Here is a 56,701-nt window from a genome sequence, read left to right as displayed (position 1 = left end):
TGGATAACCTGTTCGATATTCGCCACTACCGCGCCGGTAACGCGCAGACCACGGGGAATTCGACGACCGGCGCCTATCTGTATGGCGCGGGCGCGGAGACCTATAATGAATCGGGTCGGACGTTTTATGTCAGCGTGAATACGCACTTCTGATTATCTACTCAAACACCCGCCGGGATAGTGAACTATTCCGGCTTTTTATTTTTTATGTCGGGGAAAAAGGCCGGAGATATAAATGATGACAAAATCTCCACGGCTTCTACACAATTAACTCAACTTAGCAGCTTACACTGTTTCCTGTTGATCGGGTCTGCTTGATCCCGGAAACGATTAACGGTGGCATCCTGCCATTTCCATTCTAACGTTGTGTTCCTCTTCCCCCTTCCATTCCCAACCGCAGCAATGCGGAGGAGGGGGATCCCCTATCCGGAGATACACAGGATTTTGCGAAACTGGCCAGGCGTAATCGCATAGTATCTTTTAAAGGTACGGTTAAAGGCGCTGATATCTTCATAGCCCGCCATAATACAAATATCAACGATGCGAAAAGCCGGTTTAACCTTTAATAAATCAAGGGCTAATTGCATCCGCTGTTGGCGAATATAGGCCATTGGCGACATATTAAAATAGTGACGAAACAGGCGAAAAAGATGCCATTCAGAATAGCCGGAAAAGAGGCTCAGCGCCCGCATGGTGAGCTTCTTTTCAAGATTGTTTTTTATCCATTGCACCAGCTCGCTAAGCACTGAACGCTGAATTTCATTTCGTGGCATGATATCTACTCATTTCATTATAATGGCAATCTGGCTGCATAATTTATTCACTGTCTCTTCATTTTATCTACGGGGTTATAGGTTAGTTTGTGGCTGTTCCTGGTTTATCCCAGAGAGCATCATTCCTAACAAGATCTTTTTCCCCCTTTCAATCAATGAGAAAGGGGGCTTTTTGTTTTTTTAATTAAAAAACAAAAGATGTTGAATTTTAATGTTGTCAGGAAATGCTTATCTGACTGGGTGGGAGAAGGAAAGTTCCATTAGAAAATAATTTTTTCACCATTCTCATATATCCATTTTTTCTCCATTTTCTCGTCATAATTGCGTGCAATTCTGCGCCTCGTTCAGGTTATTTAAAACGGCGTCAGAATCTGTCTGGCGCAATGAACTGCATTATTCCCAGCAGGTATCTGCTATTGCCAAATATCTTTTAGACGACACCTCCATGCTAAAAAAAACGAGTCTCATCGCCGGTCTATTGATTTCCCCTTTAACGCTTTACGCATCAACCGCCTATACGGTAGATGACATTCGTTTCGAAGGGCTACAGCGCGTTACCGTTGGCGCTGCGCTACTGAGCATGCCTGTTCATACGGGAGAAGAGGTTTCTAACGAGGATATCAGTGATTCGGTCCGCGCCCTGTACGCCAGCGGCAACTTTGAGAACGTGCAGATCCTGCGCGATGGCAGCACGCTGGTGGTGCAGGTCACAGAGCGGCCAACCATCGCTAAAATCAGCTTTTCCGGGAATAAATCCGTTAAGGATGATGCTCTCAAAGAGAATCTGGCCGCCAGCGGTATTGAAGAAGGCGGCGCGCTGGATCGCAATGCGCTCACGGAAATAGAAAAGGGGCTCCAGGATTTCTATTACAGCGTCGGGAAATATAGCGCTCAGGTCCATGCTGTCGTCACGCCGCTACCGCGTAATCGCGTTGATTTAACCTTTGTCTTTCAGGAGGGGGTATCGGCAAAAATTGCGCAAATTAATATTATTGGCAACCAGGCCTTTAGCGCAGAAACATTGCTGGACCAGCTGCAGCTTCGCGACAGCGTTCCGTGGTGGAACGTGATTGGCGATAAGAAATACCAAAAGCAAAAAATGGCGGCGGATCTTGAGACCATCCGTAGCTATTATCTCGATCGCGGCTACGCGCGTTTTACCATTAACTCCAGTCAGGTCAGTATTACTCCGGATAAAAAATCGCTGTATATCACGATCAATCTTACCGAAGGCGATCGTTATAACGTGGCCAGTACGGTCGTGACCGGCGATATGGCGCAGCATAACCAGGAAATTGAAGCGCTGGTGAAGCCTTTAGCGGGGAAATGGTACAGCGGCGCGGAAATCACGGCGGCTGAGAACAGCATTAAGACGCTGCTGGGAAAATACGGCTATGCCTGGCCGCAGGTTAATACCGCGCCGGATATTGATGAGACGAAAAAAAACGTCGTTTTGCATATTAACGTCAATGCCGGACGCCGTTATTCGGTTCGTCAGATTCGCTTTGAGGGTAACGATACTTCCCGCGATGCGGTGCTGCGTCGCGAAATGCGCCAGATGGAAGGCGCGTGGCTGAATGACGAGAAAGTCGAGCAGGGGAAAACGCGGCTGGATCGTACCGGATTTTTTGAAACCGTCGACAAGCAGATCGTTCCGGTAAGCGGTAGCCAGGATCAGGTGGACGTGGTCTATAAGGTGAAGGAGCGCAATACCGGCTCCTTTAACGTTGGTCTGGGCTTTGGTACCGACAGCGGCGTGAGCTACCAGCTCGGCGTCACTCAGGATAACTGGCTGGGGACCGGCAATAGCGTCAGCTTCAACGGCACGCGCAACAGCTACCAGTCCTATATTGAGCTGGGAGCGACGAACCCTTACTTCACCGTGGATGGCGTCAGCCTCGGCGGCAAAATTTTCTACAACAGCTACGACGCCTCGGATGCCGATTCCGGAAGCTACAACCAGCAAAGCTACGGCGTTGGCAGTACGCTGGGATTCCCGATTAGCGAGAATAACGCCCTCAACCTTGGCCTGGACTATGTCCATAACCGCCTGACCAATATGGAGCCGGAGCTCACCACCTGGAGCTATCTTAACTCACGTGGCATCTATCCTGACGTCGTCACCAAAGACGGCGACAGCGGTGCGACCTATAGCGCCAATGACTATTTTGCCAGCGTTGGCTGGAGCTATAACAACCTCGATCGCGGTTTTTTCCCGCGGGCTGGGAATAAAAGCAGCCTGACCGCCAAGGTCACCGTACCCGGTTCGGATAACAGCTATTACAAAGTGACTTTCGATACCACCCAATATATGCCGCTGGCCGAGAGCAAAAGCTGGGTATGGATGGAGCACCTGCGCGCGGGCTATGCCGATGGGCTGAACGGCAAATCGGTGCCGTTTTACGATAACTTTTATGCCGGCGGATCGTCGTCGGTTCGCGGTTTTTCGTCGAATACGATTGGCCCAAAAGCGGCTTATTATCGTTGTAATGGTTCTGAAAGCAGCTACAGCACCTGTCCGCTGGACTCATCATCCGATGCGGTTGGCGGTAACGCGATGGCGGTGCTGAACAGCGAGTTTATTGTGCCGACGCCGTTTGTGAATGACAAATATGCCGACAGCCTGCGAACGTCGCTATTCCTCGACGCCGGTACGGTATGGAGCACCTCCTGGCAAAATACCGGCCAGACGCTGGCGGCCGGGATCCCGGACTATGGCGATCCGTCACATATCCGGATGTCTGCCGGGATTGCGGTGCAGTGGATGTCGCCACTGGGCCCGCTGGTGTTCTCCTGGGCCGAACCCTTTAAAAAATACGATGGTGATAAAGCCGAGCAGTTCCAGTTTAATATTGGTAAAACCTGGTAATCCTGCTGCTTATTATTTGAAGGAGAGCTCGGTTCTTTGTGGTAAATGCTAAAAATAGTACCGCAGGCTACCGCTGTGGGTAGCCTGTAATTAATTGTCAGTATATTCTTATTTATGTATATTCCTGCGGGGCGCGCTTCTGGCTATTATGGTTAACCATTCATTATTAGAATGCTATATTTAAGGTAAGCCTTATTGAGTACGGGTGGTATTGAGTATTGTCTGATATCACATTATTAATCGATAACCTTGCGGTTAGCTATCATGGATGCTATCACTATATAGAGTCATTTATCAGCAATGCCAGCAAGGATAAAAAATGAAATGGACTATTCATAATACGCTTGTCTGCCCGTATTCCGGCGTGGCTTTTTCTTCGATTTCCAGCCTGCGGTTTTTAAAGTTTATTCTTTGGTATGAAGCCGACATTTTATTACTGCCGGGAGAGTCGATGAAGCTCTACTCGTCCAGCGTGTTAATTAACGAGCAATATCATGCGGTAAAGGTTTATAACATCACGCGATACGATGAAGCCCAGTGGGAGAAACTGCGGGAGCGGCCTTCTTGTCCGTATCAATCTACCGCCACGACGGCAAACGCCTGTTCTTACCAGGCGCACTGCGCAATAAAACGCTGCCCGAACAACTTTCCACGCGGGCTATTGGGCAGTCGTCCGTCGGCCAGCGGAAGCGTTATAACCAGACCATAATGGTGTCATCGCTGCGGTGTATATCGGTGATGGGTTTAGGCTGTCGCAGAGGGGGAAATCGCGGGTGGCGGTGCTGTGCACCTGTCCGGGCAACCGGTTCACCGCCGTCTGGTGGTCCGGTCAGCGACATCGGCGCCCGGATAAGGTGGGCCGATATCAGGTCATCATCATCGGCCATTCTGGCGGAGTCTGGCTCATGACTTCAATCATCACGTCCTTGATATTGCCCCAGATTTTCGCCACGTCCAGCAGCGTAATGCCTAACAGACCGGTGGCGAACCAGCAGGCTGCGGCCAGGCCCATACAGCTACAAATCACCGCTAAACCGGCATAATCGCTTTTACGTAGCTGAATGTTCAACGAGCTGGCCAGAAACATCAGCACTGCGCTCACGAGTGGCCAGCGCAAAAGCACGACACTGGTAGTAATGGAAGCCATCAACCTATCCTCAACGAAATTTGGGAGCCTTTGACAACCGGATGAGACTGACGATGGAACGGCGCTCTGGCTATCTTCAGGCAAACAAGATCGTAATGAAACAACGTTTTTGTTTCATCAGCTAATGTGAACTATATCACACTTGTTCTTTTATTCACCAGCCAAAAATGGTGTTTTCTTGCGCTTATTAGCCATGTAAATAGCAGGGTTAATAAGGAGGGCGCGGGGCTTTCTTGCAATGTGAAGGCTGATTATAAGGGATTATCGGCGGTTTTGGTTTTTTAATAAGGTTTATGTTCTGCGGATTTTATTACTTATTCTGGCTAATTATACGGATAAACCGAATGACATAGTGGGGCTAATCTCATTATGTTGAGAATGTTTCTCCAGTGGTCCTATAAGCCAGTATTATTCATAATTCATCGTCATGAGGTTTTTACGTCAAAGCGTGGGTTGCTGAGATGCTCCGTTCATATCACAGTAAGCAGAGTCATCGGGGCTGTTCACCTTGATTAAGGCGTATCGCATGGATAAAAAGCGGAAATGAATCATAGCGCGCCGCATAAGGCGTTGAGAATATTTGGCATCGTGCTGGTCATTCTGCTGCCGGTGCTGCTGGCGTTGTGGTTTGCGCAAATTCGCGCCAAAGCGGAAACCGCCGATCAGCTGAGGCTGTTTTCTCGACTGGCGCTGCAAAAAACGGAGATGGTGATTCGTGAAGCCGACGAAGCGCGCGATAAAGCCCGCTTGTATCAGGGAGCGATATGTTCACCACAGCATCAGCAATATTTGCTCGGTATTGTTCGCGGCCTGCTCTATATCGACGATTTAATCTACGCCAACGGCACCCATTTCTTCTGCTCCACTTCGGTTCGCCGCCAGACGGGGTGGCAAATTCCGGCCGCAACCTATACCAAAAAGCCGGATGTCGCGATTTACTACTACCGCGAGACCCCTTTCTACCCTGGCTATGCGATGAACTATATGCAGCGCGGCAACTATGTGGTGGTGGTTAATCCGCTCTCATACAGCGCGTTGATCACCAGCGACCGCGACCTCGCCTGGGGCGTTTTTGATACCAAAACCCACCAGTTTTTTTCCGTCAGCAAGAATGCCGACCCCGATGAGCTGCATCGCCTGATTCGCGCTGAAGCGTCTTTATTTCACCAGGATGGCCGCGTTTATACCATCGCCCATTCCACCGTTCGCCCGATAGCCGTCATTATGTCCACTTCGCGCGTCAGCTATTATCAGAATTTTTATAATCAGGTGACCCTGACGCTACCGCTGGGGCTGATTTGCAGCGTATTGCTCCTGCTGGTGTGGTCGCGCACCCGTCAGCAGTACCACTCTCCGCGGAAGATGCTGCAGCGCGCGTTAAACCGTCGTCAGCTGTGCCTTCACTATCAACCGGTTATCGATATTAAAAATAACCGCTGCGTCGGTACCGAAGCATTATTGCGCTGGCCAGGCTTTGATGGGCCGGTGATGAGTCCGGCGGAGTTCATTCCGATGGCGGAAAATGAAGGGATGATCGCCCAGGTCACCGACTATGTCATCGATGAGGTATTTTCCGACCTGGGCGAGTTTCTGGCGCGGCAGCCGCATCTGTACGTGGCGATTAACCTCTCCGCTTCCGATTTCCATTCCGCACGCTTGATTGAGCACATCAACGAGAAGATCCAGCGCTACGCGGTCAAGGCGGAACAAATCAAAATCGAAGTGACCGAACGCGGGTTTATCGACGTGGCGAAAACGACGCCGGTGATCCAGGCGTTCCGCGATGCGGGATATGAAATCGCCATCGATGATTTCGGCACCGGCTACTCCAACCTGCACAATCTTCATGCGCTCAACGTCGACGTTCTGAAGATTGATAAATCTTTTGTCGACATGCTGACGAGCAATACCACCAGCCACCTGATTGCCGAGCATATTATCCAGATGGCAAACAGCCTGCATTTAAAAATCGTGGCTGAAGGCGTCGAAACGGCAGAGCAGGTAGCCTGGCTCCAGCAACGCGGCGTGCAGTACTGTCAGGGGTGGCACTTTGCGAAAGCGATGCCGCCGCAGGAGTTCATGCTGTGGCTGGCGAATGAGCGCACCTGCCTCAGCCCCTATCAGCCGCACTATCAGGCAGAAATTTGATGGCGATAGGCGGTCGGCGTTCGGTCAAATTCGCGACGGAACACCCGCGAGAAGGTTTGCTGCGACACGTAGCCGAGATCCATCGCGATATCAAAAATAGGGCGCTGGGTGGTTCTTAGCGCTTCCGCGGCGAGCAGCAGGCGGCGCTGGCGAATGTAATCGCCCAGCGTTTGATGCATCACGGCGCGGAACATCCGCTGCAGATACCATTTCGAGTATCCCGATTTTCTGGCGACTATATCAATGTTAAGTGGTTGATCGATATGTTCATCAATCCATTCAATAAGCGTTTGGATAATATCCTGATGGGACATAAAGCGGCCTCTCTCAATTCTCGATTCGTCGTTTTGTCTGCGGGCGAGTATAATTCCTCAAGTTAACTTGAGGTAAAGCGCTTTATGGAAAAGAAATCACCCCGCATCAAAATGCTGCTGACGCCCGGCGAAGTGGCAAAACGAACCGGCGTGGCCGTCTCCGCGCTGCACTTTTATGAAAGTAAAGGGCTGATCCACAGCCAGCGCAACGCGGGCAATCAGCGGCGCTACCGGCGCGACGTCCTGCGCGCGGTGGCGATCATTAAGATTGCGCAACGCATTGGTATTCCGCTGGCGACCATCGGCGACGCGTTCGGCGTACTGCCGGAAGGGCATAACCTCAGCGCCAAAGAGTGGAAGATGCTGTCGTCCCAGTGGCGGGAGGAGCTGGACCGGCGCATTCATACCCTGACCGCGCTGCGCGATCAGCTCGATGGCTGTATCGGCTGCGGCTGTCTGTCGCGTCGCGACTGCCCGTTACGCAATCCGGGCGATAAGCTGGGTGAAGAGGGGACCGGCGCGCGATTGCTGGAGGATGACTAAAAAACTAAAGCGCCACAACAGGGCGCTTTAGTTGTTTTCCGGTCTTGGTCTTTCGCACTATCCCGCTGGTACGCAGGAGGGTTTCCCCCGACGTCGGCTCACCTCAGTATTGCGCAATCTTTGATGGAGGTTCCGGTTTGCGCCGACAATTTAAGTGTGGCTCTTTTCTCTGAATTTGCCTCTTCAGTTTGCCGAAAAATTCCCGGCATCCGCCGCCTGTTCCTATAGTTAATTTGAACAAACAGCGGGAGAGGCCCATGTTAACGGTACATCATCTCAATCAGTCACGATCGCAGCGCGTGTTATGGGCGCTGGAAGAGCTGCAGCTGCCTTATCAGGTTGTCTCTTATCAGCGTGGCAAGGATATGCTCGCACCGGCGGAATTAAAAAGCGTTCATCCGCTGGGTAAATCGCCGGTGGTTGAGGATAACGGCCACATTCTGGCGGAGTCCGGCGCCATTCTGGAATATTTACAGGAAACCTATGATAGCGCCCGGCGCTTAAAACCTGAGTCGGTGGAAGATAAGCTGCAATATCGCTTTTGGCTGCACTACGCCGAGGGGTCGCTGATGCCCCTGCTGCTGATGAAGCTGGTGTTTGCCAGCCTGGGCAAACCGCCGGTGCCGTTTGGTATGCGCACGCTGGGTAATGCGTTGGGCAAGGGGGTACAGAAGGCCTGGCTTAACCGCCAGGTGGACACCCATGCCCGCTTTATTGAAGCGCACCTTTCCCGCCAGCGCTGGTTTGCCGGCGCTGAGCTGAGTATGGCCGATATTCAGATGAGCTTTCCCGCGATGGCGCTGCTGGCGCGCGGCGGCGTGGAGAATTTACCCCATCTGACGCAGTGGGTTCAGCGCGTGGAGCAGCGCCCGGCCTGGCAAAAAGCGGTTGAGCGCGGGGGGCCGTTCACCTTACCCGGCGAATAAACTATTACTAAAGCCGATGACCGGGGAAAATTGCTATCAGCGCAATACAAAAATGTTACCGGATTGCGCATGGACGATAACGTTTGCGCATCGGCTGGTTATTTCCTGAACGTCATAAGCGAAATTTAGCGAAATACGACAAACTTCAGTTGAAAAGGCCCGTCTAAAGGCTGGATAATCGTTTGCCTTTTTATTTTGCTCATCATTTCCTCTGCTGACAGAGGGGAGCAAAGTCATTCTTCACACCGTACTGTATGCGCGGAGTTAAACGTTTGCTTTTTCGCGGCCCCTGGCGCTGCGATGTAGCACAAGGAGATCGCGTTTAGCTGGCAGTGGATGGTCCACCACGCATTCGGACGAACGATAAAAATTCTCAGGGGAAGTTTTCTATGTCTACGCCTTCAGCGCGTACCGGCGGTTCATTGGACGCCTGGTTTAAAATTTCTGCTCGCGGCAGCACCGTGCGTCAGGAAATCGTTGCCGGTCTTACCACCTTCCTGGCGATGGTTTACTCCGTCATCGTGGTGCCGGGTATGCTCGGCAAAGCGGGTTTTCCACCGGCTGCGGTATTTGTTTCCACCTGTCTGGTTGCCGGCGTCGGCTCGCTGGTGATGGGGCTGTGGGCGAACCTGCCGCTGGCGATTGGCTGCGCCATCTCGCTGACCGCGTTTACCGCCTTTAGCCTGGTACTGGGTCAACAGATCAGCATTCCGGTCGCGCTGGGCGCGGTGTTCCTGATGGGTGTCCTGTTCACCGTGATCTCCGCGACCGGCATTCGTAGCTGGATCCTGCGTAACCTGCCGCAGGGCGTGGCGCACGGTACGGGGATTGGTATCGGTCTGTTCCTGCTGCTGATTGCCGCCAACGGCGTGGGCCTGGTGATTAAAAATCCGCTGGATGGTCTGCCGGTGGCGCTGGGTAATTTTGATAGCTTCCCGGTGATTATGTCGCTGGTCGGGCTGGCGGTGATTATCGGCCTCGAAAAACTGAAAGTGCCGGGCGGTATCCTGCTGACGATTATCGGCGTCTCGATTATCGGCCTGATCTTCGATCCTAACGTTCACTTCTCCGGTATCTTCGCCATGCCGTCGCTGAGCGACGATAAAGGCAACTCGCTGATCGGTAGCCTGGATATCGTGGGCGCGCTGAACCCGGTGGTGCTGCCAAGCGTGCTTGCGCTGGTGATGACCGCGGTGTTTGACGCCACCGGAACCATCCGCGCGGTGGCCGGCCAGGCGAACCTGCTGGATAAAGACGGGCAGATTATTAACGGCGGCAAAGCGCTGACCACCGACTCCCTGAGCAGCGTCTTCTCCGGCCTGGTCGGGGCGGCGCCGGCGGCGGTGTATATCGAATCCGCTGCCGGTACTGCGGCGGGCGGCAAAACGGGCCTGACGGCAGTGACCGTCGGCGTGCTGTTCCTGCTGATCCTGTTCCTCTCTCCGCTCTCGTATCTGGTGCCGGCTTATGCCACCGCGCCGGCGCTGATGTACGTCGGCCTGCTGATGCTGAGCAACGTGGCGAAAATCGATTTCAACGATTTCGTCGACGCGATGGCGGGCCTGATTACCGCGGTCTTTATCGTGCTGACCTGCAACATCGTGACCGGCATCATGATCGGCTTTGCGTCGCTGGTGATCGGTCGTCTGGTGTCCGGCGAATGGCGTAAGCTAAACCTGGGTACGGTGATCATCGCCGCGGCGCTGGTTATCTTCTACGCCGGCGGTTGGGCGATTTAACTTTTCCTGCTAACAACGGGCGGCTTTGGCCGCCCGTTTAATTTTTAAGCCACATCCTGTTTCCTTTTGCGTTAATCTGAGTAGCGTATTATGCCGAGACATGACGCCTCAGATGTAAAAAAAAGACACGCAGCAAACAGGGAACACATGGAAATATTCTTTACCATACTCATCATGACCCTCGTGGTCTCTCTCTCCGGGGTGGTTACACGCGTACTGCCCTTTCAGGTTCCACTCCCCTTAATCCAAATTGCCATCGGCGCGCTGTTGGCCTGGCCTACCTTCGGATTGCACGTTGAATTCGACCCCGAACTCTTTCTGGTTCTGTTCATTCCGCCGCTGCTTTTTGCCGATGGCTGGAAGACGCCAACCCGTGAGTTCATAGAGCATGGACGGGAAATTTTCGGTCTGGCGCTGGCGCTGGTGGTGGTGACGGTGGTCGGTATTGGCTACCTCATCTACTGGATCGTGCCGGGTATTCCGCTGATTCCGGCTTTTGCTCTGGCGGCGGTTCTGTCGCCAACGGATGCCGTGGCGCTGTCGGGAATTGTCGGCGAAGGGCGCATTCCGAAAAAAATAATGGGCATTTTGCAGGGCGAAGCGCTGATGAACGATGCCTCCGGCCTGGTCTCCCTGAAGTTCGCCGTTGCGGTGGCGATGGGCACCATGGTCTTTACCGTCGGCGGCGCGACGGTGGAGTTCTTCAAGGTGGCGGTCGGCGGTATTCTCGCGGGCTTTGTGGTCAGCTGGCTGTACGGGCGCTCGATGCGCTTCCTCAGCCGCTGGGGCGGCGATGAACCGGCAACGCAAATTGTGCTGCTGTTCCTGCTGCCGTTCGCCTCTTATCTGATCGCGGAGCATATCGGCTTTTCCGGGATCCTGGCGGCGGTCGCCGCGGGGATGACCATTACGCGTTCCGGGGTGATGCGCAGCGCGCCGCTGGCGATGCGCCTGCGCGCCAACAGCACCTGGGCGATGCTGGAGTTCGTGTTTAACGGCATGGTCTTCCTGCTGTTGGGCCTGCAGCTGCCGGACATCCTTTCCAGCTCGCTGGTGGCCGCAGAAGCGGATCCCAACGTCGAAACCTGGATGCTGTTTACCGATATCATTCTGATTTATGCCGCCCTGATGCTGGTGCGTTTTGGCTGGCTGTGGACGATGCGCAAACTGAGCCAGCGTTTCCTGAAAAAGAAACCGATGGAGTTCGGCTCCTGGACCACGCGCGAGCTGCTGATCTCCTCCGTCGCCGGCGTTCGCGGGGCGATTACCCTTGCCGGTGTACTGTCTATTCCTCTGCTGCTACCGGACGGCAACGTCTTCCCGGCGCGCTATGAGCTGGTGTTCCTCGCCGCCGGGGTGATTCTGTTCTCACTGTTCGTCGGCGTGATTGTGCTGCCGATTCTGCTGCGCCATATCGAGTCGACCGACCATGTCCAGCAGCGCAAAGAGGAGCGTCTGGCGCGGGCCGCTACGGCGGATGTGGCGATTGTCGCGATTCAGAAAATGGAAGAGCGTCTGGCTGCGGATACCAAAGAGAATATTGATAATCAGCTGCTGACCGAGGTCAGTTCGCGGGTGATTGGTAACCTGCGTCGTCGCGTCGATGGCCGCAACGATGTTGAAACGTCGATGCTGGAGGAGAGCCTCGAACGCCGGTTCCGCCTGGCGGCGCTGCGTTCCGAACGCGGTGAGCTGTACCACCTGCGCGCCACCCGGCAGATCAGCAACGAGACGCTGCAGAAGCTGCTGCACGACCTCGATCTGCTGGAAGCGCTGCTTATCGAAGATCAGTAACGCCGTACCTATTCCCCGGGTCAGGCGTTGACGCCGCGACCCGGGGACTTACTTCAGCCAGAACGCCTTACTGCACTCCAGCCACGCTCGTGCGCTGTGCGACAGATAAACGCCTTCCCGCCAAATCATCCCCAGCTCCCAGCGCAGATCGCTCTGCAACGGCATCCAGCAAAAGCTCTGCGGGTCGAGGCGCTGGCAAATCGGCTCCGGCAAAATCGCGATGCCAATCCCCGCCTGGACCATGGCGGCCAGAAAATCCCACTGTCCGCTGCGCACGGCGATGCGCGGCTTAACATCATGCTGAGCAAACAGCCGCATCAGCTGCTGGCTGAGGGCGAAATCCTCGTTGTAAATCACCAGCGGATGCGCGGCGAGCGCCTGCGGCGACAATGACCTGAGGCCCTCCCATTGTGCCGTTCTCGGCGTCAGTACGCAGAGCGGATGGCTGAACAGAGATAGCGTCGTCAGGCCACTGGCCTCATCAACCGGAAGTGCCGTCATGGCTAAATCCAGTTCGCCGTTGCTGACCGCCTGCTGCACGGTCAATCCGCCAAACTCGGAGATTTTCAACTCGATACCCGCATAGCGCTGGCGAAAGCGGCTAATCGGCTCGGCCATCAGCATGCCGACCATCGGCGGGATCCCGAGACGCAGTACGCCTTTGTGCAGATGATTAATATCGCTCAGTTCCGACTCCAGCTGGTGAAATTCGCCAAGGATGGCCTGCCCGCGCTCGAAAACCACGCGTCCGGTATCGGTCAGCAGCAGCCGGCGACCGTCGCGGATCAGCAGCGTGCAGTTCAGCTCATCTTCAAGGTTTTTAAGCATCTTGCTGATGGTGGGCTGCGTGACGAACAGTTTCTCCGCCGCGCGGGTAAAGCTTTGCTGGCGAACCACTTCGACAAAATAACGCAGCGTTCGGATATCCATAATTATTCCCTGAGACTATACCTGTGATGATTTTAATTCATTTCTGCCGCGCCGGGCGGCTCTCTATACTGCACGCCTGTCTTCTTTTTCAGGAATACCGCTCATGGCCTTTGCGCCAGCTCGCGTGACGCCCTTCGTTATGCAACGTCTTCAGGTACCGGTTCAGGTCCTGATCTACGCCGGACTGTTCGTCTGCGCTGAATATTTAGTTAACTGGCTGCACCTGCCGCTTCCGGCGAATCTGGTGGGCATGCTGATGATGCTGGCGCTGATCGTCTGCCGGGTCATTCCTTTAAACTGGGTACGCGCCGGAGCCCGCTGGCTGCTGGCGGAGATGCTGCTGTTTTTCGTACCGGCGGTGGTGGCGGTCGTCAACTACGCGCAGCTGCTGATGGTTGATGGCTGGCGTATCTTTCTGGTGATTGGCTTGAGCACTACGATGGTGTTGGGCGCCACGGCATGGGTGGTTGATAAAGTGTATCGCTATGAAGTCAGCAGGATGAAACATGAGTGATTTTCAGCTGAGCCTCCTGTGCCTTCTTGTCACGCTGGGACTCTATTTTGCCAACAAGCGGCTTTATCGCCGCTTCCATAAACTGCCGCTGATGCCGCTGGTTTTCACCCCGATCCTGTTGGTCATGATGCTGGTATTCGGCCATATCTCTTATCAACGCTATATGGGGGAGACCCACTGGCTGCTGTGGCTGCTGGGCCCGGCGACGATCGCCTTTGCCGTGCCGGTATACGACAACCTGGCGATTATTAAGCGCCACTGGATGTCGCTGACGGCTGTCGTCACTACCGCCTCGGTTGTCGCGGTGACCAGTTCGGTGTGGCTGGCGCGATTATTTACCTTGCCTGATGAGATCCAGCGCAGCCTGGCGGTACGCTCCGTTACCACCCCCTTTGCGCTGGCGGCAGCCAAACCGCTGGGCGGCCAGCCAGATTTAGTCGCTCTGTTTGTCGTGGTCACCGGGGTATTCGGGATGGCGGTAGGGGATGTACTGTTTCTGCGTCTTTCTATTCGCGAAGGTATGGCAAAAGGGGCCGGATTGGGTGCCGCATCGCACGGCGCCGGTACCGCACGATCCTACGAGCTTGGCCCTCAGGAGGGCGTGGTCGCCAGCCTGGTGATGATGCTATCCGGAGTGGTGATGGTGCTGGCCGCGCCGCTGGTGAGATGGGCCATGTTCTGAACCCCTTTTTAATTAATCAACGCATACTCGCTAAGGTACTTTTCCATATCTCACGACTATTTATACTCATATGAATAGTCATTTCATCTTATCGAGATGAACGGTTAATTAAATATTCGTATTTGTAAGATAATCCGATGGTATCATAGGTTTTATCCTTATTTGTCCCCCTCTTAAATTGTAATTAAATGTTTCAATTTGAGGTTTTTTTGATATTAATGAAGAATGTGAATATGTGAAATGATATTTTTTATGAATAAGTTTAATGTTTAACGCTATGATTTTATTTGGTTATTTATAATATATATTTTGTATTGATTGGTTCAAAGTTATTATTCATTTGAGATGATTCATATATGGTTATTGAGAATAGTCTCGATTTTAGATACCTTATTGACGTGAGCTTTTATTATTGAATGGATTCATGTGGAACTAAAGCTCTTGTATTTATAGGTTAGTAATATTAAATGCAGGTTACTCACTCCCCATGCACATTATCGGCTTATAGTTTTAGCTGATGTCTGGCTTCATTCTCTAATAGACGCCATAAAACAATTGATGGATTGATTGTTAATCTTAATAAAAAGGGGAATACCAATGAACTTCAGTACCAAAACTCTTGCCAAAATATTAGCCTTATCTGCCGGCTGCGCTCTGGTTAATCTGTCTCAGGCCGCGAATACCATTACTTTTAAGGGTAAGGTCTCCGACACTACCTGTACAGCCACTATCGATAATGGCGTTTCGTCCATTGATATGGGGACCTCATCGGTAGCCGATCTGGATGCGAATATCTACGGTGCGGCGAAGAGTTTTTCTTTCACTTTAACCGGATGCCCTAAGACTACAGACGGCGGTACCAGTGTGGCCAAAGTGACGTTTGGTGGCGAAGCGGACACGACGAATAGCGATTACTTCAGGAACCAGGCGACAGACTCACCCGCTACCGGCGTTGCGGTGGCGATTTTTGACAACAAGGGTGCCCTGCTGAAGAACAATACGGAAGGTGCTGACGTCGATATTACCTCCGGCACCGCGACCATTCCTTTTACCGTCAAACTGGCTAAATCTGGCGCGGATGCTCCCACCAAAGGGGCGGTGCAGACAACCGTGACTTACAACGTTACCTACTATTAATTTAGCGTCATATAAACCGACAAAAGGGAAAGCTCGCCGCTTTCCCTTCCTGGACTCTACCATGAAAAAATTAGCTTACTTAATCTGTTTTTTTTCCTGCATGTCTGTTGCACAGGCCAGCGTGGTGGTGGGGGGCACGCGAGTCATATTCGATGGTACCCAAAAGGCGGCGACGGTCTCTGTGCAAAATAAGGATAACGTGACAAATATCGTACAGTCCTGGATCGCGGTTGTGGATGAGGCATCACCAGCAAAAGATTCCTTTATTACCACCCCTCCGCTGTTTCGCCTGAAGGCCGGCGAACAAGGGTTTGTCCGAATCCTCCGCTCAGGTAAACCGCTGCCCGAAGAGCGAGAGTCGATGTTTTGGCTGAATATTAAAGGTATTCCCGCTATGGATGGCGCGCCGGACAAAAACATGGTGCAGTTTGCCATTAACTCGCGGATTAAACTTATTTTTCGACCAGCGGCATTAAAAAATGCCATACCGGAAAAGTTTGCCGAAAAACTGCAGTGGTCTGCTGAAGGCAGAGATATTAAAGTTAAAAACCCCTCGCCATTATATATGAACTTTTCTGATATTACGGTTAATGGTAAGTCAGTTCCTGAAGCATGGTTTGTTGCGCCTTTTTCAACCATAAAAATACCGGTAGCAAACACATCTTCACCAGGGAAAAAGAAAATCACATGGAGCGTGATCAATGACTATGGAATGCCGGGACCAAAATATACCGCCATCATTCAATAACGTTGGACAGAATTTTACATTCCTGTTGAAACGTGGCTACGTTGCCATTATTTCCTGCTTTATCACTATTCCGTTACCCGCTATCGCAGGTGAGTATTTCAATCCTCACCTGCTGGAGGTCAATGAAACCGGTACAACGGCCGTCGACCTGAGCTATATTTCCCAGGAAACCGTCCCGCCGGGCGAATATAACCTTGATGTTTATATTAACGACGAATTTATTGCTTCCGAATCAATCAGCTTCACGCAACAGAGTGAAGATCGTGACGCTTCTTCACCCTGTATCAGCGTCGCGCATCTGAAAGCGTGGTCAATCAAAACGGAAAATTATCCCGAGCTCACGGTCGCGGGTTCCCGCTGTGCCCGACTATCCGCAATCCCTGGATGGGGAACCACGGTATTACTTTCACAACAGCGCGTTGATTTTAACGTGCCTCAGGTCGCGGTGATGCATCATCCGCGGGGATATGTCCCTGAAAGCCGGTGGCAACAGGGTATTACCGCGGGGCTACTTAACTATAATCTCTCCGGGCAAAAGACCGATCCGCGGCACGGCGGCGAAGCGACGTCCAGCCAGTTTGTGAGCCTGCAGCCGGGTTTAAACGTCGGGCCGTGGCGTTTACGGAACTACAGTACTCTCAACCATAATGATGACGGCAACCAGTGGGACTCGGTCTACAGCTATATTTCACGTGATATCCAGGCCCTGAAAGGCCAGCTGATCCTGGGCCAGACCTATACGTCATCAAGCGTGTTCGACAGTATTAGCTTCACCGGGCTACAGCTGAACTCAGATAAAGAGATGCTGCCGGATAGCATGAATGGTTTTGCGCCGGTCATTAAAGGTATCGCCCGCACCACCGCCGACGTGACGGTCTATCAGAACGGATACAGCATTTATAAAACAACGGTTCCCCCTGGCGCGTTTGAAATAAACGATCTTTACCCAACCGGGAGCGCGGGCGATCTGAATGTGACGGTAAAAGAGTCCGATGGCAGTGAACAGAGCTTTGTGGTGCCTTTTGCTTCGCTGGCGATTTTGCAGCGCGAGGGCCAGATAGATTACGCCCTGAGCAGCGGTAAAACGCGTTCGGGGAGTTCCGGCGGAAAAGAATATAGCTTCCTGCAATCTAACATTGCCTGGGGAGCATCGAGCAACGTCACGCTGTATAGCGGTTTTCAGCAGCTGGAGAACAAATACAGTAATGTTATCCTGGGCGCCGGGCTTAACCTGGGCACGATCGGCGCGCTCTCCCTCGATGCGTCCCAGTCCCGGGCGGATATAAAAGAGACGCCAACGTCGAATCACACGTCATCCAGCGAAGGGCAATCTTATCGCGTGCGCTTTAGCAAAGATATTCCGCAGACGGGAACCAACTTCTCCGTTGCCGGGTATCGTTATTCAACCCATGGCTATTATTCTCTGCAGAATTTTATTGATAGGTCGAATGCGCATAGCGGGTGCTGTTCATCAACGGGGCGGACTAAAGATCGTTTTGACGCTTCAGCCTCTCAGACTCTCTCAGGGTATGGTTCACTCTCCTTCTCTTTGGTCAGTGAATCTTATTGGGATAATTCACGCATGGAGTCGTTGGGCGTGACCTACAGCAATACCATTGGCCGCATTTCCTATTTCATTAACTATTCCTATAGTCGAAATGTCCAGAGTTCAGGCCAGAATAGCGATAGTTCTCAGATCAGCGATAACCTTATTTCACTCACGGTGAGCGTGCCTTTTGGTGCGGATATCTCGGCCAGCTACAATATGAACAGCAGCCGGATGGGCGACACGACCCATAGCCTGGGTTTAAGCGGTTCGGCTTTTGCGGACCGTTCTCTGAACTGGAATATGCAGGAGGGTTACAATGCCAGCGCTAAAAGGACTTCCGGCAACGTCAATCTCAACTATCAGGGTTCAAAAGGTGAAGTCACCGCGGGATACGGGTATGACAGCTATAGCGCCCACTATAATTACTCGCTACGCGGTGGGATGCTGGCCCATTCCAGTGGAATAACGCTGTCACGCTATCTGGGCGAAAGCGTTGCGCTGGTTGAAGCGCCTGGCGTCAGCAATATTGCGGTGCGCGGGCAGACTAACGTGATGACCGACTCTGCCGGATACGCCGTTGTACCCTTCGTACGACCCTACCATGAAAATAATCTCTCTCTTGATGAACAGCAGGTCTCGGGAGCGGAAATCGATAATATTGCCAAAACGGTGGTCCCGACGCGTAATGCGATTGTAAAAGTTAAATATAATACCTGGATTGGCTATAAAGCGATGATGACTTTGCGTTTCTCTAATAAAGAGGTCCCTTTTGGCGCCGTTATTACATTAGATGATGCAAGCCAGCAACCTCAAGAAAAACGCAGCACTATCGTAGGGGATTCCGGACAGGCCTATCTGACCGGGCTATCTGAAAAAGGCCGGTTATTTGTGAAGTGGGGTGATAGCAAAAATAGCCAATGCTATGTTAACTATGATTTATCCACCAATAAATCGGTTGATGATATCGTTTTTTATGCAGCGGATTGCCGATGATGAATAACTGGATGATTGCCTTGATACATAAATTAAGAATGGAATTAATGAGGGTAAATAATGGCGGGCGATTAATGAAATCGTTCGAGGTATTTATTATCACTATCGGACTTGCGTTGATGTTTGTAAGGCCAGCCTGGGCTTATGACGCCAATAGTACTGTTAATTTCAATATCACCGGTAAGATTGAAGAGCCCGTATGTGAGGTATCGGTAAAACCCTCCAGCGCTATCGATTTAGGAACGGTTTCCTATCAAAGTTTGAGCGGTAAACCGGGCGCGAGTAGCGCGGCTAAGATAGTTTCAATCGCCTTTGATAATTGCTCAAAGGGTACGGCGTCAGTGACGCTAATGTTTAGCGGTATTGTATTTGTTGGCAACGATATCAATGTATATATGAATGAGCTTTTTTCTGGTGCTCAGGACGTGTGGCTACAGTTGCAAAGCGCGGTGGACCAGAAAAACCTGGGACCAGGTGATAGCTATACCTATTTTTTCACTGATGGCGCTGAACATATTTTTAATATGATCGCAAGAATGTATACGCCGAATGGTCGGGTGACGGCGGGCAGTGTCTCCTATACGGTCACGTTCAATGTTGCCTATAAATGATCTATTTTCGCCAGGGAAGAACTATGAAGACGTTAATTTTATTGCTGCTGGCCTGCTTATTACCGGCTTACAGTTGGGCATGCCAAACGGGTGCAAACTCGGGCGATATCGCTTTAACTAATTTACCTCCACAGATACTGGTTAATGCCGGTAGCTACTCGGCGGGGACCATCCTTTATGATTCAGGGCAGATAACGCATCCAACCACCTCCATTACGGATTGTCGGGGTTGGTTATATGCACTGTTCGGATGGAGCTCGGGGAATGCGGGCACCTTAGTGGGGGATAACATCTACTCGACCTCCGTGCAGGGTATCGGTATTCGCGTCAAATTCTGGCTCAATATCACGGGTGAATATGGTGGTGATAACGATGATTTTAATGCTGACTACAGCGTTCATCATATCGGTGATGCAGACTTGTATCTGGGAAAACCTAATGGATCTTTTGATGACAAGGCAAGCACATATTATGCGCCAACGTACCAGGTCCAGCTTGTGGCAACGGGGGGAGCTATTGCCAGTAACAGCACGCTGATGCTGGCCGATCCGATTTCCACGGTTTCTATTCTGGATCTTGACGGAACGATGGCTATTTCCCAGCTGCACGTGACGGGCTCGACAAAAATCCAGCTGACCCCGATGGGGTGTTCGGTTGATTCGACCGCGCTGAATTTCCAAATGGGCTCAGTGAAAACAAGTGAGTTTAATCTTTCTAACAAAGCTGGCTCAGCTCAGCAAACGCTGACCCTAACCTGTGAGCCGGGAACATTCGTGGCGATGCGCGTTACGGCGCCAGAAGCGGAGGGTGATAATTCCGATCATACCGTTATTGCGTTAACGTCCGGCGAAAACGTAGCGACCGGCGTTGGAGTACAGCTGAATCTTTATAACACACCATTAATCGTGAATAATGCAATCTACAGGGTATTTTCAGAATCGAAAAGAACGACTGTGACCAACCCCGGCTCGGAGGCCAGCTATACAATATTCACCGATCCTGATAATCCCGGCGGGGCGGCGGCATCGAACGTCCTGACGTTTACCGCGAACTATTACAAAACCGGATCTAACGTGACGCCAGGCACCGCGAATGCGAGCGGAACGATAACCTTTATCTACCAATAAAATATTCCCCGACCGGCAGGCCGGGGAACGGGCAATGATTAATGCGCCTGGCCTTTCTCGATGCCGATACCGGTCTGCGAACGGATAAACTGAGCGCGGAACAGCTCGCGCTCGCGCGCGCCTTCCGCTGAGCTATCGGTGGCGGAGAAGAACCAGATACCGATAAAGGCCACGGCGATAGAGAACAGCGCCGGATATTCATACGGGAATATCGCCTTTTCGTGACCGAGGATCTGCACCCAGATGGTCGGGCCGAGGATCATCAGAATCACCGCGGTCAGCAGACCCAGCCAGCCGCCAATCATCGCCCCGCGGGTGGTCAGCTTCGACCAGTACATCGACAGCAGGATAATCGGGAAGTTACAGCTGGCGGCGATGGAGAACGCGAGGCCGACCATAAAGGCGATGTTCTGATTCTCGAACAGGATGCCCAGCAGAATCGCCACCACGCCGAGGATCAGCACGGTAATCTTCGACACCTTCAGCTCCTGACGCTCGGTCGCCCCTTTACGGAACACGTTCGCATACAGGTCGTGAGAGACCGCCGACGCGCCAGCCAGCGTCAAGCCAGCGACCACCGCCAGAATAGTGGCGAAGGCCACGGCGGAGATAAAGCCGAGGAACAGGTTACCGCCGACCGCGTCCGCCAGATGCACCGCCGCCATATTGTTACCGCCGATAAGCTGACCGGCCGCGTCTTTGAACGCCGGATTCGCCCCCACCAGCATGATGGCGCCGAAGCCGATGATAAAGGTCAGAATATAGAAGTAGCCCATAAAGCCGGTGGCGTAGAACACGCTCTTACGCGCTTCTTTGGCGTCGCTCACGGTGAAGAAGCGCATCAGAATATGCGGCAGACCCGCGGTGCCGAACATCAGCCCGAGGCCTAGCGATAGCGCCGATATCGGGTCTTTCACCAGTCCGCCGGGGCTCATAATCGCCGAGCCTTTCGGGTGGACCGCCATCGCTTCGGTGAACAGATTATTGAAGCTGAAGCCGACGTGCTTCATCACCATAAAGGCCATAAAGCTGGCGCCGAACAGCAGCAGGACGGCTTTGATAATCTGCACCCAGGTGGTGGCGAGCATGCCGCCAAAGAGGACGTAAAGCACCATCAGCACGCCGACCAGCACCACCGCAACGTGGTAGTTGAGGCCGAACAGCAGCTGGATAAGCTTACCCGCGCCGACCATCTGGGCTATCAAATAGAGCGCCACCACTACCAGCGAACCGCAGGCGGAGAGGGTGCGGATCGGCCCCTGCTTTAGACGATAGGACGCTACGTCGGCAAACGTGTAGCGGCCGAGGTTACGCAGGCGTTCGGCGATAAGAAACAGAATAATCGGCCAGCCGACGAGGAAACCGAGCGAGTAGATCAGCCCATCGTAGCCGGAGGTGTAAACCAGCGCGGAAATGCCGAGGAACGAGGCCGCCGACATAAAATCGCCGGCAATCGCCAGCCCGTTCTGGAAACCGGTGATATTGCCGCCCGCGGTGTAGTAATCGCTGCGCGAACGTACGCGTTTTGAGGCCCACCAGGTGATATAGAGCGTCAGGGCGACGAAAATCAGGAACATGATAATCGCCTGCCAGTTGGTCGGCTGGCGCTGTACCGCGCCGGTGAGAGCATCCGCGGCATTGACGGTCAACGGGAGCGTGGCGGCGAGCGCCGTCAGGACTTTCTTCATGATGCTTTTACCTCGCTGAGAACGCTTTTCGTCAGCCGATCAAATTCACCGTTTGCCCGCCAGACGTATATTCCGGTTAAGACGAAAGAGATAACGATCACGCCGATACCAATCGGAATACCCCGGGTGACGCTGGTTCCCGCATGCAGCGGCGTGCCCAGCCAGCCGGGGGCGAAGGCGATAAGCAGAATAAAGCCCACATAAATCACCAGCATAATCAGTGACAGGATGGCGGCAAACCTTTGCCGGGCTGCAACAAGCTCCTTAAAATGCGCACTATTTTCTATCCGCTGACAAATCTGTTCGTTCATCGTAGCGTCTCCAGAGGTTCCCTTTCGTCATTCACGCGCCGGTCGTCGGCAACACTCATCCGCCCGGCAGTTAACTGTCGGGAATCAGCCTGTTTACCGCTTTCCTGCTACCTGAAATCCTTGGGGAGTCGTAATTATATCCTCTCCCCTGGTGGGGAGAGGGTGTAGGGGATCGTTGGTTTACGATGGCATAGCGATGGCCTGCTTCTCTTCGAGCAGTTTTTCCACCACGCCAGGATCGGCAAGCGTTGAGGTATCGCCGAGGTTACTGGTATCGCCCGCGGCAATTTTGCGCAGAATGCGGCGCATGATTTTGCCCGAACGGGTTTTTGGTAACGAATCGGTCCAGTGCAGCACGTCCGGCGTCGCCAGCGGGCCAATCTCTTTACGTACCCAGTTGCGTACCTCGGCGTAGAGCTCCGGCGTCGGCTCTTCGCCATGGTTGAGGGTCACGTAGGCGTAGATGGCCTGGCCTTTGATGTTATGCGGAATGCCGACCACCGCCGCTTCGGCGATTTTCGGATGCGACACCAGCGCCGATTCAATTTCGGCGGTACCCAGACGGTGGCCGGAAACGTTCAGCACGTCATCGACGCGGCCGGTGATCCAGTAGTAGCCATCTTCGTCACGGCGCGCGCCGTCGCCGCTGAAGTACATATTTTTAAAGGTGGAGAAGTAGGTTTGTTCGAAGCGTTCGTGGTCGCCAAACAGCGTGCGCGCCTGGCCCGGCCAGGAATCGGCGATCGCCAGGTTCCCCTCGGTCGCGCCTTCCAGCGGCGCGCCTTCGTTATCCACCAGCACCGGCTGGACGCCGAAGAAGGGACGCGTGGCGGAACCGGCCTTCAGCTCAATAGCGCCGGGCAGCGGGGTGATCATAAAGCCGCCGGTTTCGGTCTGCCACCAGGTGTCCATCACCGGGCACTTCTCGTTGCCGATCTTCTTCCAGTACCACTCCCAGGCTTCCGGGTTAATCGGTTCGCCGACGGAGCCGAGAATGCGCAGGGAAGAGCGGTCGGTGCCTTCGATGGCCTTATCGCCCTCCGCCATCAGCGCGCGGATCGCCGTAGGGGCGGTATAAAGAATGTTGACCTGATGCTTATCGACCACCTGGCACATACGCGCCGGGGTCGGCCAGTTCGGTACGCCTTCGAACATCAGCGTCGTCGCGCCGCAGGCCAGCGGGCCGTAGAGCAGGTAGCTATGGCCGGTGACCCAACCGACGTCGGCGGTGCACCAGTAGATGTCGCCCGGATGATAGTCGAACACGTATTTAAAGGTTGACGCCGCATAGACCAGGTAGCCGCCGGTGGTGTGCAGCACGCCTTTTGGCTTACCGGTCGAACCGGAGGTATAAAGGATAAACAGCGGATCTTCGGCGTTCATCTCTTCGGGCTGGTGTTCCGCGCTGGCTTTCTCGATCAGATCGCTCCACCACAGGTCGCGGCCTTCCTGCCAGTCGATTTTGCCGCCGGTACGTTTGAACACCACCACGTTTTCGATGCTCTTCACGTTCGGATTTTTTAGCGCGTCGTCGACGTTCTTTTTCAGCGGGATAGCGCGGCCGGCGCGCAGCCCTTCATCCGAGGTGATCACCAGGCGAGAGTTGGAATCGATGATACGGCCGGCGACCGCCTCCGGCGAGAAGCCGCCGAAAATGACCGAATGGATAGCGCCGATACGCGCGCAGGCCAGCATGGCCACCGCCGCTTCCGGCACCATCGGCATATAGATAGCCACGACATCGCCCTTTTTAATGCCCAGATCGAGCAGGACGTTGGCAAAGCGGCAGACATCGCGATGTAGCTCGCGATAAGTGATGTTTTTGCTCTGGCTGGCATCGTCGCCTTCCCAGATGATGGCCGTCTGGTCGCCGCGCTCCGCCAGATGGCGATCGAGGCAGTTAGCGGCGAGGTTCAGCGTACCGTCTTCATACCACTTAATGGAAATATTGCCCGGCGCGAACGAGGTGTTTTTCACGCGCGTATAGGGTTTTATCCAGTCAAGGATTTTGCCCTGCTCGCCCCAGAAGGCGTCAGGTTCGGTGACGGACTGCTGATACTGCGCCTGGTACTGTTCCGGGTTAATCAGGCAACGTTCCGCAATATTAGCGGGAATAGAGTGTTTATGTATTTGGCTCATGGCTTTTTTTCTCCTGTAGGTTGTTAAATATATGTCAAATAAACGTTAATAGTAGGGGCTTTGGCGGCTTTGTTTGCTATTTGGGGGGCAGATCACGCAATAATTAAATTGAATGAAAAGCAATCAAATGAAACTTTGATATGAAATAATTTCTGAAGTGGATTTATAGAAAATGAATATATTAAATATTTTTTATAACAAATACTTATGCAACATAAGGTGGGGATATTAGCGGGTTTATGCATAAAACCAGAGTAAACCGCTGTTCTTAAAGACTTGCGCAGCATGCCGTGCAAATGATACTGATATTGCGCGTTAAATAACCCTATAAAGCAACGCAACACAATTCATACCCCTTTCAGTGGGTGCCATTACCTCCCGGAATGGCGCTTTTCATCGAGGAAGTCTGTAGTGAAGAAAAAAACAAAAGTCAGCCTGGCCTGGCAAATTTTGCTGGCTCTGGTGCTGGGCATACTTCTGGGCAGTTACCTGCATTACCATGCCGAAAGCCGTGACTGGTTAATCTCAAACCTGCTGACTCCGGCAGGCGATATCTTTATCCATCTGATTAAAATGATCGTCGTACCGATCGTCATCTCGACCCTGGTGGTCGGTATTGCGGGCGTGGGCGATGCGAAGCAGCTGGGCCGTATCGGCGCGAAGACCATTATCTATTTTGAAGTGATCACCACGGTGGCGATCGTGCTGGGGATTACCCTGGCTAACGTCTTCCAGCCGGGGAGCGGAATCGATATGTCGCAGCTGGCGGCGGTGGATATTTCGAAATATCAAAACACCACGGCGGAAGTGCAGAGCCACGCGCATGGCCTGATGGGCACGATCCTCTCGCTGGTCCCGACCAATATCGTGGCCTCGATGGCGAAAGGCGACATGCTGCCGATCATCTTCTTCTCGGTGCTGTTTGGTCTGGGCCTCTCCTCGCTGCCCGCCACCCATCGCGAACCGCTGGTAACGGTGTTCCGCTCTATTTCAGAAACCATGTTCAAAGTGACGCACATGGTCATGCGCTATGCGCCGGTGGGCGTGTTCGCGCTGATTTCGGTGACCGTGGCGACCTTCGGCTTCGCCTCGCTGTGGCCGCTGGCTAAGCTGGTGATTCTGGTTTATTTCGCCATTCTGTTCTTTGCGCTGGTGGTATTAGGCATCGTGGCGCGGGTGTGCGGGCTGAGCATCTGGACCCTGATCCGCATTCTGAAGGATGAGCTGATTCTGGCCTACTCTACCGCCAGCTCCGAGAGCGTGCTGCCGCGGATTATTGAGAAGATGGAAGCCTATGGCGCGCCGGCATCAATCACCAGCTTCGTGGTGCCGACCGGCTACTCCTTTAACCTCGATGGTTCAACGCTGTATCAGAGCATTGCGGCGATCTTTATTGCCCAGCTGTACGGTATCGACCTCTCCATCTGGCAGGAAATTACCCTTGTGCTGACGCTGATGGTGACGTCGAAAGGGATTGCCGGCGTACCGGGCGTCTCCTTCGTGGTGCTGCTGGCGACGCTGGGCAGCGTGGGCATTCCGCTGGAAGGTCTGGCGTTTATCGCTGGCGTTGACCGTATCCTCGATATGGCGCGTACCGCGCTGAACGTGGTGGGCAACGCGCTGGCGGTGCTGGTGATCGCCAAATGGGAACACAAGTTTGACCGCAAAAAAGCGCTGGCGTACGAGCGTGAAGTGCTGGGAAAATTTGATAAAACGGCGCAATAAAACAGAAAGCCCGGTGACATCGCACCGGGCTTTTTCTTATCTTTTACTGATCCTGTCGAACTCTTCACAGCCGGTATCAAACCCCTCCTGACAGCTGACGTTGAGCCAGTGCAGCGCTTTCTGCTTGTTGGGTTCGATAAAGCCTTTTTCTCCCTGCTGGAAAAGCATCCCGGCCCAGTATTCAGCGTAGCCGGTGCGGGAGAGGGCAGAGCTCTCTTTAAAATACTGCGTCGCCTTTACGTCATCTTCCGGGGGATGAACGCCGCTGGCGTAGATAAGCCCCAGCAGCATCTGGGCGTCGACGGCTGAATCGCTTTCCGGATCCTGGGCGGCATGCTGTAACAGGGAGATGGCGTGCGGATAGTTCGGCGTACCGGCCTGCTGGTTCACCAGCACCCGGGCGAGGACTATTTCTCCCGCCCTGCTGCCGGTCTGCACCGACTTTTCCGCCAGCGCTTTCGCCTGGCGGTAGTCGGCCTGCTGCGGATTGCGGATTTTGAGCTGAGCCAGCAGCGCCAGCGCATCGCCGTCGCCCTTGTCTGCCGCTTTCTGCGCCCAGTATTCAGCCTGCGGAAAATCGCCGAAGCTGACGTAAGTGTCGGCCAGGTAGTACTGCGCGCGCGGGTCGCCCGCTTCGGCCAGCGGTTTGTACTGGCTGCCGGGTTCCATGGCGCCTGCGGCGACGCTTGCCATCACCAGCAGTAAATAGAGGTATTTCATTTTTTATTATCGGTAGAGGACATAGCGAGCAGTATAAAGGCAGGTGAAGGAGAAGAAAACGACGGGAACGAGTGGGGGATATGAACGTTTTACTCGAACCATCGTGCCGTCTGTTTCCCGGGTTGCGGCGTAAATTTCTTGCCCGGGCTACGGATTGTGTAGCCCGGACAGGTGCGAAGCACCGCCTCCGGGGAGGCGGCCTGATTAGCCCATCGCGCTTTCGCGCAGGCGGGTTTTCAGCTTATTGTACTCGTCAATTACGTACTGCTCGGCGGCCCGCTGGTCGGCAATCGGCTCAACGTTGACGGCGCAGTACTTGTACTCCGGCGTTTTGGTTATCGGGCTCAGGTTCTCGGAAACCAGCTCGTTACAGGCGCCAATCCACCACTGGTAGGTCATATAGACCGCCCCTTTATTCGGACGATCGCTGACCTGCGCGCGGGTGATAATACGGCCCTTACGCGAGTTCACCCACACCAGCGCCTCATCCTCAATGCCCAGACGTTCGGCATCAGCGGTATTGATCTGCGCATAGCCCGGTTCATCCGCCAGCGCGGCCAGCGCCGCACAGTTGCCGGTCATCGAACGGCACGAGTAGTGGCCGACTTCGCGCACCGTCGACAGCACCATCGGGTATTCGTCGGTGAGCTTATCAATCGGCGCGACCCAGTCGCAGGTGAAGAACTGCGCCAGACCGTTCGGGGTATCGAACTTCTCTTTAAACAGATAAGAGGTCCCCTGGTCGGCGTCGGACTCATCGCGGCACGGCCACATGACGTAGCCCAGCTCGCCCATTTTCTCGTAGGTGGCGCCGTAGAAATCCGGGCACAGATGACGCAACTCGTCCCAGATTTCCTGAGTGTTGTTGTAGTGCATCTTGTAACCCATCCGGGTGGCGATTTCGCTGATGATCTGCCAGTCGGTTTTCAGGTCCCACTTCGGCTCTACCGCTTTAAAGAAGCGCTGGAAGCCGCGGTCCGCTGCGGTATAAACGCCTTCGTGCTCGCCCCACGAGGTGGAGGGCAGGATAACGTCGGCCGCTGAGGCGGTTTTGGTCATGAAAATATCCTGGACGATAACCAGTTCCAGATCGTCGAAAGCCTTACGCACGGCGGACAGCTCGGCGTCGGTCTGGAGCGGATCTTCCCCCATGATGTACGCCGCCCGCACTTCGCCATGCGCCGCGCGGTGCGGCAGCTCGCTGATGCGGTAGCCGGTGTGCGCCGGCAGGCTGTCGACGCCCCAGGCTTTGGCGAACTTCTCGCGGTTTTCCGGGAATTTAACGTACTGATAGCCCGGATAGGTATCCGGCAGCGCGCCCATGTCGCAGGCGCCCTGAACGTTGTTCTGGCCGCGCACCGGGTTGACGCCGACGCTCGGCTTGCCGAGGTTGCCGGTGAGGATCGCCAGGCTGGTCAGCGAACGTACGGTCTCTACGCCCTGGTAGAACTGGGTGACGCCCATGCCCCACAGGATGGCGGCGGATTTCGCGCTGGCGTACATGCGGGCGCAGGCGCGGATCTCCTGGGCACTCACGCCGGTAATCTCTTCCACCGACTCCGGCGTATAGCCTTCGACGATTTTGCGATACTCTTCGAAGCCTTCGGAACGGCTGGCGACGAAGGATTTATCGTAGAGATCCTCTTCGATGATCACGTGCCCAATAGCGTTGAGCAGCGCGATATTCGAGCCGTTCTTCAGCGCAATGTGCATATCGGCGATGCGCGCGGTTTCGATTTTACGCGGATCGCAGACGATGATTTTCGCCCCATTGCGTTTGGCGTTAATCACGTGATTCGCCACAATAGGGTGTGAATCTGCCGGGTTATACCCGAAGATAAACACGAGATCGGTGTTGTCGATCTCGGTGATGGCATTACTCATAGCGCCGTTACCGACCGATTGGTGCAGACCTGCAACCGATGGGCCGTGTCAGACGCGTGCGCAGCAGTCGACGTTATTGGTACCAATAACGGCGCGCGCGAATTTTTGCATCACATAGTTGGTTTCGTTACCCGTCCCGCGGGACGAACCGGTAGTCTGAATCGCGTCCGGGCCATACTTCTCTTTAATGGCGCTGAGGCGAGTGGCGACGTAATCGAGCGCCTCATCCCAGGAGACGGATTCCAGCTTGCCGCCGCGCTGGCGACGGATCATCGGGGTTTTCAGGCGCGGGGTAAGGATCTGGGTATCGTTAATGAAGTCCCAGCCATAATAGCCTTTCAGACACAGGGTTCCCTGGTTGGTTTTCCCCTGTGCCGCCTCCGCCCGAACGATTTTGCCGTTATCGACCACCAGGTTGATTTTGCAACCTGATGCGCAATACGGGCAAACCGTGACGACTTTTTTCATCGGTCTTGCTCCAGTTAATCAATTGGCGCATACGCGCTATCGCGCCGTCACTATGCATCTTCTATGCCATGTTTTCACTGTGGGTATTGACTGATGATACGTCGTTTTTTTGGGCGAAATGCTGACGAAAAACAGGCTATCGTCAGTTTTGACGTGTCGACGCGGGCGCCTGTGACGCGGCCGGGTAGCCCGGCCAGGCGCGCAGCACCGCCGCCGGGGATGTGGGAAGAGGCAGGTCCGGGCTTATGGGCGTTACCCCGGTCAGGTTAAATACCGGCTTCTCGCCAGCGCCGCCGCGCCCTGAGCGCCGTTAAACGCGGAAGAGGAGGCGGCGATAAAGCGTACGGCCTGATACGGCAGCGGACGGCGGACGTAGGTTTTGACCATGGCGATGACGGCGTCACGCGGGAAGGCGGGCATATCCATCACGCCGCCGCCGAGGATCACCGCATCGGGGTCGAACAGGTTGATGCTGGTGGCGATGGCGCGGGCGGCGTGGTTTAGCAGCTGCTGCACAAACGGCTCCCGCGCGGCGTGAACGAACAGCTCGCCCAGTTCATAGGCGCGCGGCTGCTGTTCATACCAGCGCTTTAGCGCAATCCCGGAGCAGACGGTTTCCAGACAGGCGGGGTTGCCGCAGGCGCAGGTGAGGGCGTCATCGCCCTGCGGAATATGCCCCAGCTCGCCCGCCACGCCGTGGGCGCCGGTCCACGGTCCGCCGTTCAGCCAGACCGCGAAGCCCATACCGGTGCCAAGATAGGCCGCCAGCACCTCCTGCTCCTGCAGGCCGTTCTGCTGCACATCAAAAGAGAGCTGCAGATTCACATCGCGGGAAAACTCCACCGGGCAGCCCAGCGCCGCTTCCAGCCGGTCGGCCAGGTTATACAGGTCGTCGGCGGCCAGCGGCAGATTGGGCGTTGAGATAATCGTCCGCTTGTCTTTTGCCACCAGCGCCGGAAACCCCATCACCAGCCCGCAGCAGTGGGCGTCGTGCTGGGTCAGCTGCTGCTGCAGCAGGTTTTTAATACCGTTGACCAGGCCGTCGGCGCTAATCACGTCGGCGGTGCGCCGCTTTTCGCAGTGCAACGCTTCGCCCTGCGCCTTTTGCAGGCAAAGCCGGATATGGGTCGCGCCCATATCCACGCCCGCGACGACGTTACGCTGTTTTTGCATGAGGCATTACCTCGCGTTTTGCCGTCAGGATCTGCTCTGCCATGATCTGCCACGCGTCTTCTATCTTATCGGCGTGATTGAAGAGGCCTGATGTGCCGACGATAAAGACGTCCGCGCCCGCCGCCATCAGTTTTTGATAGGTGGCTTTATTGCAGGAGCCGTCGATTTCGATCTCGTAGCTCAGCCCCTCGCGCTCGCGCCAGGCTTTCAGTTCGGCGATTTTTTCCAGCATCTCCGGGATAAACGGCTGCCCGGCGAAGCCCGGATCGACGGTCATCACCGTGATTTTGTCGGCTTTATGAATGTAGTACTTCATGGTCTCAACCGGGGTTTCCGGGTTAAGGATCAGTCCGACCTTCATGCCTTGGCGACGGATCTCTTCGATCAGGCGGAAGGCCTGGCCGTTAATCGTTTCCGGATGCAGGGTGATAAAATCCGCCCCCGCCTGCGCCAGCTGGCTAATGTAGTCCTGCGGGCGGGTGACCATCAGATGGCAGTCCAGCGGTTTGCTGGCCAGCTTTTTGACCTGGCTGACGAAAAACGGCGACAGGGTCAGGTTTGGTACAAAATGACCGTCCATAATGTCGATGTGAAAATAGTCTGCGTGCTGGTCGATAAACTCGATCTGTTCTTTGAATTTCAGCAGATCCATACACATTAAAGAGGGAGCAATTTTCATGATAAATTCCTTACTTACTGATAAGACGGTCGAGGGCGACAGCCGCGATGATTAATCCGCCCATTACCACCAGCTGGTAGTAGGTTTGTACTTGCAGGATGTTCAGTCCGTTGTTGATAGTGCCGATAATCAGGCCGCCGATGACCACCGAGAAGATGCGTCCTTTACCGCCGAAGAAGCTGGTGCCGCCAATGATGGCGCTGGCGATGGCGTAGGTTTCAAAGCCCATGCCGGCCAGCGGTTCCGCCGCCCCGAGGCGGGCGGTGGAGACCACGCCCGCCAGCCCGGCGCAAACGCCGGAAATGATGAACACCAGCAGCATGTGGAACTTGACGTCGATGCCGGAGTAGAAAGCGGAGTGCTTGTTACCGCCCAGCGCGTAGATGTTGCGGCCCACGCGCATACGGGTGGTCAGGAACCACAGGATCACCGTCACAATCAGCGAGAAGATCACCGGAACCGGAATGCCCAGCGGCGTGGCGGCGAAAAAGTTAACGAAATCAAAAGAAAACCCGTACACCGAGTTGGCATCAGAGATCACCAGCGTAATACCGCGGAAGATGGCGTTGGTGCCGAGGGTAATAATGAACGGATGCAGGCCGGTCCAGTTGACCAGGCAGCCGTTGATGGCCCCCAGCGCGCCGCCGACCAGCACGCCGCCAATCAGCGCCGCGAGGAACGGGTCGACGCCCGCCAGCATCAGCTTCGCGGTGACCATCCCGGAGAGCGCGAGGATCGCCCCGACCGACAGGTCGATCCCGGCGACGAGGATCGCGAAGAACTCGCCCATGCCGATCAGGACGGTGACCGAGCTCTGGACGAAGATCTGCGTAATATTGTTGGTCGTCAGGAAGTACTCTGACGACAGGGTGCCGAAGATGGCGACGATGATGGCGAGAATAAAAAAGGTGCCGTATTTATCCCAGAACAGCGCGAAGTTAAACGGTTTTTTCTCGCCCATCTCGCCTTTCACTCTTGTGGTAGTGCCCATGCCATAATCTCCTCTTCGCTCATGTCGTCGCGATTGGTCAGGATTTGCGTCAGTCGCCCTTCGCAGAACACGGCAATGCGGTCGCAGACGGCGATAATTTCAGGTAGTTCGGACGACACCATCAGGATGACTTTTCCGTCATCGGCCAGCTGGCGCATCACTTTATAAATTTCGGCTTTTGCGCCCACGTCGATACCGCGCGTCGGCTCGTCAAAAATGATCACTTCGGGGCTGCAGCATAGCCATTTGGAAATCAGCACCTTCTGCTGGTTGCCGCCGGAGAGCTCGGTGATGTTCTGATCGACCGAATGGCACTTCAGCGCCAGCAGCTTGCGCTGCTCCTCCGCCGTTCTGCGTTCGTCGCCTTCGCGGAACAGCCCCATGGCCCCTTTGTAGCCGCCGCGCTTCAGGCTCTGGCTGACCGCCATATTCTGGGCGATGGAAAAATTGGGGAAAAAGCCGTTTTCCCGGCGGCTTTCGGTGATATACCCCATGCCTTTCTTTAAGGCGTCGAGCGGCGAGCGGGGCGAGATCGCGTTGCCGTTGAGGTATATTTCACCGCTGCTACGCTTATCGACTCCAAACAGGCAGTCCATCAGCTCGGTGCGCCCGGAGCCGACCAGCCCGGCAAAGCCGAGAATTTCGCCGCGATTCACGCTAAATGAGATATCGCGTACCTTTTTCTTGTCATGGCTGGTGACGTTTTTCACTTCGAACACCGTCTCGCGGGCGGTGTTGCCGGTGCTCTCTTTCATGGCGTTGAAGCGGTTTTGCAGCTCGCGGCCGACCATCAGGCGTACGATGTCGTCGTTATTCACTTCGCTGACCTTCCCGCTGCAGACGCTGCTGCCGTCTTTCATCACCGTGTAGCGGTCGCAGATGCGTCGTATTTCCGCCAGCTTGTGCGAGATATAAACAATGGCGGTGCCCTCTTTACGCAGCTGGTTCATGATCAGGAACAGATAGTCCACCTCTTTATTGGTCAGCGAGGAGGTCGGTTCATCCATGATCAGCACTTTAGCGTCGAGCATCAGCGTCTTGGCGATCTCCAGCATCTGCTTGTGGCTGATGGAGAGATTCGCCACCTTTTCGTCTAAATCGATCTTCAGCCCGACGCGCAGCAGCATCATCGCCGCCCGTACGCGCATTTCCTTCCAGTCGATAACGTTGACGCCGCAGACTTTTTTCGTCAGATGGCGGCCAATATATAAATTCTCCAGCACCGTTAATTCATCAATGACGCTGAGCTCCTGGTAAATAATACCAATGCCGAGCTGGGCCGCTAATTTATGGTCAAGCTTGTGGTAGTTAACGTTATTAATCGTAATGGTGCCTTTGGTCGGTTCATGTATTCCCGACAATACTTTCATCAGCGTTGATTTACCGGCACCGTTTTCCCCTAGTAAAGCATGTATTTCATGGGGGTAAATAGTTAAATCAACCGATTTTAATGCGTGAACCGGGCCAAAGGATTTGCCGATCCCCGCCATTGAAATATATGGCGTGAGCATAGAAAATTTCCTTTATTACCGCTGCGTGATTTCCCCTCTTCCAAAGAAAGAGGGGATGCACAGACCTATTTCGTCACCAGAATGGAATCCACTAGCGTAAACTGCGGGGCTTTATCCAGCGGGATGACTTTGCCGCTCTTCTCGGCGTCGACCATCAGCTTAAGACCCGTAGCGCCAATATCCGCCGGGTTCTGCGCGATAGTGGCGGTCATTTGCCCGGCTTCGACCATTTTGCGCGCTTCCGGAATACCGTCGGTACCCACCACCAGCACCTTGCCGGTTTTGCCGGCGTTCGCGACGGCCTGGGCGACGCCCATTGCCATGGTGTCGTTGGCGCAGTAAATCGCTTTAACGTTCGGGTTACGCTGCAGCACGTTCGTGGCGACGTCCAGCGCTTTGATGCGGTCCCAGTCGGCAGGCTGGCTGGCCACCAGCTTGATCTGGCTCGCTTTTTTGAAGGCTTCGGTGGCGCCGCTGCGGCGAGCTTCGCCTGAGGCGTTACCGGCTTTGCCTTCGATAATAGCGACTTCGCCGCCTTCCGCGCCGAGCTTGTCGATAATAAAAGCCGCGCCTTTCGCCCCCACCGCCACGTTATCGGTGGTGACAAAACCTTCTACGTTGCCGCCGGCTTTCTTCAGGTTATCCATATCGATTTTTTCATCGAGGTTGACCAGAAAGATGCCCTTTTTCCACGCTTTGGCTACCGGCATGACCAGGTTTACCGAGGAGAGCGGCGCAAAGGCGATACCTTTGTAGTTTTTGTTGCTCAGGTCTTCAAACAGCTGCAGCTGCGACTGAAAATCCCCTTCGGAAGGCGAGGCAAAAATATCGATGCTTACGCCCAGCGTTTTGGCTTCGTCCTCAATACCCTTTTTCATATCCACCCAAAATGGATTGGATAAGGTTTTTAATACCACAGCATAATCGGCGGCGGCAAAGGCGCTGGTGGATAACATTACGCCCATGAGCGTGCCGCTGAAAAGTTTCAGATATTTATTCATGGCAGTATTCTCAGTGTAGGATACAGTTATATTGATCCCACCAGTGTGGGATCGGTTTTTTATTTAAGCGCGCCGGGTGAAAAGAAATTAACAATCGCGCCAGTTTTTTGCATATTTAAATTCGCTTGCTCAATGTTGAGCTGTGCAACGGAAACAAAAAACGCATCTAATAATGTGAGTTGTAATATACGCGCTGAGGCGTTACGCCCTAATAAAGGCGTCTCTGGTGCTGGCGAACAAATAATAAAATCAGCTAACTTGGCAATCGGCGAATGATAGCTATGGGTGATACAGATAATTTTCGCCCCGTTCTTTTTCGCCAGCTCTACCGCTGATTTGATATCGCTGGTGCGCCCGGAGTGCGAGACCACCAGCACGACATCGCCTTCCTTCAGCAGCGAGGCGGACATCATCATGATATGCGCGTCCGGGTAGGCCTGGCAGCGCACGCCGATGCGTAAAAACTTATGCTGCACGTCGGCGCAGATGGCGTTGGAGCCGCCCGCGCCGTACAGGTCGCGCTGGTTGGCTTGGGCAAAAAAGCGCGCCGCGCGGTGAATTTCGTCAACGTTCACGATCGACTGGCCTTCCATAATGGTGCGCAGGGTGATGTTGAACACCTTATTCACCACATCCTGCGGCGCATCATCAAAGGAGAGTTCGGTCGGTAACACCTGTTCAGACTGCGAAAAGTAGGCCTCCAGCGCGCTGCGCAGGTTACGAAAACCGCTAAACCCCAGCAGCTTAGAAACCTTAACGATCATGGCTTCTGATACCGACAGCGCTTCCGCGACGTCCTTGATTGCCGGCGCGTCGCTGAGATTGCCGGGGGTAAGCAACCATTCGACGATACGGCTCTCGTTTTCGGTCATTCCTTCCTGCTTCATGCGAAGCCAGGGGGCAAGGCCGATGCCGTTAGGGAGCGAACTGGATTCTGTCTGACTCATCGCTTTCTCATTGTCCATAAAATGAAGACGACACTATATCACCACAGGCGAAACAAAAAAGATACTACCAACTTCACAAAATTATATTTTTTATAAAGTTATGTTTATCGTGAAGTTTTGTTAATGTTGATTTTATCTTAATTTCTTATGAATTCATTATAAATCAGTGAATTACTGTTTTTTTCAGTTCTTTTTTTGCAAGGTGAAAATCAGGTTAAATAACGCTTTCGTCTTGATTTGTAAAATTTGCCCGTGTAGAAAGGAGCCTGACGATGCTGTTTTCAGCGTTTCCTGGGGCATTTTTAGGCGTTTAAATCACAACGCCAGTCATCCTTGTAAAGTTAACAACAGGCGAGGCTAAGTATGAAAAGGATTGCATTTGGCTGCGATCACGTCGGGATTATCCTGAAAGACGATATTCTTGCGCATCTGCGCCAGCGCGGTATTGACGTCGTAGATAAAGGCGCATGGTCCACGGAACGTACCGACTATCCGCGCTATGCCAGCGCCGTCGCTCAGGCCATTGCCGCCGGCGAGGTCGACGGCGGGATCCTGATCTGCGGCACCGGCGTCGGAATCTCTATCGCCGCCAATAAGCACCCGGGTATTCGTGCGGTGGTGTGCAGCGAGCCCTACTCGGCGCAGCTTTCACGACAGCATAACAACACCAATATTCTGGCCTTTGGCGCGCGGGTGATCGGCCTTGAACTGGCGAAAATGATCGTCGATGCCTGGCTGGCTGCCGAATTTGAGGGCGGGCGACATCAGGGGCGAGTGGACGCCATCGGCGCGATTGAACAGCAGCGGATTTGAGATTCCTCCGCTACTCCCGGCGATAGCCCTTGATTAACGTAGAGCCAGCCCCCCGATGAGACTGGCTTTATGAAACGTTACTCTACCGCTTTGCTTATCTGCACCTTGTCCCTCGCCGGCCAGCTGGCGCACGCCGATATGATTGATGACGCGATCGGCAATATTCAGCAGGCCATTAATGATGCTTACCATCCGGGCGATAGCCGGTCTGACGATGATGACTATGATGATGGGCGCTATCAGGACAGCCGCCAGCAGAGCGCCGATCGCCAGCGGCAGTATGACGACCGGCGGCGACAGCTTGAGGATCGCCGACGCGAACTTGACGAGCGCCAGCGCCAGCTTGATCGGGACCGCCGTCAGTTGGAAAGCGACCAGCGCAGGCTGGATGATGATTATTGATGCGGCACGACCCGCGGCTTTCGCCGCGCCCGCTTAATCCAGCGCTATCTCCATGCCGTCAAATCCCGCTTCAAATCCCGCTGGTAGAGCATTTTCCATCATCCACGTATCGAAGCGGTGGCTGATATGGGTGAGGATCACCCGCGGGCAGCCGATGATCTGGTTAATGGCCCGCACGGTGTTCAGGTCGCAGTGGTTGCGCGGCGGCTGCGGGCGCGGCTCGTGGCTACAGTCGATAATGATAAGCTGCGGCTGGTTATTCAGCAGGAACTTCAGCGTTTTCTCCGGCAGCGCGGCGGTGTCGGATAGCCAGGCGACCCGGCTGTGGGCCGACTCCAGCAGATAGCCAAACGTGAGCCTTGAGTGGTTCAGCGGCAGCGGCGTAACGCGCAATCCCTGAAGTTCAAATCTTACAAAGGGTTCGACGGTATGGCTGAAATCCAGCAGGCCAGGATGCTTAAACAGATCATCGCAGCCCTGTTCATCCGGGGGGCCGTATACCGCAATAGGTTCGCCCACGCCCCAGCGCAGCGGGAACAGGCCTTGAACGTGATCCATATGATAATGGGTGAGCAGAAACTGCTGAAAGCTGCCGGCGGGCCACTGGATCATCAGGTCCGGTAGCCCGGCATCGAGCAGGGTCACCGCGTTGTTGTATTTGACGACCGCGCTACAGGGACGGCGACGATGCGCTTCGTCGACGCGGGCGCGGCGGCAGGCGGGGCAGTCGCAGCCGAAAACCGGTACCAGCTGCGCGCCGCCGGTGCCGGTTAAGCGGATAGTCAGGCTCATCTCTTCTCCTCGCGTTCAGGCAGTCTGCTGTTCGCGCCGGTTGCCGTGAATACGAATCAGCGAAACCAGGGCATCCACCGACTGGCTAAGTCGGCCATCGTTATTCAGCGTCAGACACTCGTTCGGCGTATAGCGCGCCGCGCGCGCCAGGCGCTGGGCGATTTCCGTCTCGTTCTCCCGTCCGCGCTGCTCCAGGCGCTGTCGCAGCACCGCCGGAGAAACCTGCAGACAGATGGGCAGCAGCGCGTCGGCATAGCGCGCCTGCGCCTGCGGCAGATGGGCGCGTGAACCGTTAGCGACCACGTCGAACCCGGCGTGCAGCCACAGGTCAATCTCGATGCCAATGCCATAGTAATTGTTGTTAGCATGCCAGCTAAGAGCAAACAGATGTTGTTCGGCGCGGGTAAAAAACTCATGCTCGCTGAGGGCGATATGGTTTTCACAGCCCGCGTTGTGTGGACGGGTTATGTAGCGGTGCGCCACCAGCAGCTGCGGATGCTCCCGCTGGCGCAGCGCCGCCAGCAGGCTGTCTTTGCCGGAGCCGGAGGGGCCGACCAGCCAAATCAGTTTCCCTGTCATCAGAAGACCCTCTTGCCTTGCCGCCAGACGTGATCAATATGGATATGCTCGCCGTGACGGCGCGCCAGCACCAGGTCCGCCCGCTTACCTTCGGCAATCGCCCCGCGGTCGTGCAGCCCCAGCGCCTGGGCCGGGTTTTTGCTCACCAGACGAATGGCCTGCGCGAGGGTAAAGGCGTTGCCCTCGTCGTCGGCGATGCGAAAAGCGGCATCCAGCAGGCTGGCGGGATAATAGTCGGAGGAGAGAATGTCCAGCAGGCCGCTGGCCGCCAGATGGTGGGCGGCGACGTTCCCCGAGTGCGAGCCGCCGCGTACGATATTCGGCGCGCCCATCAGTACGTTCATCCCGTGCTGGCGTGACGCCTGCGCTGCGGCGATCGTGGTGGGAAATTCGGCGATGACGCTGCCAAGCTGGCGCGATTCGAGCACATGTTCGCAGGTGGCGTCATCGTGGCTGGCCAGCGCGATATTCCGTTCGCGACAGATGGCGGCGATGCGCTGCCGGTTAGGCTGAGACCAGGCCGCCGCCAGCGCCATCTGCTCCTCTTCGAATTTGTCCATCTCTTCGTTGGTCAGGTGATATTTGCCCTGATAGTAGTCGCGGTATTTGCTGCGGTCGGCATACTGGCGCTGGCCAGGGGAGTGATCCATCAGGGAGACCATGCTCACCGGCTCGCGGCCAACCAGCTTCTCAAACAGCGGCAGGGTGGTGTGATGCGGCAGTTCGCAGCGCAGATGCAGCCGATGTTCTGCGCGGTTGAGGCCGCGCTTCTGCGTCTCTTCCACGGCGTTGATCATTTTTTCGAGATTTTCCAGGCGATCGCCGCCGTCGCGCACATCGCCAATAGCCACGGCATCCAGCACGGTGGTGATGCCGCTGGCGACCATCAGCGCGTCGTGGCTGCTCATCGCCGAGTGGGCGGGCCAGTCCACTTTCGGTCGCGGGGTGAAAAACTTGTCCAGGTTGTCGGTATGCAGCTCGATAAGCCCCGGCAGCAGCCAGCCGCCCTCTCCATCGATGGCCTCCGCCAGTCGGCTCTGGCTTTCGGCAAAGGCCGAAATTCTGCCGTCCTGCACTTCCAGCGAGCCGTTAATCACCTCGTCTTCGAGAACCAGCTTTACGTTATTGATAATCATGCTGAAATCCCCATCGGGTGCAGACGGTCGGCGACCTGGTTGCGCGTGGCCTCGTCGTGAAAAATACCGACGATCGCCGCGCCGCGGGCTTTGGCTTCATGGATCAGTTCCACCACCGCGGCGCTATTTTTGCCGTCCAGCGAGGCGGTGGGTTCGTCGAGAAGCAAAATCGGGTAGTCGACCGCGAAGCCGCGGGCGATGTTAACCCGCTGTTGTTCACCGCCGGAAAAAGTCGAGGGGGCGAGGTGCCACAGGCGTTCGGGTACGTTCAGCCGCGTTAGCAGGCGGGCGGCTTTCGCGGCGCTCTCTTCGCGCGGGATGCCCAGTTCGAGCAGCGGCTGCATCACTACGTCGAGGGCGGAAATGCGCGGGATCACCCGCAGAAACTGGCTGACCCAGCCAATGGTGGTTTTGCGCACTTCCAGCACTTTACGCGGCGTGGCGGTGACCAGGTCCACCCATTCATCGCCGTGGCGAATATGAATGTGGCCGCTATCGGGGAGATAGTTGGCGTACAGCGAACGCAGCAGGGTCGATTTTCCGCTACCGGAATGGCCGTGCAGCACCACGCATTCACCGGCATTCACGGTCAGCGAGGCGTCGGCGAGTACCGGCAGACGGACGCCGTGCTGCTGGTGCAGAACAAAGGTTTTATGGATGTTTTCAACGCGGATGGCGTTCATTTTTAGCCTCATCGTGCCTGAATTTCCCCGGATCGCGGCGTGAACGCCTTATCCGGGCTACCTGATGCATTAACTCACGAAGCGCGACCGGGGAATCCCGGAGGCGACGCGTTGCGCCTGTCCGGGCTACCGGCTCGCAGACGGCCCGGGATCCGTAGCCCCGGTAAGCGCAGCGCCACCGGGGAGTGGACATTCACTCAGTTCTGCAACACCGACGACACCAGCAGCTGGGTATAGGGGTGATGGGGATCGTCGAGCACCCGGTCGGTTAAGCCGCTTTCGACTACCTGGCCCTGCTTCATCACCAGCAGACGGTTAGCCAGCAGGCGGGCGACGCCAAGGTCGTGGGTCACAATCACCACCGCCAGGTTCAGCTCCACGACCAGGCCGCGCAGCAGATCGAGCAGGCGCGCCTGCACCGATACGTCCAGCCCGCCGGTGGGCTCATCCATAAACACCAGCCTCGGCTGCGTCACCAGATTGCGGGCGATTTGCAGGCGCTGCTGCATCCCGCCGGAAAAGGTGGTGGGCAGGTCGTCAATGCGCGAAGGCGGGATCTCCACCTCCTGCAGCCACTGTCCGGCGGTGGCGCGAATATTGCCGTAGTGACGGGACCCGGTGGCCATCAGGCGTTCGCCGATATTGCCGCCGGCCGAGACCTGGCGGCGCAGGCCGTCCATCGGATGCTGATGCACCACGCCCCATTCGGTGCGCAGCAGACGTCGGCGATCCGCTTCGCTCATGGCGTATAGCGAGCGCTGTTGATACAGCACTTCTCCCTGCTGCGGGGCCAGGCGGGCGGAGATCGCTTTCAGCAGCGTGGTTTTTCCGGAGCCGGATTCGCCGACGATACCCAGCACTTCCCCCGGCCACAGCTCAAACGAGACGTCGCTGAAGCCTTTGCCCGGCGCGTAGAGGTGGGTCAGGTTGTTCACCGCCAGTAACGGATGACTCATTTTTTCTGCTCCTCGCTCTGTTGGCGGCAATAGTCGGTATCGGAGCAGACAAACATCCGTTTGCCGCTGTCGTCGAGCACCACTTCATCAAGATAGCTATGGCGAGATCCGCAGATGGCGCAGGGTTCATCCCACTCCTGAACGGTAAACGGATGATCGTCGAAATCGAGGCTCTCAACCGGGGTATACGGCGGTACCGCGTAGATGCGTTTTTCGCGTCCGGCGCCGAACAGCTGTAGCGCAGGCATCATATGCATCTTCGGATTATCGAATTTTGGAATCGGCGACGGATCCATCACGTAGCGGCCGTTGACCTTCACCGGGTAGGCGTAGGTGGTGGCGATATGGCCGAAGCGGGCAATATCTTCGTACAGCTTCACCTGCATCACGCCGTACTCCTCCAGCGCGTGCATGGTGCGGGTTTCGGTTTCGCGCGGCTCGATAAAGCGCAGCGGCTCCGGGATCGGCACCTGGAAGATCAGGATCTGATCGTCAGTCAGCGGCGTTTCCGGGATCCGGTGGCGGGTCTGGATCAGCGTGGCGTCTTCGGTGCGCTCGGTGGTCGCGACGCCGGTCACGCGTTTGAAAAACTGACGAATCGATACCGCGTTGGTGGTGTCATCGGCGCCCTGATCGATCACCTTCAGGACGTCATTTTCCCCGATGACGCTGGCGGTAAGCTGGATACCGCCGGTTCCCCAGCCGTAGGGCATCGGCATCTCGCGACCGCCGAAGGGCACCTGGTAGCCGGGGATGGCCACCGCTTTCAGGATGGCGCGGCGGATCATGCGTTTGGTTTGCTCGTCGAGATAAGCAAAGTTATAGCCGGTCAGTGCGTTAGCCACGTTGATTCTCCCGTTGCAGGCGTTTAAGCAGCGCCAGTTCGGCCTGGAAATCGACATAGTGGGGAAGTTTAAGGTGCGAAACGAAACCGGCGGCCTCGACGTTATCGGCATGGGCCAGCACAAACTCTTCATCCTGGGCAGGGCCCGCCACCTCTTCGCCGTACTCCGGCGCCTGGAGCGCGCGGTCAACCAGCGCCATCGCCATCGCTTTGCGCTCGCTCATGCCGAACGTCAGGCCGTAGCCGCGGGTAAAGTGCGGCGGTTCATCCTGAGGGTCGACAAAGCCGTTGACCATCTCGCATTCGGTCATCAGCAGTTCGCCGATAGTGACGGTGAAGCCCAGCTCTTCGGGAGCGATCTCCACCGCGACGTAGCCGCTGCGAATTTCACCGGCAAACGGATGGTTGCGTCCGTAGCCGCGCTGGGTGGAGTAGGCCAGCGCCAGCAGGTAGCCCTCGTCGCCGCGCGTCAGCTGCTGCAGGCGCGAAGAGCGCGAACAGGGATAAACCGGCGGATGGCGGGTGATATCGTCGGGCTGCGCGTCGGTATCCCGCTCCGCCTTCGCCAGCCCCTGCTGGACGAGCAGATTAAAGACGTGCGGCGTCGCTTCCTGCGGTGCGCTATCGGTCGCCAGCGGCGGCGTTTCGCCGTTGGCCAGCAGGGTAAAATCGAGCAGACGGTGGGTGTAATCGTAGGTCGGGCCGAGCATCTGGCCGCCGGGGATATCTTTATAGACCGCCGAGATACGGCGCTCAAGGCGCATACCGGCGGTGTCGACTGGCTCGCTGACCGCCAGCCTTTGCAGGGTGGTGCGATAAGCGCGCAGCAGAAAAATCGCTTCGACGCTGTCGCCGCTGGCCTGCTTCAGCGCCAGCGCCGCCAGCTCCCGGTCGGCGATGCCGCCTTCGGTCATGACCCGGTCCACCGCCAGATTAAGCTGTTGGCTAATCTGATCAACGCTGATTTCAGGAAGCCGTCCCTCGCCTCGGCGTTTCTGTTCCTGTAGGGCGTGAGCGGCGACGATCGCCTTCTCGCCGCCTTTGACGGCTACGTACATTAGCAGACCTCGACGTGAGTGGTGCGCGGAATCGCCAGCAGGCGTTCGCCGCAGGTGAGGATCAGATCGATTCCCAGCGGGAACGGATGCGGACGCTCGGTCAATTCTTCAATAATGCATTCCGGCAGCTGCGGGGCGATCATCCGCTCTTCGGCGATCCCCGCGCCGGTCAGCCGCAGCATCCGGCCGCCGCTCAGGCTGGCAAGCTGAACCACCAGCGTGACGCCGGTTTCCGGGGCGACGACGGTACCGGCGGAAAGCACGTTCAGCTGCTCGGCGCTGATGCTGTCGCTGGCGACGGCGAAGGTCGCCTGCTGCGGCTGCTCAACCAGCGGCGCGCCGGTATGGAAGCGCAGATTCTGGCCGACAAGATCGTTATGCAGCGCGGGAGCGAGCCAGACCGGCGTATCGTGATCCACCAGCGTCAGCAGCAGGCTGGTGGAGGCGACGTTCAGCGGCTGCCAGCCGTGCTGAAGCTGCTGCAGGGAGACAATCACTCCCGGCTCGCTCATCGCCTTCAGCAGGCGGCGGAAACTGTGCTGGGCATCCTGCACAGCCAGGGTAAAGGCGGGTTGTAATGTCATGCGTTATCTCCGCGAACCAGAGTAAAGAAGTCGACCCGGCTGGCGTTGACTTCGGCGCGTCGGGCTTCAATGCGCGCGCTGCGTTGTTCTTCCAGCGGGGTTATCAGGGTTTCCATCAGGGTGTGAAAATGGTGTGGTGACTGCATCAGGGCATCAATGGCCGCGCAGTGTTCAGCGTGCAGGCGGTCGCGGCCCAGAATCCAGCTATAGCCGAGGGTGCCGTCGGCCAGGCGAATGGCGGCGCGGGTTAAGGTGGCGTCTCCGGCGAAGAATCGGTCGCCGATGCCGCCCATACGCGCCTGCAGCTGCACCAGCCCGGTCTCCGGGGCGCGAATCAGCTCATACTGCGGCGCGAGCTGCAGCGTCTGCATCCGCGCCGCCAGTTCTTGTGGTTCACTGTGGGCCAGCACGGACATCCAGCGCTGGCGGGTTGCGGTATCAAAGTGCATTCAGTGCTCCATGGTGAATTCAATCATGTCGGCGCGGGTCAGGCTGACGGAGTACTCCGTCGCGCTCTGCTCGCCCTGGCGATGATTCAGGGTGCGCACGCACAGCAGCGGCGCCATGTTGGGAATGCCGAGAATATTGCTCTCTTTGGCCTGCGCGCGGCGGGCGCTGATTTTGGTGCGCACGCGGGTCAGTTCGATATCCAGCCGATCGCGCAGCAGGTCATGGAGAGAGCCGTGGGTAAAGGTTTGCAGAACCGGCCACAGCTGCAGGTCGGTAAAGTAGTGGTCAATCAGACACAGGGCGACGCCGTTCACGCGGCGCAGGGTGCGCAGGTGAATGACGTTATCGCCTTCACTGATAGCAAACGCCTCGGCAACGTGGCTGCTGGCCGGACGCACCACCGACAGCAGCTTCTCGCTGGTCGGGTGGCTGCCCTGTTCGAGAAGATTTTGGCTAAAGCGGGCCTGGGCGTTGAGCGGATAATCTATCGGGCGCATCAGCACCAGCACGCCGACGCCCTGACGGCGCTGGACCCAGCCGCGTTCGACGAGCTGATCGATGGCCCGGCGCAGGGTGTGGCGGTTAACCTCAAAGCGGGACGCCAGCTGCTGCTCGGCGGGCAGATAGTCGCCGCAGCGGTAATGATGGCGAAGCTCTTGCTCCAGTTTGGCGGCAATTTCCTGATATCGCGTTGGATAACTGGTCGGATGTCTGGATAGGTACATGTCAATCGAGCCTCACTAAGGACAAGGAAGTATTTCCCTCTGAGCGTGGGCCGATCCTGACGGTTTTTTGTTACATTTCGGTTAACTCATGATGACCGGGGGATGAAGAGTTGATGCCGGTGGAATGACAGGGTAAGGGGGAGTGAATGCACAGATGCCCTCACTCCGCCCTCTCTCCCTTTCGGGGGGAACACAGAGTGAGGGAAAAGGTCAGCGTTAAGGCTCTTTCACCACGTTGACCATCCACGGGACGCCAAAGCGGTCGATAACTTTACCGAAGCCGTGCGCCCAGAAGGTTTCCTGCCAGGCCATTTCAATCTGCCCGCCGTCGGCGAGGCCGTCAAACCAGCGTTTACCCTCAATAACATCCTGCGAGTCCAGCACGACGGTAAATCCGGCGTAGCGCTCCATGTTGCTGGAGGGGCTGTCGCTGAGCATCAGGATACTATCGGCAATGCGCAGGCTGGCGTGCGCGATACCGTCGGCAGCCAGATGCTGGCCGGAAGGGCAGCCATCTTCGGCGTCCCGCGTATTCTGCGGCATTTCACCCCAGGTGATTTTGTGGATGAGCTCCGCGCCCAGCGCCTGCTGGTAGAAAGCGATGGCGGCAGCGCAGTTGCCGCTAAAAGCGATATAGGGACTTAAGGGCATAACCATTACCTCAGGTAACGAATATTCCATTAAGCGTAGAAGGGGATTGCAGAATTAAGCCAGGCGGCAGCGAGGGATTCCGGGAGGCCACGGGAAAATATATTTCCCCCCGACAACGGGCGTCGGGGGAATAAAATCAGTTCTTTTTAACAAATTCGGATTTTAGCTTCATCGGGCCAAAACCATCTATTTTACAGTCAATATTATGATCGCCTTCAACCAGGCGGATATTCTTCACTTTAGTGCCGATTTTTAGCATCGAAGAGCTGCCTTTAACCTTCAGATCTTTTACCACGGTGACGCTGTCGCCGTCGGCGAGTAAATTACCGTTGGCGTCTTTGACCACCAGCGCGTCGTTATCGTCCGCAGGCTCGGCATTGTTCCATTCATGGGCGCATTCCGGGCAGATAAACATGCCGCCGTCTTCGTAAGTGTATTCAGAATGGCATTTTGGGCAGTGTGGCAGTTGCATGACGTTCCTCGCGATTACTGGGTAAAACAGGACGTTGGTCCTTTAAATGGCGGCTGATAGCCGAAAGTAATGCTGATTATAGCGCAATCCCGCACTTTTGTCGGGCCTTTTTTATGACTTATCGCAGCGGAGAAAGAGGATATATATCGTGAGGCCTGGCGGGCTTATTTTCATAAAAAGCGCAGGATATTTCCGGAAATGTATCGCTAAGTTCCAATATTCATTGAACTTATTGCTTTTGGATGACTCTGTTTAAGGGTAGGTAAATTTTTGTGAAGTTGATCCCAAATTTAAACGCTGTTAGGGTAAAAAGGCGAGAACGCAAATTCACTACACTTATTAGCGGTACCGCTTATTTCATTATGGCCAGAGCAGGCGTCAACAGGTTCGGTTGTACGGACTGTCAGCAGACAGTGCAGGCAAACCTGCTACGCTTGAAATGTGGAGCACAGCAATTCGCCGCTCCCAACGCATGACGCGAATGACCTTGTCATTCGGCGGAGATTCGTGCGCTCAAGGCGAGAGCAAAAGAGGATAATTATGCTTAAAAGGAAAAAAGTAAAACCCATCACGCTTCGGGATGTGACCATCATTGATGATAGCAAACTGAAGAAAGCGATTACCGCAGCGTCGCTGGGTAACGCGATGGAATGGTTCGATTTTGGGGTATATGGTTTTGTTGCATATGCGCTTGGTAAGGTCTTTTTCCCCGATGCCAACCCCAGCGTGCAGATGATTGCCGCGCTCGGTACTTTCTCGGTTCCCTTCTTAATTCGTCCATTAGGCGGCCTGTTCTTCGGGATGCTGGGCGATAAATACGGTCGACAAAAGATTCTGGCGATAACCATCGTTATCATGTCGATAAGTACATTCTGTATCGGCCTTATTCCGTCGTATGCCACGATTGGTATCTGGGCGCCGATCCTGCTGCTGCTGTGTAAAATGGCGCAGGGCTTCTCGGTGGGCGGCGAATATACCGGTGCCTCTATCTTTGTTGCAGAGTACTCGCCTGACCGTAAACGCGGCTTTATGGGCAGCTGGCTGGACTTCGGTTCGATAGCCGGTTTTGTCATGGGCGCGGGCGTAGTCGTGCTGATTTCCAGCGTGGTGGGCGAAGAGAACTTCCTCGACTGGGGCTGGCGTATTCCGTTCTTCCTGGCGCTGCCGTTAGGGATTATCGGTCTTTATCTGCGTCATGCGCTGGAAGAGACGCCGGCGTTCCAGCAGCACGTTGATAAAATGGAGCAGGGCGACCGCGAGGGCCTGCAGGATGGGCCGAAAGTCTCTTTCAAAGAGATTGCGACCAAACACTGGCGTAGCCTGCTGACCTGTATCGGTCTGGTGATTTCCACCAACGTGACCTACTACATGTTGCTGACCTACATGCCGAGCTACCTGTCGCATAACCTGCACTATTCTGAAGACCACGGGGTGCTGATCATCATCGCCATCATGGTCGGGATGCTGTTCGTTCAGCCGGTTATCGGTATGCTCAGCGACCGTTTTGGCCGTCGTCCGTTCATCCTGATTGGTAGCGTGGCGCTGTTCGGGCTGTCGATTCCGGCCTTTATCATGATTAACAGTAACGTCCTTGGCCTGATTTTCGCCGGTCTGCTGTTGCTGGCGGTGGTGCTGAACTGCTTTATCGGGGTGATGGCCTCGTCGCTGCCGGCGATGTTTCCGACCCACATCCGCTTTAGCGCCCTGGCCAGCGCCTTTAACATCTCGGTGCTGATTGCCGGTCTGACGCCGACTCTGGCGGCGTGGCTGGTGGAAAGCACGCAGAACCTGATGATGCCGGCTTACTATCTGATGGTGGTGGCGTTGATTGGTCTGATTACCGGCCTGTCGATGAAAGAGACCGCCAATCGTCCGCTGAAAGGGGCGACGCCAGCGGCTTCGGATATTCAGGAAGCGAAAGAAATTCTCGGCGAGCACTACGATAACATCGAACATAAAATCGAAGATATCGATCAGGAAATCGCCGACCTGCAGGAAAAACGTTCTCGTCTGGTGCAGCAGCATCCGCGCATCAACGACTAAATCGTTTTGCCAGTAATTCATGCCGCCGCGGGCTTCCCCCGGCGGCATTTTTTATGTCCTGAGCGGCTACGGGCTTGAGGTCATTCGCGGACCGCCCGGGCCCGGTAAGGACCGGGCGGTGCCGCAGGAAGAGAGCGGGCTACGGCTTAGCTATGGGTCAGAAAGCGCGCCAGCCGCTGCTGCAGAATTTGATTTTCGCGGCTCAGGCGCGCGTTCTCGTCCAGCAGCGTTAAGGCCACAGCGATACCCGGCCAGTCCAGCTCCAGCTCTTTGCGCAGGCGTACGGCGCGGTGAACGATGGTCACCGCGCTATCGTCAAACAGCCAGTTTTCCCGCTGCGGCTGGCGCGGCTCGATCATGCCGAGGCCGACAATCTCGTTAAGCTCCTCTTCGGAAAGGCCGGTGTGGAGACAAAACTCGGTAATCGTGAACGTCACTGTTATCTTAGCCATCAGGCTTTCCCCCATGTCTTACGCGGCTCGAAGCTGGATTGTGCATCAGCCAGCTGCTGCCAGAGCTCACGGCTCTTCTCATCTGGTTTTGGCGGCATGACGATTTTGATCACCGCATACAGGTCGCCGGTGGTGGTTTTGCTGGTCAGCCCTTTGCCCTTCACCCGCAGCCGCTGACCGGCCTGGCTGCCCGGCGGAATGGTCAGCAGGATGCTCTCTTTCAGCGTCGGGATAGTGACCCTGGTGCCTAGCGCTGCTTCCCACGGCGCCAGCGGCAGGACGATTTCAAGGTTGTGTCCGACGATATCAAACAGCGGATGCGGGGCGATATGAATCACCAGCCACAGGTCGCCGTTAGGGCCGCCATTTTCGCCAGGGGTGCCCTGGCCTTTCAGGCGGATCCGCTGGCCGTCGACGACGCCCGCGGGAATTTTCACGTTAAGGGTTTTCGGCGTTTCGCTTTCGACCATGCCAAAGACGTTATAAACCGGCAGCTTATAGCTGATGGTGCGCGTCTGCTCGGCCAGGGTCTCCTCAAGGAATACCGCGACTTCTATCTCTAAGTCATGACCGCGGACGCCGTGCTGGCGGCGGCTATGGTGCGCCTGCTGGCCAAACATGGAGGAGAAGATGTCGTCGAAGTCCTGCTGGCTATAGCTCTGCTCGTGGGAATGCTGCTGCTGACGGCCAAACTGCGGATCGTTACGGTGCTGCCAGAGCTGGTCGTATTCGGCGCGGCGCTGGTCATCTTTAAGCACTTCCCAGGCTTCGGCGAGATCTTTGAATTTGGCTTCGGCATCGTTTTCTTTGCTGACATCGGGGTGGTATTTACGTGCCAGACGGCGATAGGCGGTCTTAATGGTTTTCAGATCGTCCGTTGGCTGAACCCCTAAAATGGCATAATAATCCTTTAATTCCATGGTTTTATCTCATTTATGCACAATATTATGGTTACAGATCCCTGGATCAGGTGTCTTTACTAAGCGTAGGGCAAATGAGGGCGGATGTGGGGGAAAAATGGCGCAAACTTGACGCCGTCGGGATTGACGGCGGCCAAGCGTGAACGCCAGCTATTCGCTGGAGCGCCGGCGGTTTCTGCGCAACCCTTCCAGCAGCACAAGGGCGGCGCCAATGGCTCCGCCCATCACGGGGAGCGCGGCGGGCGCGTTGGGGAACAGATGAACGATGGTCACATCGGTCACCATCATGGAACCGGCTATCCAGCCGATGAGCGCCCCGCCCAGCATCACCACGGACGGGAAGCGGTTGAGGATAGCCAGCACCAGCTTGCTGCCGAGGACGATAATCGGAATGCTGATCAATACGCCCAGCGCGACCAGCAGCAGATGGCCTTTTCCGGCGGCGGCCACCGCCAGCACGTTATCCAGCGACATTATGACATCGGCAACGGTAATGGTGACCGCGGTACGCCACAGGCTGCTGGAGCTGCTGACATCATTCTCTTCTTCCTGATTGGTCACCAGCTTGATGCCAATCCACAGTAGCATCAGCGCGCCGACCACTTTAAGCCACGGCAATGAGAGTAAATAGATCGCGATAGCTAAAAGCAGCACGCGCGCCGCTATTGCGCCGACGGTGCCGATGATAATCGCTTTGGTACGCTGCTGAGGCGGCAGTTTACGGCAGGCCATCGCGATCACCACCGCGTTGTCGCCACCCAATAACAGATCGATAGCAATAATTTGCAGCAGAATAACCGCCACGTCCCACTGACTGAAAAACGCATTCATACCCAACTCATCGAACCAAAAAAGAGAACCTACAGAAAAACGCAGGGGCGAAGCGTACTCTCGTTAGGGCACTCTGGCCACCTTACCGAGAGACCGCGCGCAGCGAGTGATTGAAAAATATCGTTACCAATCATTGCATGGTCCGGCAATGATTCGCAGGCAAAGGATGATATTTTGTTCGTAGAAATACATCTGCCGTTCACCTATCGCAAGGACTAACTACATGCCCGGCCATAAGAATTTACTCACATTTGCCTTTATCGGCGCTACCCTGTTTCCGCTTATGGCGACCGCTGCTGATGCGCCGACTTTTACGCCTGAACAAGAGGCCCGTATTGGCAAAATCGCCGCGGATTACTTAGTCGCGCATCCGGAAGTGCTGCTGCAGGCCAGCCAGAAGCTACAGCAAATTCAGCAACAGCAGCAGGCCAGCGCCGCGACCCAGGCGGTACTGAAGAATGCGGCTGCGCTGACCCAGGATAAAAATACGCCAACCTACGGCCCGAAAGAGGGCAAAGTCACGGTCATTGAATTCTTTGATTATCAGTGCGTTTACTGCAGTCGTCTGGCGCCGGTAATGGAACAGGTGATTAAAGAGCACCCGCAGACCCGCTTTGCCTTTAAAGAGTGGCCGATTTTTGGCAGCCGCTGGGAAACCTCGCTTGAAGCGGCCAAAACCGGCCTGCAGATTTATCAGCAGAAGGGCGCAGAGGCTTATCTGACCTACCATAACGGGATCTACTCCACCGGACATAACGAAGGCAAGCTGACGGCTGCCGACATCCAGCAGCAGGCGAAGAAAGTGAATTTCGACGCGAAGAAAGCGGCGGACGTTGAGCCGGTACTGGAAAGCACCAATCAGCTGGCGCAGGAAATTGGCCTGAGCGGGACGCCGGGCGTTATCGTGATGCCGACTACCGGCGCCACGGAAGCGACGATCACCGTATTCCCGGGGCTGGCGGATAAAGCCTCGCTGGATGCGGCGATCAAGAAAGCGGGCGGCTGATAATCAACGCGTCCGCCGGACGGCGGGCGCGATTTAGCGATGACAGCAGCGCTGCAGCATCGACATAATGACCTGAAAGAGTTCATCTTTAGCCTGCTGCTCCGTGATGACGCCGTTCACTACCGCGGCCGATAGCCCGTCGGCGGAGCCGAGCATGGCGAGAATGGCCGCCTCGCTGAGATTCTCACTCTCGCAAAGCGGCGAAAAATAGTCCCGACATTTTCCGGTAAAGGTGGCGATGCACTCTTGTTTGATCTTCTCCAGCTCTGGCGTCCCGGCCAGCGCGGCCATGACGCTGGGCATCTCGCGCCCCTGAAGCAGCACGCACTCGATATAGGCGTTGGCGATCGCCGAGGCCAGCTTCTCCGCATTCGGTTCGGTATTGCGCAGTATCTCATCCATTCGCGCCGTCTGGCGTTGGTCGTATTCGCGATAAAGCGTCGCGAAAAGCCCTGAACGGCTGTCAAAGTGATCGTAAACCACGGGTTTAGTCACGCCCGCCTGCGTCGCCAGATAACCCAACGTCAGAGCATCGGTCCCTTCTTGCCGAATAATATGCCAGGCGACATCAATCAGCTGCTTGCGCCGCTCTTCTCGCGTTAAACGCTGACGTACGAGTTGTTCAGACATGGAAACATTCTCCCGTTGACATATTAATATACTAAAGGTAACTTACTAATGGTAGGTTACTGTTGGTATATAAGACTACGTCCAATATCGTTATAGCGCAACTGGGGTATCCGTCATGCATGCATTAATCGTGGTTTCTCATCCTCTCAAGACGTCGCTGACTCACAGCGTAGCGACGGCGATTGCGCAAGGAATTGCCGAATCCGGCCCGCAGCATACGGCTGACATAGCGGATTTAACGCAGGAAGGCTTTAACCCGATATTTGCCGAGCCGGATATCGCCGCATTTCTGCAAACCGGCGACACGCCGCCCGACGTGATGGCCGAGCAGGCCAGAATTGATAACGCCGACGCGCTGGTGCTGGTTTTTCCCGTTTACTGGTGGTCGATGCCAGGGCTGTTAAAGGGCTGGGTTGACCGCGTGTTTTCAAACGGCTGGGCCTATGAGGAGACCGCCGACGGCGATGTCGTGAAGAAGCTGGGCCGCCTGCGGGTGCATCTGGTGGCATTAGGCGCAGCGAGTCAACAAACGTATGACAAGCACGGATTTACCGATGCTTTTAATGCGCAGATTGTCCACGGGATTTTTGATTACTGCGGGGCGACGGTAGCCAGTTCGCAGATGCTGCTGTTGCCGGACCTGAAAACGGCGGAGGCGCATCTGGAGGCGGGGCGCCAGCTGGGAAGAAAGATGTTTGCCTGAGGCTCGCTTCGCTCCCGAGCCTGGGTTTCCGCTGGGCGGCTTTATCCGGGCCCGGCCTGAAAAAAATATATTATCAATGGGTTATATGCGTCATATCGGGACAGAACGCGTGATAATCCCACGAGGGGGCGTCATGCTGATATGCCATGTTTTCATCGCGTTATGTTGCCCTGCGCGGACGGCATCTGACGACATTTTTGGTGTTAGCCAGAGGTACCTTATTGTATAATCCTTCGGTTCCCCTTCTGGAAAACAATGATGAATAAATTACAGCGTTTCGAAAGTCTCGGTGATAATTGTGAGTTTGCTTTCTTTCTCAGAGAGTCAGGTTATGATGAAGGCAGCTTGTTTCGTTGGACTTTAATAAAAAACTATCATGCTCTTCTAAAACTAATAGAATCTGATTTTGCTGGTTTGTATGTCTATGAAAACCTGACCCCATCCTGGCAGGATATGGTGCTTGATCAACAGTATGATATTTGTTTTCATACTGAAATGTATAGCGATAATAAAAATGATAGCTGGGTCTGGCGTTATTCTGAACAGGAAAATGATCTTATTTATAAAAAAGAAGTAGAGAAGATTAATTACCTGATAAGCAAATTTAAGAAAAGCCTTGTTGATGACAATAAAATTTTTGTCGTAAAAAGCAATGGCAATAATCTTGATGATATAGTATTCGCTTTAGCAAAAGAGTTTAAGAAGCACGGTAATAGTAAAATACTTTACGTGAAAAGTAACGTGGAAAGTTCAGCTCCAGGTGAAATCAAGAAAGTGACTGATAATCTTTTTATTGGCGCAATCGATAGATTTGCCGACTATAGCCGGGCAAATGAATACTCGCGTGAAGGCTGGCAGGCAATAATTGATAATGCTGTAAAGGTTATGTGAATTTTTTTGCAGCGTATTAATATACGCTGCATTTTTTAGCTGGTAGTAATAAAGCACGTTTTTGGGTAATGATTTAACAGCGAGTAATTATAAACGGCTTCATTCTTGTAGTATGAGTTAGGGTAGAAATTGACTTCTTTCCCCAGCAGGGAGGCTAAAATTGCCACGTGAAGTCTGTCGGTATTTACAACTTTATACTCTTCAAGAAAGTTGATCATGCAGCGGGTAGAGTTTCGTGCCAGAAATTCATTATCCCAATAGTCGCCATTCCACGTGAGCGAAATATCATGATTGTTTTCTTTATGCTCTCCTGTCAGAGACTCTGAGTCTGTTCTGAAACAGTTTGCCTGTTGTTTATAGGCAGGTTTAAGAGACAGGTACTGGCTAAGATCGAGATAAAATGCCATGTCATCAGCAATGAATACGTTCTTATTTGGCTCATAGCTGAGAGATTTTATATAATCGAAAGTGGTATTTTCTCGGCAAAAGACAACTAACTTATCTATATTATTAGTGAATAAATCGCTATACCCTCTGATGGTCGAAGGCATAATGATCGTTTTGTGAAATTTGTGAATATTACTTTGAATAAAATCGCGGCCCTCAGCGTACAGTCCTTCTATGAGGTTTCCTCCGCCACCAAAAATTAAAATATCAGTATCAGCGCTGTAGCGCTCATCGGCCCTGTAAGGAACATAGGTAAGCGCATTTCGTTCGAAAAAGTCGTACGTTGCCGATGCAATCACGCCATCACCCGCGTTACCGGGGTTTGCCTTATAGACAAATCGATGAGATGGATGATAGGATTTTAGAAATAAATCAAATTTTAACTCTGCACTGGTCATTTTTTATCCTGTTTAACAGAAGCTATTGATTGCTATCTTAATATTACTTCAACTCACTCATTATTATAGAAAAGTCTAGGTTACTAAGGAAAGATCACAATGAAAAAAGTTCTTATAATGACGCCGGACATAGAGGGGCCTGTCCGTAACGGCGGCATTGGTACTGCTTTCACTGCCCTTGCCACTACTTTGGCAAAAAAGGGTTATGATGTCGATGTATTGTATACATGTGGTGACTATTCGGAGTCTTCTGCATCAACTTTTAGCGATTGGTCACGTATTTATAGCACCTTTGGTATTAATCTGCTAAGTACCGGTCTGGTAAAAGAGATTAATATTGATGCGCCTTATTTTAGAAGAAAAAGTTACTCAATTCTGCTCTGGCTGAAAGAAAATAATGTCTACGACACTATTATTTCTTGTGAATGGCAGGCAGATCTGTATTACGCTTTATTAAGTAAAAAGAATGGCACTGATTTTGAGAATACAAAATTCATTGTCAATACTCATAGCTCAACATTATGGGCTGATGAAGGTAATTACCAGCTCCCATATGATCAGAATCATCTTGAACTCTATTATATGGAGAAAATGGTTGTTGAGATGGCTGATGAAGTCGTTAGTCCTTCTCAGTATTTAATTGACTGGATGTTGAGTAAACACTGGAACGTTCCGGAAGAACGCCACGTTATTTTAAATTGTGAGCCATTTCAAGGGTTTGAGACGAGAAGTGATGTTGTCGTAAAAACAAATGAAACACCCGCTTCAGGCGTTGAGCTTGTATTTTTCGGCCGGCTTGAAACCCGTAAAGGGCTCGATATCTTCCTGCGCGCATTAAGAAAACTCTCTAACGAAGACAAAGAGACGATCTCTGGTGTGACCTTCCTCGGGAAGAATGTCACGCTGGGTAAAATTGATTCCTTTACCTATATCATGAACCAGACCAAAAATCTGGGTCTGGCAGTCAATATCATCAGCGATTACGATCGTACCAATGCTAATGAATATATAAAAAGAAAAAATGTATTAGTCATCATCCCATCGCTCGTTGAAAACTCCCCGTATACAGTTTATGAGTGTCTGGTTAATAACGTTAACTTCCTCGCCTCAAACGTCGGAGGAATTCCAGAACTGATTCCGCAAGAGCATCATGCTGAGGTTCTGTTTACCCCAACGCCGGTTGATTTGTACGGTAAAATCCACTATCGCTTAAAAAATATAAATATCAAGCCTGGGCTGGTTGAGTCACAGGAAAATATCCAGGCAGCGTGGTTTGCCGCTATTGAGCGAAAAGATAACAGCGTCTTCAAGAAAATAGATGAATCGAATCGCCTGTTAGTTAGCGTGTGTATCACTCATTTCGATCGTCACCATTTGCTCCAGCAGGCAATTGCCTCAATTAAAACGCAGACGTATCAAAATATTGAAGTCATTTTAGTTGATGATGGAAGTACAAAAGAAGAATCTCATCGTTATTTGAACCTTATCGAGAACGATTTTAACGCTCGAGGCTGGAAAATCATCCGTAGTTCTAATAACTACCTGGGCGCAGCGCGAAATTTGGCTGCGCGACACGCCTCCGGTGAATATCTGATGTTTATGGACGATGATAATGTCGCTAAACCTTTTGAGGTTGAGACATTTGTCACGGCAGCATTAAACTCCGGGGCCGATGTGTTAACAACCCCAAGCGATCTTATTTTTGGTGAAGAGTTCCCTTCTCCGTTCCGTAAAATGACGCACTGCTGGCTGCCGTTAGGCCCGGATTTAAATATCGCCAGCTTTAGTAACTGTTTTGGCGATGCGAATGCCCTTATCCGCAAAGAAGCTTTCGACAATATCGGTGGCTTTACTGAAGATTATGGTTTAGGCCATGAAGATTGGGAGTTTTTTGCGAAAGTCTCCTTACAAGGCTATAAATTGCAGCTCGTTCCTGAACCACTATTTTGGTACAGAGTAGCAAACTCCGGAATGTTGTTAAGCGGAAATAAGAGCAAAAATAACTATCGTAGTTTCCGTCCATTTATGGATGAAAATGTGAAATATAACTATGCGATGGGGTTGATTCCTGCTTACCTCGAAAAAATTCATGAACTTGAGAGCGAGGTGAGCCGACTGCGTAGCATCAATGGCGGCCACTCTGTCAGTAATGAACTGCAGCTTTTAAATCATAAGATTGATGGTCTTATTTCCCAGCAAAGAGATGGCTGGGCCCATGACCGCTTTAATGCTCTTTATGAAGCCATTCATGTTCAGGGCGCCAACAGAGGCAGAAGTCTGGTTCGTCGGGTGGGGGGGAAAGTTAAATCCCTGTTGAAATAGCAGCGTCCGCGGAGCTCGAAAGGGCTCCGCAAAAAAGAGTTTTAATGAAGTTTAATTGTTCGACGCACTCAGCTCACCCCGCAGGCGTTGAACAGCGCGCTTGTCGCGCTGGCCCCGAAGGGGTGAGCCGCCG

At 54.4% G+C, this 56,701-nt stretch carries 55 protein-coding genes (1 of these 55 cut by a window edge); 23 read left to right on the top strand and 32 right to left on the bottom strand.

The window, feature by feature from the left end; all coding sequences use genetic code 11:
• On the top strand, positions 1–152 hold the 3' end of the coding sequence (locus ABLV30_RS20965) for a TonB-dependent siderophore receptor (RefSeq protein ID WP_265800785.1). It extends 2,110 nt beyond the left edge of the window; 152 of the gene's 2,262 nt are visible here — the last part of the coding sequence; its start codon lies off the left edge, out of view; the stop codon is at positions 150–152.
• Positions 153–421: 269 nt separating this feature from the next.
• On the opposite strand, the gene ABLV30_RS20960 is transcribed toward ABLV30_RS20965, so the two are convergent.
• Positions 422–772, bottom strand: coding sequence for an AraC family transcriptional regulator (locus ABLV30_RS20960; RefSeq protein ID WP_025107696.1), 351 nt, complete (start codon positions 770–772; stop codon positions 422–424).
• Between the two features lie 445 nt (positions 773–1,217).
• On the opposite strand from ABLV30_RS20960, the gene bamA reads away from it, so the two are divergent.
• Positions 1,218–3,641 (top strand): outer membrane protein assembly factor BamA, encoded by a 2,424-nt coding sequence (gene bamA / locus ABLV30_RS20955; RefSeq protein ID WP_102803509.1) that lies wholly within the window; start codon positions 1,218–1,220, stop codon positions 3,639–3,641.
• 319 nt (positions 3,642–3,960) lie between these two features.
• Positions 3,961–4,350: an anti-adapter protein IraM gene (gene iraM, locus ABLV30_RS20950; RefSeq protein WP_004097807.1), complete on the top strand. Its 390-nt coding sequence runs from the start codon at positions 3,961–3,963 to the stop codon at positions 4,348–4,350.
• Positions 4,351–4,506: 156 nt separating this feature from the next.
• On the opposite strand, the gene ABLV30_RS20945 is transcribed toward iraM, so the two are convergent.
• Entirely contained in the window at positions 4,507–4,788 is a 282-nt protein-coding gene (locus ABLV30_RS20945) for a YjcB family protein (protein ID WP_004097808.1), read from the bottom strand.
• A gap of 543 nt (positions 4,789–5,331) precedes the next feature.
• Between ABLV30_RS20945 and ABLV30_RS20940 the strand changes: the two genes are divergently transcribed.
• Positions 5,332–6,936: an EAL domain-containing protein gene (locus tag ABLV30_RS20940; RefSeq protein ID WP_025107694.1), complete on the top strand. Its 1,605-nt coding sequence runs from the start codon at positions 5,332–5,334 to the stop codon at positions 6,934–6,936.
• Here the strand turns inward: ABLV30_RS20940 and soxS are convergent.
• Positions 6,921–7,250 carry a superoxide response transcriptional regulator SoxS gene (gene soxS, locus ABLV30_RS20935; protein WP_004097813.1) on the bottom strand — a complete coding sequence of 110 codons (330 nt, stop codon included), beginning with the start codon at positions 7,248–7,250 and terminating at the stop codon, positions 6,921–6,923. The genes ABLV30_RS20940 and soxS overlap by 16 nt on opposite strands.
• 84 nt (positions 7,251–7,334) lie before the next feature.
• On the opposite strand from soxS, the gene soxR reads away from it, so the two are divergent.
• The 4 genes from soxR to ABLV30_RS20915 all read left to right on the top strand — a co-directional run bounded on the left by soxR (position 7,335) and on the right by ABLV30_RS20915 (position 12,252).
• Positions 7,335–7,793 carry a redox-sensitive transcriptional activator SoxR gene (gene soxR / locus ABLV30_RS20930; RefSeq protein WP_004097815.1) on the top strand — a complete coding sequence of 153 codons (459 nt, stop codon included), beginning with the start codon at positions 7,335–7,337 and terminating at the stop codon, positions 7,791–7,793.
• A gap of 257 nt (positions 7,794–8,050) precedes the next feature.
• Positions 8,051–8,719 (top strand): glutathione S-transferase, encoded by a 669-nt coding sequence (locus ABLV30_RS20925; protein WP_014227554.1) that lies wholly within the window; start codon positions 8,051–8,053, stop codon positions 8,717–8,719.
• 389 nt (positions 8,720–9,108) lie between these two features.
• Complete coding sequence (locus tag ABLV30_RS20920) at positions 9,109–10,458, top strand: NCS2 family permease (RefSeq protein WP_004097818.1); 1,350 nt, start codon at positions 9,109–9,111, stop codon at positions 10,456–10,458.
• A 147-nt stretch (positions 10,459–10,605) separates the two neighbouring features.
• Complete coding sequence (locus ABLV30_RS20915) at positions 10,606–12,252, top strand: Na+/H+ antiporter (protein ID WP_004109468.1); 1,647 nt, start codon at positions 10,606–10,608, stop codon at positions 12,250–12,252.
• A gap of 48 nt (positions 12,253–12,300) precedes the next feature.
• On the opposite strand, the gene ABLV30_RS20910 is transcribed toward ABLV30_RS20915, so the two are convergent.
• On the bottom strand, positions 12,301–13,182 hold the full coding sequence (locus ABLV30_RS20910) for a LysR family transcriptional regulator (protein ID WP_025107691.1): 882 nt from the start codon (positions 13,180–13,182) through the stop codon (positions 12,301–12,303).
• A gap of 103 nt (positions 13,183–13,285) precedes the next feature.
• On the opposite strand from ABLV30_RS20910, the gene ABLV30_RS20905 reads away from it, so the two are divergent.
• From ABLV30_RS20905 to ABLV30_RS20875, 7 genes are all read left to right on the top strand, one after another.
• A complete protein-coding gene (locus ABLV30_RS20905) occupies positions 13,286–13,696 on the top strand; it encodes a CidA/LrgA family protein (RefSeq protein ID WP_004097823.1) in 411 nt (136 codons plus the stop codon).
• Positions 13,689–14,378, top strand: coding sequence for an LrgB family protein (locus ABLV30_RS20900; RefSeq protein ID WP_348865657.1), 690 nt, complete (start codon positions 13,689–13,691; stop codon positions 14,376–14,378). Before ABLV30_RS20905 ends, ABLV30_RS20900 begins: the two co-directional genes overlap by 8 nt.
• A gap of 597 nt (positions 14,379–14,975) precedes the next feature.
• Positions 14,976–15,515 carry a fimbrial protein gene (locus ABLV30_RS20895; protein ID WP_032747511.1) on the top strand — a complete coding sequence of 180 codons (540 nt, stop codon included), beginning with the start codon at positions 14,976–14,978 and terminating at the stop codon, positions 15,513–15,515.
• 61 nt (positions 15,516–15,576) lie between these two features.
• The gene (locus ABLV30_RS20890; protein WP_348865656.1) at positions 15,577–16,263 is read left to right on the top strand and encodes a fimbrial assembly chaperone; all 687 of its coding nucleotides are present in this window, start codon (positions 15,577–15,579) and stop codon (positions 16,261–16,263) included.
• Positions 16,217–18,805 carry a fimbria/pilus outer membrane usher protein gene (locus ABLV30_RS20885; protein WP_265800791.1) on the top strand — a complete coding sequence of 863 codons (2,589 nt, stop codon included), beginning with the start codon at positions 16,217–16,219 and terminating at the stop codon, positions 18,803–18,805. The genes ABLV30_RS20890 and ABLV30_RS20885 overlap by 47 nt, the downstream gene beginning before the upstream one ends.
• The gene (locus ABLV30_RS20880) at positions 18,802–19,416 is read left to right on the top strand and encodes a fimbrial protein (protein WP_265800793.1); all 615 of its coding nucleotides are present in this window, start codon (positions 18,802–18,804) and stop codon (positions 19,414–19,416) included. The genes ABLV30_RS20885 and ABLV30_RS20880 overlap by 4 nt, the downstream gene beginning before the upstream one ends.
• 23 nt (positions 19,417–19,439) lie before the next feature.
• Complete coding sequence (locus ABLV30_RS20875; RefSeq protein WP_348865655.1) at positions 19,440–20,543, top strand: type 1 fimbrial protein; 1,104 nt, start codon at positions 19,440–19,442, stop codon at positions 20,541–20,543.
• A gap of 38 nt (positions 20,544–20,581) precedes the next feature.
• Here ABLV30_RS20875 and actP read toward each other — a convergent pair whose 3' ends face one another.
• The 3 genes from actP to acs all read right to left on the bottom strand — a co-directional run bounded on the left by actP (position 20,582) and on the right by acs (position 24,681).
• Positions 20,582–22,231 carry a cation/acetate symporter ActP gene (actP, locus tag ABLV30_RS20870; protein WP_014227565.1) on the bottom strand — a complete coding sequence of 550 codons (1,650 nt, stop codon included), beginning with the start codon at positions 22,229–22,231 and terminating at the stop codon, positions 20,582–20,584.
• Positions 22,228–22,542: a DUF485 domain-containing protein gene (locus ABLV30_RS20865; RefSeq protein ID WP_025107683.1), complete on the bottom strand. Its 315-nt coding sequence runs from the start codon at positions 22,540–22,542 to the stop codon at positions 22,228–22,230. Before ABLV30_RS20865 ends, actP begins: the two co-directional genes overlap by 4 nt.
• 180 nt (positions 22,543–22,722) lie before the next feature.
• Positions 22,723–24,681, bottom strand: coding sequence for an acetate--CoA ligase (gene acs, locus ABLV30_RS20860; RefSeq protein ID WP_047724829.1), 1,959 nt, complete (start codon positions 24,679–24,681; stop codon positions 22,723–22,725).
• A 411-nt stretch (positions 24,682–25,092) separates the two neighbouring features.
• On the opposite strand from acs, the gene gltP reads away from it, so the two are divergent.
• Positions 25,093–26,406, top strand: a complete 1,314-nt coding sequence (gene gltP, locus ABLV30_RS20855) for a glutamate/aspartate:proton symporter GltP (protein WP_004109428.1) — start codon at positions 25,093–25,095, stop codon at positions 26,404–26,406.
• A 36-nt stretch (positions 26,407–26,442) separates the two neighbouring features.
• Here the strand turns inward: gltP and ABLV30_RS20850 are convergent, their stop codons facing one another.
• The 8 genes from ABLV30_RS20850 to alsR all read right to left on the bottom strand — a co-directional run bounded on the left by ABLV30_RS20850 (position 26,443) and on the right by alsR (position 35,780).
• Positions 26,443–27,126 carry a tetratricopeptide repeat protein gene (locus ABLV30_RS20850; protein WP_014837150.1) on the bottom strand — a complete coding sequence of 228 codons (684 nt, stop codon included), beginning with the start codon at positions 27,124–27,126 and terminating at the stop codon, positions 26,443–26,445.
• Between the two features lie 204 nt (positions 27,127–27,330).
• A complete protein-coding gene (gene fdhF, locus ABLV30_RS20845; protein ID WP_077598876.1) occupies positions 27,331–29,478 on the bottom strand; it encodes a formate dehydrogenase subunit alpha in 2,148 nt (715 codons plus the stop codon).
• A 261-nt stretch (positions 29,479–29,739) separates the two neighbouring features.
• Entirely contained in the window at positions 29,740–30,651 is a 912-nt protein-coding gene (gene alsK / locus ABLV30_RS20840) for an allose kinase (protein ID WP_265800796.1), read from the bottom strand.
• Positions 30,635–31,330 (bottom strand): D-allulose 6-phosphate 3-epimerase, encoded by a 696-nt coding sequence (alsE, locus tag ABLV30_RS20835; RefSeq protein WP_187228788.1) that lies wholly within the window; start codon positions 31,328–31,330, stop codon positions 30,635–30,637. Before alsE ends, alsK begins: the two co-directional genes overlap by 17 nt.
• Before the next feature lie 10 nt (positions 31,331–31,340).
• Positions 31,341–32,321: a D-allose ABC transporter permease gene (gene alsC / locus ABLV30_RS20830; RefSeq protein WP_348865654.1), complete on the bottom strand. Its 981-nt coding sequence runs from the start codon at positions 32,319–32,321 to the stop codon at positions 31,341–31,343.
• Entirely contained in the window at positions 32,300–33,832 is a 1,533-nt protein-coding gene (alsA, locus tag ABLV30_RS20825; RefSeq protein WP_265800797.1) for a D-allose ABC transporter ATP-binding protein AlsA, read from the bottom strand. The genes alsC and alsA overlap by 22 nt, the downstream gene beginning before the upstream one ends.
• A gap of 65 nt (positions 33,833–33,897) precedes the next feature.
• Complete coding sequence (gene alsB, locus ABLV30_RS20820; RefSeq protein ID WP_348865653.1) at positions 33,898–34,833, bottom strand: D-allose transporter substrate-binding protein; 936 nt, start codon at positions 34,831–34,833, stop codon at positions 33,898–33,900.
• Between the two features lie 59 nt (positions 34,834–34,892).
• Positions 34,893–35,780, bottom strand: coding sequence for a D-allose utilization transcriptional regulator AlsR (alsR, locus tag ABLV30_RS20815; protein ID WP_004097852.1), 888 nt, complete (start codon positions 35,778–35,780; stop codon positions 34,893–34,895).
• A 363-nt stretch (positions 35,781–36,143) separates the two neighbouring features.
• Between alsR and rpiB the strand changes: the two genes are divergently transcribed.
• Positions 36,144–36,593, top strand: coding sequence for a bifunctional allose-6-phosphate isomerase/ribose-5-phosphate isomerase RpiB (gene rpiB / locus ABLV30_RS20810; RefSeq protein WP_032747528.1), 450 nt, complete (start codon positions 36,144–36,146; stop codon positions 36,591–36,593).
• Positions 36,594–36,662: 69 nt separating this feature from the next.
• Positions 36,663–36,995, top strand: a complete 333-nt coding sequence (gene yjdP / locus ABLV30_RS20805; RefSeq protein WP_014837157.1) for a DDRRRQL repeat protein YjdP — start codon at positions 36,663–36,665, stop codon at positions 36,993–36,995.
• 33 nt (positions 36,996–37,028) lie between these two features.
• Here the strand turns inward: yjdP and phnP are convergent, their stop codons facing one another.
• From phnP to ABLV30_RS20745, 12 genes are all read right to left on the bottom strand, one after another.
• Positions 37,029–37,787, bottom strand: coding sequence for a phosphonate metabolism protein PhnP (gene phnP, locus ABLV30_RS20800; RefSeq protein ID WP_025107675.1), 759 nt, complete (start codon positions 37,785–37,787; stop codon positions 37,029–37,031).
• Between the two features lie 15 nt (positions 37,788–37,802).
• On the bottom strand, positions 37,803–38,366 hold the full coding sequence (gene phnN / locus ABLV30_RS20795; protein WP_014837158.1) for a ribose 1,5-bisphosphokinase: 564 nt from the start codon (positions 38,364–38,366) through the stop codon (positions 37,803–37,805).
• The gene (gene phnM / locus ABLV30_RS20790; protein ID WP_014227580.1) at positions 38,366–39,502 is read right to left on the bottom strand and encodes an alpha-D-ribose 1-methylphosphonate 5-triphosphate diphosphatase; all 1,137 of its coding nucleotides are present in this window, start codon (positions 39,500–39,502) and stop codon (positions 38,366–38,368) included. The genes phnN and phnM overlap by 1 nt, the downstream gene beginning before the upstream one ends.
• Positions 39,499–40,185 (bottom strand): phosphonate C-P lyase system protein PhnL, encoded by a 687-nt coding sequence (phnL, locus tag ABLV30_RS20785; protein ID WP_004097859.1) that lies wholly within the window; start codon positions 40,183–40,185, stop codon positions 39,499–39,501. The genes phnM and phnL overlap by 4 nt, the downstream gene beginning before the upstream one ends.
• A gap of 197 nt (positions 40,186–40,382) precedes the next feature.
• Complete coding sequence (gene phnK / locus ABLV30_RS20780) at positions 40,383–41,141, bottom strand: phosphonate C-P lyase system protein PhnK (protein ID WP_004097860.1); 759 nt, start codon at positions 41,139–41,141, stop codon at positions 40,383–40,385.
• Entirely contained in the window at positions 41,138–41,986 is an 849-nt protein-coding gene (locus ABLV30_RS20775; protein WP_004097861.1) for an alpha-D-ribose 1-methylphosphonate 5-phosphate C-P-lyase PhnJ, read from the bottom strand. The genes phnK and ABLV30_RS20775 overlap by 4 nt, the downstream gene beginning before the upstream one ends.
• Positions 41,979–43,043 carry a carbon-phosphorus lyase complex subunit PhnI gene (locus tag ABLV30_RS20770; RefSeq protein WP_064375655.1) on the bottom strand — a complete coding sequence of 355 codons (1,065 nt, stop codon included), beginning with the start codon at positions 43,041–43,043 and terminating at the stop codon, positions 41,979–41,981. The genes ABLV30_RS20775 and ABLV30_RS20770 overlap by 8 nt, the downstream gene beginning before the upstream one ends.
• Positions 43,043–43,627, bottom strand: a complete 585-nt coding sequence (gene phnH / locus ABLV30_RS20765) for a phosphonate C-P lyase system protein PhnH (RefSeq protein ID WP_004097865.1) — start codon at positions 43,625–43,627, stop codon at positions 43,043–43,045. Before phnH ends, ABLV30_RS20770 begins: the two co-directional genes overlap by 1 nt.
• On the bottom strand, positions 43,624–44,076 hold the full coding sequence (gene phnG / locus ABLV30_RS20760) for a phosphonate C-P lyase system protein PhnG (protein ID WP_134898958.1): 453 nt from the start codon (positions 44,074–44,076) through the stop codon (positions 43,624–43,626). Before phnG ends, phnH begins: the two co-directional genes overlap by 4 nt.
• Positions 44,077–44,802: a phosphonate metabolism transcriptional regulator PhnF gene (gene phnF / locus ABLV30_RS20755; RefSeq protein ID WP_032695092.1), complete on the bottom strand. Its 726-nt coding sequence runs from the start codon at positions 44,800–44,802 to the stop codon at positions 44,077–44,079.
• Between the two features lie 216 nt (positions 44,803–45,018).
• The gene (gene yjdN / locus ABLV30_RS20750; protein ID WP_064377812.1) at positions 45,019–45,453 is read right to left on the bottom strand and encodes a VOC family metalloprotein YjdN; all 435 of its coding nucleotides are present in this window, start codon (positions 45,451–45,453) and stop codon (positions 45,019–45,021) included.
• Positions 45,454–45,589: 136 nt separating this feature from the next.
• On the bottom strand, positions 45,590–45,925 hold the full coding sequence (locus ABLV30_RS20745) for a zinc ribbon domain-containing protein YjdM (protein WP_004097870.1): 336 nt from the start codon (positions 45,923–45,925) through the stop codon (positions 45,590–45,592).
• A gap of 540 nt (positions 45,926–46,465) precedes the next feature.
• On the opposite strand from ABLV30_RS20745, the gene proP reads away from it, so the two are divergent.
• A complete protein-coding gene (gene proP, locus ABLV30_RS20740; protein WP_025107668.1) occupies positions 46,466–47,968 on the top strand; it encodes a glycine betaine/L-proline transporter ProP in 1,503 nt (500 codons plus the stop codon).
• Between the two features lie 146 nt (positions 47,969–48,114).
• Here the strand turns inward: proP and cbpM are convergent, their stop codons facing one another.
• The 3 genes from cbpM to ABLV30_RS20725 all read right to left on the bottom strand — a co-directional run bounded on the left by cbpM (position 48,115) and on the right by ABLV30_RS20725 (position 50,171).
• Positions 48,115–48,420: a chaperone modulator CbpM gene (gene cbpM, locus ABLV30_RS20735; protein WP_004097873.1), complete on the bottom strand. Its 306-nt coding sequence runs from the start codon at positions 48,418–48,420 to the stop codon at positions 48,115–48,117.
• Positions 48,420–49,340 (bottom strand): curved DNA-binding protein, encoded by a 921-nt coding sequence (gene cbpA / locus ABLV30_RS20730; protein WP_014227587.1) that lies wholly within the window; start codon positions 49,338–49,340, stop codon positions 48,420–48,422. The genes cbpM and cbpA overlap by 1 nt, the downstream gene beginning before the upstream one ends.
• Positions 49,341–49,490: 150 nt before the next feature.
• A complete protein-coding gene (locus ABLV30_RS20725; RefSeq protein ID WP_004097877.1) occupies positions 49,491–50,171 on the bottom strand; it encodes a TerC family protein in 681 nt (226 codons plus the stop codon).
• Between the two features lie 223 nt (positions 50,172–50,394).
• Here ABLV30_RS20725 and ABLV30_RS20720 point away from each other — a divergent pair, with 223 nt between their 5' ends.
• On the top strand, positions 50,395–51,177 hold the full coding sequence (locus ABLV30_RS20720; protein WP_025107666.1) for a DsbA family protein: 783 nt from the start codon (positions 50,395–50,397) through the stop codon (positions 51,175–51,177).
• Positions 51,178–51,210: 33 nt separating this feature from the next.
• Here ABLV30_RS20720 and ABLV30_RS20715 read toward each other — a convergent pair whose 3' ends face one another.
• Positions 51,211–51,807 (bottom strand): TetR/AcrR family transcriptional regulator, encoded by a 597-nt coding sequence (locus ABLV30_RS20715; protein ID WP_265800805.1) that lies wholly within the window; start codon positions 51,805–51,807, stop codon positions 51,211–51,213.
• 115 nt (positions 51,808–51,922) lie between these two features.
• Between ABLV30_RS20715 and ABLV30_RS20710 the strand changes: the two genes are divergently transcribed.
• Positions 51,923–52,510, top strand: a complete 588-nt coding sequence (locus ABLV30_RS20710) for an NAD(P)H-dependent oxidoreductase (protein ID WP_064358235.1) — start codon at positions 51,923–51,925, stop codon at positions 52,508–52,510.
• A gap of 255 nt (positions 52,511–52,765) precedes the next feature.
• Positions 52,766–53,401, top strand: coding sequence for a hypothetical protein (locus tag ABLV30_RS20705; protein WP_224354304.1), 636 nt, complete (start codon positions 52,766–52,768; stop codon positions 53,399–53,401).
• A 35-nt stretch (positions 53,402–53,436) separates the two neighbouring features.
• On the opposite strand, the gene ABLV30_RS20700 is transcribed toward ABLV30_RS20705, so the two are convergent.
• Complete coding sequence (locus ABLV30_RS20700; RefSeq protein WP_004097886.1) at positions 53,437–54,246, bottom strand: polysaccharide pyruvyl transferase family protein; 810 nt, start codon at positions 54,244–54,246, stop codon at positions 53,437–53,439.
• 99 nt (positions 54,247–54,345) lie between these two features.
• On the opposite strand from ABLV30_RS20700, the gene ABLV30_RS20695 reads away from it, so the two are divergent.
• Positions 54,346–56,568 (top strand): glycosyltransferase, encoded by a 2,223-nt coding sequence (locus ABLV30_RS20695; protein ID WP_341799842.1) that lies wholly within the window; start codon positions 54,346–54,348, stop codon positions 56,566–56,568.
• The last annotated feature ends 133 nt before the right edge of the window (positions 56,569–56,701 follow it).

The organism is Klebsiella sp. CN_Kp113, assembly GCF_040064585.1.
GTDB classification, from domain to species: domain Bacteria; phylum Pseudomonadota; class Gammaproteobacteria; order Enterobacterales; family Enterobacteriaceae; genus Klebsiella; species Klebsiella michiganensis.
This window is presented reverse-complemented; position numbering and strand designations above follow the sequence as displayed.

What these genes read in the sequence shown, in the direction of transcription:
- ABLV30_RS20960 (WP_025107696.1), bottom strand. Translation starts at nt 772, where the DNA reads ATGCCACGAAATGAAATTCAGCGTTCAGTGCTTAGCGAGCTGGTGCAA.
- bamA (WP_102803509.1), top strand. Translation starts at nt 1,218, where the DNA reads ATGCTAAAAAAAACGAGTCTCATCGCCGGTCTATTGATTTCCCCTTTA.
- iraM (WP_004097807.1), top strand. Translation starts at nt 3,961, where the DNA reads ATGAAATGGACTATTCATAATACGCTTGTCTGCCCGTATTCCGGCGTG.
- ABLV30_RS20945 (WP_004097808.1), bottom strand. Translation starts at nt 4,788, where the DNA reads ATGGCTTCCATTACTACCAGTGTCGTGCTTTTGCGCTGGCCACTCGTG.
- ABLV30_RS20940 (WP_025107694.1), top strand. Translation starts at nt 5,332, where the DNA reads ATGAATCATAGCGCGCCGCATAAGGCGTTGAGAATATTTGGCATCGTG.
- soxS (WP_004097813.1), bottom strand. Translation starts at nt 7,250, where the DNA reads ATGTCCCATCAGGATATTATCCAAACGCTTATTGAATGGATTGATGAA.
- soxR (WP_004097815.1), top strand. Translation starts at nt 7,335, where the DNA reads ATGGAAAAGAAATCACCCCGCATCAAAATGCTGCTGACGCCCGGCGAA.
- ABLV30_RS20925 (WP_014227554.1), top strand. Translation starts at nt 8,051, where the DNA reads ATGTTAACGGTACATCATCTCAATCAGTCACGATCGCAGCGCGTGTTA.
- ABLV30_RS20920 (WP_004097818.1), top strand. Translation starts at nt 9,109, where the DNA reads ATGTCTACGCCTTCAGCGCGTACCGGCGGTTCATTGGACGCCTGGTTT.
- ABLV30_RS20915 (WP_004109468.1), top strand. Translation starts at nt 10,606, where the DNA reads ATGGAAATATTCTTTACCATACTCATCATGACCCTCGTGGTCTCTCTC.
- ABLV30_RS20910 (WP_025107691.1), bottom strand. Translation starts at nt 13,182, where the DNA reads ATGGATATCCGAACGCTGCGTTATTTTGTCGAAGTGGTTCGCCAGCAA.
- ABLV30_RS20905 (WP_004097823.1), top strand. Translation starts at nt 13,286, where the DNA reads ATGGCCTTTGCGCCAGCTCGCGTGACGCCCTTCGTTATGCAACGTCTT.
- ABLV30_RS20900 (WP_348865657.1), top strand. Translation starts at nt 13,689, where the DNA reads ATGAGTGATTTTCAGCTGAGCCTCCTGTGCCTTCTTGTCACGCTGGGA.
- ABLV30_RS20895 (WP_032747511.1), top strand. Translation starts at nt 14,976, where the DNA reads ATGAACTTCAGTACCAAAACTCTTGCCAAAATATTAGCCTTATCTGCC.
- ABLV30_RS20890 (WP_348865656.1), top strand. Translation starts at nt 15,577, where the DNA reads ATGAAAAAATTAGCTTACTTAATCTGTTTTTTTTCCTGCATGTCTGTT.
- ABLV30_RS20885 (WP_265800791.1), top strand. Translation starts at nt 16,217, where the DNA reads ATGACTATGGAATGCCGGGACCAAAATATACCGCCATCATTCAATAAC.
- ABLV30_RS20880 (WP_265800793.1), top strand. Translation starts at nt 18,802, where the DNA reads ATGATGAATAACTGGATGATTGCCTTGATACATAAATTAAGAATGGAA.
- ABLV30_RS20875 (WP_348865655.1), top strand. Translation starts at nt 19,440, where the DNA reads ATGAAGACGTTAATTTTATTGCTGCTGGCCTGCTTATTACCGGCTTAC.
- actP (WP_014227565.1), bottom strand. Translation starts at nt 22,231, where the DNA reads ATGAAGAAAGTCCTGACGGCGCTCGCCGCCACGCTCCCGTTGACCGTC.
- ABLV30_RS20865 (WP_025107683.1), bottom strand. Translation starts at nt 22,542, where the DNA reads ATGAACGAACAGATTTGTCAGCGGATAGAAAATAGTGCGCATTTTAAG.
- acs (WP_047724829.1), bottom strand. Translation starts at nt 24,681, where the DNA reads ATGAGCCAAATACATAAACACTCTATTCCCGCTAATATTGCGGAACGT.
- ABLV30_RS20850 (WP_014837150.1), bottom strand. Translation starts at nt 27,126, where the DNA reads ATGAAATACCTCTATTTACTGCTGGTGATGGCAAGCGTCGCCGCAGGC.
- alsK (WP_265800796.1), bottom strand. Translation starts at nt 30,651, where the DNA reads ATGCAAAAACAGCGTAACGTCGTCGCGGGCGTGGATATGGGCGCGACC.
- alsE (WP_187228788.1), bottom strand. Translation starts at nt 31,330, where the DNA reads ATGAAAATTGCTCCCTCTTTAATGTGTATGGATCTGCTGAAATTCAAA.
- alsC (WP_348865654.1), bottom strand. Translation starts at nt 32,321, where the DNA reads ATGGGCACTACCACAAGAGTGAAAGGCGAGATGGGCGAGAAAAAACCG.
- alsA (WP_265800797.1), bottom strand. Translation starts at nt 33,832, where the DNA reads ATGCTCACGCCATATATTTCAATGGCGGGGATCGGCAAATCCTTTGGC.
- alsB (WP_348865653.1), bottom strand. Translation starts at nt 34,833, where the DNA reads ATGAATAAATATCTGAAACTTTTCAGCGGCACGCTCATGGGCGTAATG.
- alsR (WP_004097852.1), bottom strand. Translation starts at nt 35,780, where the DNA reads ATGAGTCAGACAGAATCCAGTTCGCTCCCTAACGGCATCGGCCTTGCC.
- rpiB (WP_032747528.1), top strand. Translation starts at nt 36,144, where the DNA reads ATGAAAAGGATTGCATTTGGCTGCGATCACGTCGGGATTATCCTGAAA.
- yjdP (WP_014837157.1), top strand. Translation starts at nt 36,663, where the DNA reads ATGAAACGTTACTCTACCGCTTTGCTTATCTGCACCTTGTCCCTCGCC.
- phnP (WP_025107675.1), bottom strand. Translation starts at nt 37,787, where the DNA reads ATGAGCCTGACTATCCGCTTAACCGGCACCGGCGGCGCGCAGCTGGTA.
- phnN (WP_014837158.1), bottom strand. Translation starts at nt 38,366, where the DNA reads ATGACAGGGAAACTGATTTGGCTGGTCGGCCCCTCCGGCTCCGGCAAA.
- phnM (WP_014227580.1), bottom strand. Translation starts at nt 39,502, where the DNA reads ATGATTATCAATAACGTAAAGCTGGTTCTCGAAGACGAGGTGATTAAC.
- phnL (WP_004097859.1), bottom strand. Translation starts at nt 40,185, where the DNA reads ATGAACGCCATCCGCGTTGAAAACATCCATAAAACCTTTGTTCTGCAC.
- phnK (WP_004097860.1), bottom strand. Translation starts at nt 41,141, where the DNA reads ATGAGTCATCCGTTACTGGCGGTGAACAACCTGACCCACCTCTACGCG.
- ABLV30_RS20770 (WP_064375655.1), bottom strand. Translation starts at nt 43,043, where the DNA reads ATGTACGTAGCCGTCAAAGGCGGCGAGAAGGCGATCGTCGCCGCTCAC.
- phnH (WP_004097865.1), bottom strand. Translation starts at nt 43,627, where the DNA reads ATGACATTACAACCCGCCTTTACCCTGGCTGTGCAGGATGCCCAGCAC.
- phnG (WP_134898958.1), bottom strand. Translation starts at nt 44,076, where the DNA reads ATGCACTTTGATACCGCAACCCGCCAGCGCTGGATGTCCGTGCTGGCC.
- phnF (WP_032695092.1), bottom strand. Translation starts at nt 44,802, where the DNA reads ATGTACCTATCCAGACATCCGACCAGTTATCCAACGCGATATCAGGAA.
- yjdN (WP_064377812.1), bottom strand. Translation starts at nt 45,453, where the DNA reads ATGCCCTTAAGTCCCTATATCGCTTTTAGCGGCAACTGCGCTGCCGCC.
- ABLV30_RS20745 (WP_004097870.1), bottom strand. Translation starts at nt 45,925, where the DNA reads ATGCAACTGCCACACTGCCCAAAATGCCATTCTGAATACACTTACGAA.
- proP (WP_025107668.1), top strand. Translation starts at nt 46,466, where the DNA reads ATGCTTAAAAGGAAAAAAGTAAAACCCATCACGCTTCGGGATGTGACC.
- cbpM (WP_004097873.1), bottom strand. Translation starts at nt 48,420, where the DNA reads ATGGCTAAGATAACAGTGACGTTCACGATTACCGAGTTTTGTCTCCAC.
- cbpA (WP_014227587.1), bottom strand. Translation starts at nt 49,340, where the DNA reads ATGGAATTAAAGGATTATTATGCCATTTTAGGGGTTCAGCCAACGGAC.
- ABLV30_RS20725 (WP_004097877.1), bottom strand. Translation starts at nt 50,171, where the DNA reads ATGAATGCGTTTTTCAGTCAGTGGGACGTGGCGGTTATTCTGCTGCAA.
- ABLV30_RS20720 (WP_025107666.1), top strand. Translation starts at nt 50,395, where the DNA reads ATGCCCGGCCATAAGAATTTACTCACATTTGCCTTTATCGGCGCTACC.
- ABLV30_RS20715 (WP_265800805.1), bottom strand. Translation starts at nt 51,807, where the DNA reads ATGTCTGAACAACTCGTACGTCAGCGTTTAACGCGAGAAGAGCGGCGC.
- ABLV30_RS20710 (WP_064358235.1), top strand. Translation starts at nt 51,923, where the DNA reads ATGCATGCATTAATCGTGGTTTCTCATCCTCTCAAGACGTCGCTGACT.
- ABLV30_RS20705 (WP_224354304.1), top strand. Translation starts at nt 52,766, where the DNA reads ATGATGAATAAATTACAGCGTTTCGAAAGTCTCGGTGATAATTGTGAG.
- ABLV30_RS20700 (WP_004097886.1), bottom strand. Translation starts at nt 54,246, where the DNA reads ATGACCAGTGCAGAGTTAAAATTTGATTTATTTCTAAAATCCTATCAT.
- ABLV30_RS20695 (WP_341799842.1), top strand. Translation starts at nt 54,346, where the DNA reads ATGAAAAAAGTTCTTATAATGACGCCGGACATAGAGGGGCCTGTCCGT.